Origin of the sequence: Microbacterium sp. Leaf288 (genome assembly GCF_001422925.1) — a bacterium.
Taxonomy (GTDB): domain Bacteria; phylum Actinomycetota; class Actinomycetes; order Actinomycetales; family Microbacteriaceae; genus Microbacterium.
Map to the genome: position 1 here is coordinate 114,122 of NZ_LMNI01000010.1, position 57,121 is coordinate 171,242.

The 57,121-nt window shown below is 69.9% G+C and carries 56 protein-coding genes (2 of these 56 cut by a window edge); 44 read left to right on the forward strand and 12 right to left on the reverse strand.

Translation table 11 applies throughout. The annotated features are described in order from the left end of the window. From ASF40_RS04675 to ASF40_RS04690, 4 genes are all read left to right on the forward strand, one after another. A protein-coding gene (locus ASF40_RS04675) for an ROK family glucokinase (RefSeq protein WP_056368197.1) crosses the window boundary here: on the forward strand, positions 1–868 show its 3' portion. Its footprint begins 68 nt before the window's first position; 868 of the gene's 936 nt are visible here — the last part of the coding sequence; its start codon lies beyond the left edge, outside the window; the stop codon is at positions 866–868. 4 nt (positions 869–872) lie between these two features. After that, entirely contained in the window at positions 873–1,562 is a 690-nt protein-coding gene (locus tag ASF40_RS04680) for a lysophospholipid acyltransferase family protein (protein ID WP_056367086.1), read from the forward strand. 62 nt (positions 1,563–1,624) lie between these two features. After that, positions 1,625–2,962 (forward strand): class II 3-deoxy-7-phosphoheptulonate synthase, encoded by a 1,338-nt coding sequence (locus tag ASF40_RS04685; protein WP_056367087.1) that lies wholly within the window; start codon positions 1,625–1,627, stop codon positions 2,960–2,962. Between the two features lie 497 nt (positions 2,963–3,459). Further along, complete coding sequence (locus ASF40_RS04690; protein ID WP_056367088.1) at positions 3,460–4,311, forward strand: hypothetical protein; 852 nt, start codon at positions 3,460–3,462, stop codon at positions 4,309–4,311. A gap of 522 nt (positions 4,312–4,833) precedes the next feature. Here the strand turns inward: ASF40_RS04690 and pknB are convergent. Together pknB and ASF40_RS04700 are read right to left on the reverse strand one after the other, a co-directional pair. Continuing rightward, entirely contained in the window at positions 4,834–6,789 is a 1,956-nt protein-coding gene (gene pknB / locus ASF40_RS04695) for a Stk1 family PASTA domain-containing Ser/Thr kinase (protein ID WP_056367089.1), read from the reverse strand. A gap of 80 nt (positions 6,790–6,869) precedes the next feature. After that, on the reverse strand, positions 6,870–8,015 hold the full coding sequence (locus tag ASF40_RS04700) for a muramidase family protein (protein WP_056368199.1): 1,146 nt from the start codon (positions 8,013–8,015) through the stop codon (positions 6,870–6,872). Positions 8,016–8,230: 215 nt separating this feature from the next. Here ASF40_RS04700 and ASF40_RS04705 point away from each other — a divergent pair, with 215 nt between their 5' ends. Beyond that, on the forward strand, positions 8,231–8,581 hold the full coding sequence (locus ASF40_RS04705; protein WP_056367090.1) for an Rv2175c family DNA-binding protein: 351 nt from the start codon (positions 8,231–8,233) through the stop codon (positions 8,579–8,581). Position 8,582: 1 nt separating this feature from the next. On the opposite strand, the gene ASF40_RS04710 is transcribed toward ASF40_RS04705, so the two are convergent. Continuing rightward, positions 8,583–9,629 carry a polyprenyl synthetase family protein gene (locus ASF40_RS04710; protein ID WP_056368200.1) on the reverse strand — a complete coding sequence of 349 codons (1,047 nt, stop codon included), beginning with the start codon at positions 9,627–9,629 and terminating at the stop codon, positions 8,583–8,585. Between the two features lie 111 nt (positions 9,630–9,740). Between ASF40_RS04710 and ASF40_RS04715 the strand changes: the two genes are divergently transcribed. The 11 genes from ASF40_RS04715 (at position 9,741) to ASF40_RS04765 (ending at position 21,295) form a co-directional block, all read left to right on the forward strand. After that, entirely contained in the window at positions 9,741–10,106 is a 366-nt protein-coding gene (locus ASF40_RS04715; protein WP_056367091.1) for a DUF3040 domain-containing protein, read from the forward strand. 197 nt (positions 10,107–10,303) lie between these two features. Beyond that, positions 10,304–10,735, forward strand: coding sequence for a division/cell wall cluster transcriptional repressor MraZ (mraZ, locus tag ASF40_RS04720; protein ID WP_056367092.1), 432 nt, complete (start codon positions 10,304–10,306; stop codon positions 10,733–10,735). A gap of 106 nt (positions 10,736–10,841) precedes the next feature. After that, entirely contained in the window at positions 10,842–11,810 is a 969-nt protein-coding gene (gene rsmH, locus ASF40_RS04725; RefSeq protein WP_056368202.1) for a 16S rRNA (cytosine(1402)-N(4))-methyltransferase RsmH, read from the forward strand. Further along, positions 11,807–12,409: a hypothetical protein gene (locus ASF40_RS04730; RefSeq protein ID WP_056367093.1), complete on the forward strand. Its 603-nt coding sequence runs from the start codon at positions 11,807–11,809 to the stop codon at positions 12,407–12,409. The genes rsmH and ASF40_RS04730 overlap by 4 nt, the downstream gene beginning before the upstream one ends. Before the next feature lie 82 nt (positions 12,410–12,491). Then, complete coding sequence (locus ASF40_RS04735; protein WP_056367094.1) at positions 12,492–14,276, forward strand: peptidoglycan D,D-transpeptidase FtsI family protein; 1,785 nt, start codon at positions 12,492–12,494, stop codon at positions 14,274–14,276. A gap of 26 nt (positions 14,277–14,302) precedes the next feature. After that, a complete protein-coding gene (locus ASF40_RS04740; protein WP_056367095.1) occupies positions 14,303–15,718 on the forward strand; it encodes a UDP-N-acetylmuramoyl-tripeptide--D-alanyl-D-alanine ligase in 1,416 nt (471 codons plus the stop codon). Beyond that, positions 15,715–16,827, forward strand: a complete 1,113-nt coding sequence (gene mraY / locus ASF40_RS04745) for a phospho-N-acetylmuramoyl-pentapeptide-transferase (RefSeq protein WP_056367096.1) — start codon at positions 15,715–15,717, stop codon at positions 16,825–16,827. The genes ASF40_RS04740 and mraY overlap by 4 nt, the downstream gene beginning before the upstream one ends. Beyond that, positions 16,824–18,398, forward strand: a complete 1,575-nt coding sequence (murD, locus tag ASF40_RS04750) for a UDP-N-acetylmuramoyl-L-alanine--D-glutamate ligase (RefSeq protein ID WP_056367097.1) — start codon at positions 16,824–16,826, stop codon at positions 18,396–18,398. Before mraY ends, murD begins: the two co-directional genes overlap by 4 nt. Next, positions 18,328–19,623 (forward strand): putative lipid II flippase FtsW, encoded by a 1,296-nt coding sequence (ftsW, locus tag ASF40_RS04755; RefSeq protein WP_056367098.1) that lies wholly within the window; start codon positions 18,328–18,330, stop codon positions 19,621–19,623. The genes murD and ftsW overlap by 71 nt, the downstream gene beginning before the upstream one ends. Positions 19,624–19,751: 128 nt before the next feature. Then, on the forward strand, positions 19,752–20,837 hold the full coding sequence (locus tag ASF40_RS04760) for a UDP-N-acetylglucosamine--N-acetylmuramyl-(pentapeptide) pyrophosphoryl-undecaprenol N-acetylglucosamine transferase (RefSeq protein WP_056367099.1): 1,086 nt from the start codon (positions 19,752–19,754) through the stop codon (positions 20,835–20,837). 38 nt (positions 20,838–20,875) lie between these two features. Continuing rightward, on the forward strand, positions 20,876–21,295 hold the full coding sequence (locus ASF40_RS04765; protein ID WP_056367100.1) for a hypothetical protein: 420 nt from the start codon (positions 20,876–20,878) through the stop codon (positions 21,293–21,295). 6 nt (positions 21,296–21,301) lie between these two features. On the opposite strand, the gene ASF40_RS04770 is transcribed toward ASF40_RS04765, so the two are convergent. Continuing rightward, positions 21,302–21,694, reverse strand: a complete 393-nt coding sequence (locus ASF40_RS04770; RefSeq protein ID WP_235560139.1) for a GntR family transcriptional regulator — start codon at positions 21,692–21,694, stop codon at positions 21,302–21,304. A gap of 117 nt (positions 21,695–21,811) precedes the next feature. On the opposite strand from ASF40_RS04770, the gene murC reads away from it, so the two are divergent. The 9 genes from murC to ASF40_RS04815 all read left to right on the forward strand — a co-directional run bounded on the left by murC (position 21,812) and on the right by ASF40_RS04815 (position 29,527). Then, positions 21,812–23,236, forward strand: a complete 1,425-nt coding sequence (gene murC / locus ASF40_RS04775; protein WP_056367101.1) for a UDP-N-acetylmuramate--L-alanine ligase — start codon at positions 21,812–21,814, stop codon at positions 23,234–23,236. 7 nt (positions 23,237–23,243) lie between these two features. Continuing rightward, positions 23,244–24,251 carry an FtsQ-type POTRA domain-containing protein gene (locus ASF40_RS04780; protein ID WP_056367102.1) on the forward strand — a complete coding sequence of 336 codons (1,008 nt, stop codon included), beginning with the start codon at positions 23,244–23,246 and terminating at the stop codon, positions 24,249–24,251. Between the two features lie 176 nt (positions 24,252–24,427). After that, a complete protein-coding gene (gene ftsZ / locus ASF40_RS04785) occupies positions 24,428–25,585 on the forward strand; it encodes a cell division protein FtsZ (protein ID WP_056367103.1) in 1,158 nt (385 codons plus the stop codon). Further along, positions 25,586–26,272, forward strand: a complete 687-nt coding sequence (locus tag ASF40_RS04790) for a YggS family pyridoxal phosphate-dependent enzyme (protein ID WP_056367104.1) — start codon at positions 25,586–25,588, stop codon at positions 26,270–26,272. It abuts the gene before it with no gap. 32 nt (positions 26,273–26,304) lie between these two features. Continuing rightward, positions 26,305–26,769, forward strand: a complete 465-nt coding sequence (locus tag ASF40_RS04795; RefSeq protein ID WP_045298951.1) for a cell division protein SepF — start codon at positions 26,305–26,307, stop codon at positions 26,767–26,769. Positions 26,770–26,778: 9 nt separating this feature from the next. Continuing rightward, a complete protein-coding gene (locus ASF40_RS04800; protein WP_056367105.1) occupies positions 26,779–27,078 on the forward strand; it encodes a YggT family protein in 300 nt (99 codons plus the stop codon). A gap of 135 nt (positions 27,079–27,213) precedes the next feature. Further along, entirely contained in the window at positions 27,214–27,792 is a 579-nt protein-coding gene (locus tag ASF40_RS04805; RefSeq protein WP_056367106.1) for a DivIVA domain-containing protein, read from the forward strand. A 3-nt stretch (positions 27,793–27,795) separates the two neighbouring features. Next, positions 27,796–28,605, forward strand: coding sequence for a signal peptidase II (gene lspA / locus ASF40_RS04810; protein ID WP_396823292.1), 810 nt, complete (start codon positions 27,796–27,798; stop codon positions 28,603–28,605). A gap of 1 nt (position 28,606) precedes the next feature. Next, the gene (locus tag ASF40_RS04815; protein ID WP_056367107.1) at positions 28,607–29,527 is read left to right on the forward strand and encodes an RluA family pseudouridine synthase; all 921 of its coding nucleotides are present in this window, start codon (positions 28,607–28,609) and stop codon (positions 29,525–29,527) included. Positions 29,528–29,539: 12 nt separating this feature from the next. Here ASF40_RS04815 and ASF40_RS04820 read toward each other — a convergent pair whose 3' ends face one another. Further along, positions 29,540–30,013, reverse strand: coding sequence for an NUDIX hydrolase (locus tag ASF40_RS04820; protein ID WP_056367108.1), 474 nt, complete (start codon positions 30,011–30,013; stop codon positions 29,540–29,542). Positions 30,014–30,143: 130 nt separating this feature from the next. Between ASF40_RS04820 and ASF40_RS04825 the strand changes: the two genes are divergently transcribed. The 7 genes from ASF40_RS04825 to ASF40_RS04855 all read left to right on the forward strand — a co-directional run bounded on the left by ASF40_RS04825 (position 30,144) and on the right by ASF40_RS04855 (position 38,880). Beyond that, entirely contained in the window at positions 30,144–30,713 is a 570-nt protein-coding gene (locus tag ASF40_RS04825) for a GNAT family N-acetyltransferase (RefSeq protein ID WP_056367109.1), read from the forward strand. A 9-nt stretch (positions 30,714–30,722) separates the two neighbouring features. After that, entirely contained in the window at positions 30,723–31,172 is a 450-nt protein-coding gene (locus ASF40_RS04830; RefSeq protein ID WP_056367110.1) for a DinB family protein, read from the forward strand. A gap of 158 nt (positions 31,173–31,330) precedes the next feature. Then, positions 31,331–34,801 carry a DNA polymerase III subunit alpha gene (gene dnaE, locus ASF40_RS04835; protein WP_056368205.1) on the forward strand — a complete coding sequence of 1,157 codons (3,471 nt, stop codon included), beginning with the start codon at positions 31,331–31,333 and terminating at the stop codon, positions 34,799–34,801. 118 nt (positions 34,802–34,919) lie between these two features. Continuing rightward, positions 34,920–35,963: a hypothetical protein gene (locus tag ASF40_RS04840; RefSeq protein ID WP_056367111.1), complete on the forward strand. Its 1,044-nt coding sequence runs from the start codon at positions 34,920–34,922 to the stop codon at positions 35,961–35,963. A gap of 30 nt (positions 35,964–35,993) precedes the next feature. Continuing rightward, positions 35,994–37,295 carry a histidinol dehydrogenase gene (gene hisD, locus ASF40_RS04845; RefSeq protein ID WP_056367112.1) on the forward strand — a complete coding sequence of 434 codons (1,302 nt, stop codon included), beginning with the start codon at positions 35,994–35,996 and terminating at the stop codon, positions 37,293–37,295. Positions 37,296–37,326: 31 nt separating this feature from the next. Further along, complete coding sequence (gene nrdR / locus ASF40_RS04850; RefSeq protein ID WP_056367113.1) at positions 37,327–37,818, forward strand: transcriptional regulator NrdR; 492 nt, start codon at positions 37,327–37,329, stop codon at positions 37,816–37,818. An 18-nt stretch (positions 37,819–37,836) separates the two neighbouring features. Further along, positions 37,837–38,880: a quinone-dependent dihydroorotate dehydrogenase gene (locus ASF40_RS04855; RefSeq protein WP_056367114.1), complete on the forward strand. Its 1,044-nt coding sequence runs from the start codon at positions 37,837–37,839 to the stop codon at positions 38,878–38,880. On the opposite strand, the gene ASF40_RS04860 is transcribed toward ASF40_RS04855, so the two are convergent. Further along, positions 38,855–39,448, reverse strand: coding sequence for a DUF3043 domain-containing protein (locus ASF40_RS04860; protein WP_045298935.1), 594 nt, complete (start codon positions 39,446–39,448; stop codon positions 38,855–38,857). The two genes, ASF40_RS04855 and ASF40_RS04860, sit on opposite strands and share 26 nt — an antisense overlap. A 47-nt stretch (positions 39,449–39,495) precedes the next feature. Between ASF40_RS04860 and ASF40_RS04865 the strand changes: the two genes are divergently transcribed. The 6 genes from ASF40_RS04865 to ASF40_RS04890 all read left to right on the forward strand — a co-directional run bounded on the left by ASF40_RS04865 (position 39,496) and on the right by ASF40_RS04890 (position 45,522). Then, positions 39,496–40,896, forward strand: coding sequence for a dipeptidase (locus ASF40_RS04865; RefSeq protein WP_056367115.1), 1,401 nt, complete (start codon positions 39,496–39,498; stop codon positions 40,894–40,896). Positions 40,897–41,025: 129 nt separating this feature from the next. After that, complete coding sequence (gene erpA, locus ASF40_RS04870) at positions 41,026–41,391, forward strand: iron-sulfur cluster insertion protein ErpA (protein ID WP_045298933.1); 366 nt, start codon at positions 41,026–41,028, stop codon at positions 41,389–41,391. A gap of 168 nt (positions 41,392–41,559) precedes the next feature. Beyond that, the gene (gene ctaC, locus ASF40_RS04875; protein ID WP_056367116.1) at positions 41,560–42,456 is read left to right on the forward strand and encodes an aa3-type cytochrome oxidase subunit II; all 897 of its coding nucleotides are present in this window, start codon (positions 41,560–41,562) and stop codon (positions 42,454–42,456) included. 2 nt (positions 42,457–42,458) lie between these two features. Further along, positions 42,459–44,222, forward strand: a complete 1,764-nt coding sequence (gene ctaD / locus ASF40_RS04880) for an aa3-type cytochrome oxidase subunit I (RefSeq protein ID WP_045298929.1) — start codon at positions 42,459–42,461, stop codon at positions 44,220–44,222. A 1-nt stretch (position 44,223) separates the two neighbouring features. Beyond that, positions 44,224–44,658 carry a cytochrome c oxidase subunit 4 gene (locus ASF40_RS04885; RefSeq protein ID WP_056367117.1) on the forward strand — a complete coding sequence of 145 codons (435 nt, stop codon included), beginning with the start codon at positions 44,224–44,226 and terminating at the stop codon, positions 44,656–44,658. A gap of 54 nt (positions 44,659–44,712) precedes the next feature. Further along, positions 44,713–45,522 carry a PP2C family protein-serine/threonine phosphatase gene (locus ASF40_RS04890; protein ID WP_200919433.1) on the forward strand — a complete coding sequence of 270 codons (810 nt, stop codon included), beginning with the start codon at positions 44,713–44,715 and terminating at the stop codon, positions 45,520–45,522. Between the two features lie 9 nt (positions 45,523–45,531). On the opposite strand, the gene ASF40_RS04895 is transcribed toward ASF40_RS04890, so the two are convergent. From ASF40_RS04895 to ctaE, 5 genes are all read right to left on the reverse strand, one after another. Continuing rightward, positions 45,532–45,951 carry a rhodanese-like domain-containing protein gene (locus ASF40_RS04895; RefSeq protein WP_056367118.1) on the reverse strand — a complete coding sequence of 140 codons (420 nt, stop codon included), beginning with the start codon at positions 45,949–45,951 and terminating at the stop codon, positions 45,532–45,534. A 171-nt stretch (positions 45,952–46,122) separates the two neighbouring features. Continuing rightward, a complete protein-coding gene (qcrB, locus tag ASF40_RS04900) occupies positions 46,123–47,934 on the reverse strand; it encodes a cytochrome bc1 complex cytochrome b subunit (protein ID WP_157549423.1) in 1,812 nt (603 codons plus the stop codon). A 35-nt stretch (positions 47,935–47,969) separates the two neighbouring features. Further along, positions 47,970–49,049, reverse strand: coding sequence for a cytochrome bc1 complex Rieske iron-sulfur subunit (gene qcrA, locus ASF40_RS04905; RefSeq protein WP_056367120.1), 1,080 nt, complete (start codon positions 49,047–49,049; stop codon positions 47,970–47,972). 38 nt (positions 49,050–49,087) lie between these two features. After that, complete coding sequence (qcrC, locus tag ASF40_RS04910; protein WP_056367121.1) at positions 49,088–49,891, reverse strand: cytochrome bc1 complex diheme cytochrome c subunit; 804 nt, start codon at positions 49,889–49,891, stop codon at positions 49,088–49,090. A gap of 20 nt (positions 49,892–49,911) precedes the next feature. After that, positions 49,912–50,553 (reverse strand): aa3-type cytochrome oxidase subunit III, encoded by a 642-nt coding sequence (gene ctaE / locus ASF40_RS04915; protein ID WP_056367122.1) that lies wholly within the window; start codon positions 50,551–50,553, stop codon positions 49,912–49,914. Positions 50,554–50,740: 187 nt separating this feature from the next. Between ctaE and trpD the strand changes: the two genes are divergently transcribed. The 3 genes from trpD (at position 50,741) to ASF40_RS04930 (ending at position 53,413) form a co-directional block, all read left to right on the forward strand. Further along, positions 50,741–51,802: an anthranilate phosphoribosyltransferase gene (trpD, locus tag ASF40_RS04920; RefSeq protein WP_056367123.1), complete on the forward strand. Its 1,062-nt coding sequence runs from the start codon at positions 50,741–50,743 to the stop codon at positions 51,800–51,802. 100 nt (positions 51,803–51,902) lie between these two features. After that, on the forward strand, positions 51,903–52,394 hold the full coding sequence (locus ASF40_RS04925) for a hypothetical protein (RefSeq protein ID WP_056367124.1): 492 nt from the start codon (positions 51,903–51,905) through the stop codon (positions 52,392–52,394). A gap of 17 nt (positions 52,395–52,411) precedes the next feature. Continuing rightward, positions 52,412–53,413 carry a PHP domain-containing protein gene (locus tag ASF40_RS04930; protein ID WP_056367125.1) on the forward strand — a complete coding sequence of 334 codons (1,002 nt, stop codon included), beginning with the start codon at positions 52,412–52,414 and terminating at the stop codon, positions 53,411–53,413. 147 nt (positions 53,414–53,560) lie between these two features. Here ASF40_RS04930 and ASF40_RS04935 read toward each other — a convergent pair whose 3' ends face one another. Beyond that, positions 53,561–54,484 (reverse strand): 5'-3' exonuclease, encoded by a 924-nt coding sequence (locus ASF40_RS04935; RefSeq protein ID WP_056367126.1) that lies wholly within the window; start codon positions 54,482–54,484, stop codon positions 53,561–53,563. A gap of 263 nt (positions 54,485–54,747) precedes the next feature. Between ASF40_RS04935 and ASF40_RS04940 the strand changes: the two genes are divergently transcribed. The 3 genes in view from ASF40_RS04940 to ASF40_RS04950 are tightly spaced (each overlapping or abutting the next) and all read left to right on the forward strand, a layout consistent with a single transcriptional unit that may run on beyond the window. After that, positions 54,748–55,659, forward strand: coding sequence for a hypothetical protein (locus ASF40_RS04940; protein WP_056367127.1), 912 nt, complete (start codon positions 54,748–54,750; stop codon positions 55,657–55,659). Then, positions 55,656–56,921, forward strand: coding sequence for an acylneuraminate cytidylyltransferase (locus tag ASF40_RS04945; protein WP_056367128.1), 1,266 nt, complete (start codon positions 55,656–55,658; stop codon positions 56,919–56,921). Before ASF40_RS04940 ends, ASF40_RS04945 begins: the two co-directional genes overlap by 4 nt. Next, positions 56,918–57,121, forward strand: the 5' end (the start) of a protein-coding gene (locus tag ASF40_RS04950; protein ID WP_056367129.1) for an N-acetylneuraminate synthase family protein. It continues 669 nt past the right edge of the window; the window shows 204 of its 873 coding nt (coding positions 1–204); the start codon lies at positions 56,918–56,920; the stop codon falls past the right edge of the window. Before ASF40_RS04945 ends, ASF40_RS04950 begins: the two co-directional genes overlap by 4 nt.

Below are 57,121 nucleotides of genomic sequence, written 5' to 3' on the forward strand. Positions count from 1 at the left end.
CATCGTCGAACAGCTCCGCGTCGACACCCCCACCGACACCGCCGCGCTCGCCCAGGCCGTGGTCGATATGGCCCGCTACTTCCGCGGCGCGCACGACGTCGCCGCCGTGGGTGTCGCGGCGGCCGGCTTCATCGATCGCGACCGGGCGACCGTCATCCACGCCCCCAACATCGCCTGGCACAACGAGCCGCTGAAGGCGACGCTCGAAGAGGGCATCGGCCTGCCGGTCACCATCGAGAACGACGCGAACGCCGCGGGGTGGGCCGAGTTCCGCTTCGGCGCCGGCCGCGGCGTCGGGCACATGGTGATGCTCACGATGGGCACCGGCGTCGGCGGCGCCATCGTGCTCGACGGCGAGCTCTTCCGCGGCGGTCACGGCGTCGCCGCGGAGCTCGGCCACATCCGCTTCATCCGCGACGGCATCCTGTGCGGCTGCGGTCAGCACGGATGCCTCGAGCAGTACGCGTCGGGCCGCGCACTGCAGCGCGAGGCCAACGACATCGCCGACGCCGGCGGAATCGGTGCCGCGCTGGCGGCCCACCGCGCCGAGAACGGCAAGATCAGCGGACCGGCGGTGTCGCGCCTCGTGCTCGCGGGCGACCCCGGGGCCGCCGAGGCGCTGCGGCGCGTGGCGACCGCGCTCGGCGAGGCGTGCGGCGGCTTCCAGGCGGTGCTCGACCCCCAGCTCTTCGTCATCGGCGGCGGGGTCGCCCAGCTCGGCGACGCCCTCCTCGAGCCGATGCGCGTCGCGTACGAGAAGTCGCTGCCGGGCTATGGCGAGCGGCCGATCGCGACCTTCAAGATCGCCAAGCTCGTCAACGACGCGGGCCTCATCGGAGCGGCAGATCTCGCGGGGACAGAGGCGTAGCGCGATGTTCTACTGGCTGATGAAATACGTGGTCATCGGACCGATCGTCAAGGCGATCTGGCGCCCGTGGATCGTCGGCCGTCGCAACGTCCCCGCCGAAGGCGCCGCGATCCTCGCGAGCAACCACCTCTCGTTCGTGGACTCGATCTTCCTGCCGCTCATGCTCGACCGGCCCGTCGCGTTCCTCGCCAAGAGCGACTACTTCACCGGCAAGGGCCTCAAGGGGTGGGCGACCCGCATGTTCTTCAAGGGCACGGGTCAGCTCCCCATCGACCGTTCGGGCGGCAAGGCGTCCGAGGCATCCCTCAACACGGGACTGCAGGTGCTGGGTCGGGGCGACCTCCTCGGCATCTACCCCGAGGGCACCCGCAGCCCCGACGGCAAGCTCTACCGCGGCCGCACCGGCATCGCGCGCATGGCGCTCGAAGCGCACGTCCCGGTGGTGCCCGTCGTCATGGTCGACACCGACACGATGATGCCGATCGGCACCACGGTCCCTCGGATCGTGAGGGTCGGCATCGTGGTGGGCGAGCCCCTCGACTTCTCGCGCTTCGAGGGCATGGAGGGCGACCGCTACATCCTGCGCTCGATCACCGACGAGATCATGGTCGCGCTGCAGCGGCTGGGGGAGCAGGAGTACGACGACGTGTACGCGTCGACCGTCAAGGACCGGCTCAAGCCGAAGACCCGCTGAACGCGGAGTGGCCGGTCGTCACGCGGCGCCGGTGGCCCGCGTCCCGCGGCTAGAATCGGGGGATGCTCCAGCACCTCGACGCACTCGACCATTGGCGGACCCTGCCCATCAAGCAGCAGCCGCAGTGGTATGACGCGGACGCGGTGGCGGAGGCATCCGCGGAACTTGCGACGCTGCCGCCGCTCGTCTTCGCCGGTGAGGTCGACAACCTCCGCGACCGCCTCGCGCGTGCCGCGTCGGGCAAGGCGTTCCTCCTGCAGGGCGGCGACTGCGCCGAGACCTTCGCCGGCGCGACCGCCGAGCAGATCCGCAACCGCATCAAGACGGTGCTGCAGATGGCCGTCGTGCTCACGTACGGCGCCTCGATGCCCGTCGTCAAGATGGGCCGCATGGCGGGCCAGTTCGCCAAGCCCCGTTCGAGCGACACCGAGACCCGCGGCGACGTCACGCTGCCGGCCTACCGCGGCGACATCGTCAACGGCTACGACTTCACCGAGGCGTCGCGCAAGGCCGACCCCAACCGGCTGCTCAAGGGCTACCACACGGCCGCGTCGACCATCAATCTCATCCGCGCGTTCACGCAGGGCGGCTTCGCCGACCTCCGTGAGGTGCACTCCTGGAATAAGGGCTTCGCGTCGAACCCCGCCAACCAGCAGTACGAGCGCCTCGCCACCGAGATCGACCGTGCCATCAAGTTCATGGAGGCGGCGGGCGCCGACTTCGACGAGCTGAAGCGGGTCGAGTTCTACACCGGCCACGAGGGCCTGCTCATGGACTACGAGCGGCCCATGACGCGCATCGACTCGCGCACGAACACGCCCTACAACACGTCGGCGCACTTCCTGTGGATCGGCGAGCGCACCCGCGAACTCGACGGTGCGCACGTCGATTACTTCTCGAAGATCCGCAACCCCATCGGCGTCAAGCTCGGCCCGACCACGTCGGCCGACACGGCGCTCGCGCTCATCGACAAGCTCGACCCGAACCGCGAGCCCGGCCGCCTCACGTTCATCACGCGCATGGGTGCCGGCAAGATCCGCGACGCGCTGCCGCCGCTGCTCGAGGCCGTGAAGGACTCGGGCGCGACCCCGCTGTGGGTCACCGACCCGATGCACGGCAACGGCATCACGACCCCGACCGGCTACAAGACGCGTCGCTTCGACGACGTCGTGGACGAGGTCCGCGGCTTCTTCGAGGCGCACCGCTCGGTCGGCACGTTCCCCGGTGGCATCCACGTCGAGCTCACCGGTGACGATGTCACCGAGTGCCTCGGCGGCTCCGAGCAGATCGACGAGGCTACCCTCGCCACGCGCTACGAGTCGCTGTGCGACCCGCGCCTGAACCACATGCAGTCGCTCGAGCTCGCCTTCCTCGTCGCCGAGGAGCTCGAGAAGCGCTGACCTCTCGCGCCTGACACGAAGAAGATCCCGGATGCCTCGCCTCGAGGCATCCGGGATCTCTCTGTTCCTCCCCTCCTGTGCCGGCTCTGTCCCCGTCGCGGTCGCCGTCGGCGACGAGACCGCGCGATAGCACCGCAGACCGAGGCTTGACGGTGCTGTTGCGAGGTCCCCTCGCGATTGCGTGCGGGACAACGGGATGCCTCGGCCCGCAGCATCCGGAATCCTCGCCGCTCAGCTGTTCTGTGCGACGCCGTCGCGGCCTCCGGCCCCCCGGGCGACGAGACCGCGCGATAGCACCGCCGACCTGGGGGCGACGGTGCTGTTGCGCGGTCTCGCGTCGGGGTTGTGGACAATCTCCGCCTCCGTCGACGCAGGCGCGGCAGGATCGACGGATGCCGCGCCGACAACTCCCTGATGAGCTCAAAGGGTTCGCGTTCACGACCGCAGAGGCACGTGATCGTGGCGTCGACCGGGGGAGGTTGCGGGGGAAGGATGTCGTGAATCCGCATCATGGCATCCACATCGCGGCGGAGTGCGCGGTCGACGACGACATCATGGCGCGCTGCGAACGACTCATCCCGGCATTGGGGCCGGGGCACTGGTTCAGCCATCGGACGGCGGCGCGCATCTGGGGGATGCCGCTCCAGCCGGCGTACTCGGCGACCGAAGGGCTGCACGTCCTGTCGGTGGGAACACGCGTGGCGCTGCGCCACGCCGGCGTGATCGGTTGGGTGACGTCTGCTGATCCGGTGCAGCGGGAGATGTTCGGCCTGCTCCCGGTGGTCTCGCCTGCCGACGTCTGGTGTCAGCTCGCCCAGCGTGGCGCGGTCGTCGGTGGCGCGCTGATCGCGCACGAGTGGCTCGTCGCGGCCGCGGACTACCTCCTGACCGGTAAGCGGCAACCCGACGGGACGCGTGGCACGCCGCCGTGCACCGTCGACGACCTGGAGGCCGCGATCTTCCGCCGTGGTCGTGGGCGAGGCACCGCGGCGCTCCGCCGGGCCCTCTCCGACGCCCGTTCTCCGGTGGACTCTCCCTACGAGACACGGACGCGGCTCGGCCTGGTCGCACACGGGCTGCCCGAACCGCAGGTGCAGGTGCCGGTCGAGACCACCGAAGGGCGGCGGCACGCGGACCTGGGGTATCCGAGCCGGAAGCTGCTCATCGAGTATCAGGGGGAGGAGCACCGCAGCTCGCGCAAGAGGTGGCTCAGCGATCTGACACGCGTGCAGCTGTTCCAGGACGCGGGGTACGAGGTCTTCCTGATCGGCGCCGACGATGTCGACCCGGACTGTTCCGCCCTCGCCGCGCGCGTGAGACGCGCCCTGAGCCGCGAGACCGCACGTTAGCACCGGGTCCGGGCGCCTTGTGGTGCTGTTGCGAGGTCTCGTCGCGATAGGCGGGAGATCAGCGGATGCTGCTGCCCGCGGCATCCCGCACCCAGACGCCTGTTGTGCCAGCGTGTGAGCCGCGAGACCGCACGTTAGCACCGGGTGCGGGCGCCTTGTGGTGCTGTTGTGAGGTCTCGTCGCGATGGGCGGGAGATCAGCGGATGCTGCTGCCCGCGGCATCCCGCACCGCGGGCGTCTGTTGCGCCAGCGTGTGAGCCGCGAGACCGCACGATAGCACCGGGTGCGGGCGCCTTGCGGTGCTGTTGCGAGGTCTCGTCGCGATGGGCGGGAGATCAGCGGATGCTGCTGCCCGCGGCATCCCGCACCGCGGGCGTCTGTTGCGCCAGTGTGTGAGCCGCGAGACCGCACGATAGCACCGGGTGCGGGCGCCTTGTGGTGCTGTTGCGAGGTCTCGTCGCGATGGGCGGGGAGGAGACCACCTCTGCGCCGACCGCGCTCCGAGGGGGCGCCGGGAATACGTCAGAGGGCGGCGGCGATGCGCAGCGAGATGACGGTGCCCTTGGGCTCCATGTCGCCGGCGTCCGGCTTCTGCGACTCGACCTGGGTGAACGGGTCGGGGAAGGCGTCCCAGCGGTCGTCGTAGTCGATCGTGAATCCGGCGTTCGAGGCGGCCTGGCGGGCCTCGGCCAGCGTCATGCCCTCGAAGTCGGGGACCTCGAACAGCGCGGGACCGGTCGACACGACGAGGGTCACGGTGTCGCCGGGGGCGAGCGGGCTGCCGTCCTCCTTGCCGAGGACTCGGATCACGCGCTCGGCCTTGACCGAATCGCTGGACTCGGTCTGGCTGGGGTCGGCGACGACGAGCCCGAGGCCCTCGAGCGTGCTGCGCGCCTTGCCCTCGCTCTCGCCCGCGACGTTCGGGAGCGGGCCGAGCGACACCTGAAGACGCGCGGTGTCGCCCTGGTGGACGGTGCAGCCGTCCATGCATGCGACGTCCTGCGATCCGTCCTCGGGCGCGCCCGCGGGGCGGATGGTCACGCCGATCACGACGTCGGGGGCGGCGTCGGTGAAGAACTTGGCGCTCTCATCGGGCACAGACACGGATTGGGCCTGGAGCGCTGCGCGCGCGTCGGCATCGGGCATTCCCGCGAACGACGGGAAAGTCGCCTCCTGCGGGCCGAGCGACACGTAGACGTCGACCTCGGCGCCCTTGTCGACGCGGGTGCCGCCGCCGGGGTCGCTGCGGATGACCTGGCCCGTCGCGACCTCGAGGCTGTACTCGCCCTGCTGCACGGCGACGAGGGAGTCCTCTTGAAGGCGTGCGGATGCCTCGTCGAAGCTCATGCCCGTGACATCGGCGACGGCGACCATCGACCCGGGTCCGGAACCGAACCACCACCCGAGCCCGCCCGCGAGCGCGGCGAGCACGAGCACGAGCGCGACGAGCCAGGCGCCCCGGGACCGGCGGCGCTGCGTGGCGCGGCGAAGCCGGCCGGCGTTGTCGACCTCCGCCATCGTCGCGACCGGGCCGGTGGCCGTGCTGGGCAGCACCGCGGTGAGCTCGCCGGTGGCGGCGACGTCGTCGCGGACGATGCCGATCGGGCCGGTGCGGGCGACGACGGGGGAGATGCCCAGCTCGCGCTCGATGTCGTGCAGACGCTGCAGCATCTCGCGCGCATCGATGGGCCGCTCGTCGGGCGACTTCTCGGTCGCCCACAGGACGAGCTCGTCGAGCGGCTCGGGAACGCCCGGATTCTTCACGCTCGGGCGCGGCACCGAGTCGGTGGCGTGCTGGAAGGCGATCTGCATGGGCTGCTCGCCCTTGTAGGGCTGCTCGCCGGTGAGCATCTCGTACAGCATGATGCCGATGGCGTAGATGTCGCTGCGGGCGTCGGCCGTGCCGCGCGTGACGAGCTCGGGGGCGAGGTACGCGATCGTGCCGAGCAGCTGGGCGCCCGACGCGGTGTTCGCGGTCGTGGCCCGGGCGAGGCCGAAGTCGCCGATCTTGATGCGGCCGTCCTCGGCGAGGAGCACGTTCTCGGGCTTGACGTCGCGGTGCACGATACCGGCCTTGTGCGCGGCGGCGAGGCCCGACAGCACGGCGTCGAGGATGGCGACCGCCTGCGGGATGGTCAGCCGGCGCTGCTCGCGCAGGAGCTCGCGCAGTGTGATGCCGGGCAGGTACTCCATGACGAGGTACGCCATGTCGCCGTCCTGGCCCTGATCGAACACGTTGACGACGTGCGGATCGGCGAGACGGGCGGCCGCGCGGGCCTCCTGGATGAACCGGCTCTGGAAGACCGTGTCATCGCTCAGATGCGAGTGCATGACCTTAAGCGCGACCCGCCGCTCGAGACGCAGATCGGTCGCCACGTACACCGTGGCCATGCCGCCGCGGGCGATGCGAGCACGCACCCGGTACCGGCCGTCGACGAGACGGCCGATCAGCGGGTCCGTCTGCTGACTCGTGCTCACCCTGAGAGTCTACGGATCCGTGCCTGCGAGCCGGGGGAGCGGCTCACCCGGCGAGACCGCATTGTGACGGATGCCTCGGCTCAGCCGAGCGCCGCGAGCCAGGAGTGGGCCGAAGCCTCCCACCTCGCATACGCGTCGGGGTACGCCGAGATCTGCACGGCCTGAGCGGCCTGCGCGAAGGTCAGGCTCTCCCAGCCGGGGATGTCGAGCAGTCCGCGCGTGCGGGATCCGTTGGGGTCGCCGGCTCCGCCGAAGAAGACGCGCGTCGCGCGCGCGGCATCCTGCACCTCCGCGGCGGTGCCCCAGCCGTAACTGGGACGCTGTTGGAACAGGCCGAGCGAGTCGCGGTCGCCGAACGTCACATTGCGCAGCGACGACTCCTGCATCGCGGTGCCGAGTGCGATGGCGATGCCGCGGTCCGAGACGCCGAGTTCACGGCCGATGCGGACGATCAGCTGCGCGTTGGCGACCTGCTCGGCCGTGAGCCCGGGCACCGACGGTGCCGAGCCCGGGATCTTGATGGTCTGCCCGGGGTAGATGATCGACGACCAGCCGAGCCCGTTGGCCGAGAGCACGGCGTTCGTCGTCACGCCGTACCGCTTCGCGATCGAGCTGATCGTCTCGCCGGCCGCGATGGTGTGCGAGCCGCCCGCCGACGTGTTCGGAGCGGGAGCGGGCGCAGGGGCAGGTGCCGGAGCGGGAACGGATGCCGCGGGCGCGGCCGCGCCGGGGATCCTGATGGTCTGCCCGGGGTAGATGATCGACGACCAGCCGAGCCCGTTGGCCGAGAGCACCGCGTTCGTCGTGATGCCGTGCCGCTTGGCGATCGCGCTGACCGTGTCGCCGCGCTGCACGGTGTACGTGCCTGTCGACGGGGTCGGTGCGGGAGCGGCCGGCGCCGGTGCGGCGGCCGCGCTGAGCTTGAGCACCTGGCCCGGGTAGATGGTCGACGACCACCCGAGCCCGTTGAGGGCGAGCACGTCGTTGGTGCGGAGCCCGAAGCGCGCCGCGATGCGGCCCACGGTGTCGCCGCGCTGCACGGTGTACGTCGCAGGTGCTGTCTCGGTGGTCACGCGGACGGCGGGCAGTGCGGCGACGCGGGGGACACTCGCGGCCGTCGCAGCGAACGTGCGCGGCACGCTCAGGGGCGCAGCATCCGTCGTCGCCGCATGAGCGGGCACCGCCGACAGTGTCAGTGCGATCGACCCGGCGACGGCCACCGGCACGCCGGTGAGGAGCGCGCGCGACGGGATGCCTGCCTGCTGGACACGATTCCTGGTACTGCGGACCTGTCGCACGAGTTTCCCCCCTCAGTCGACTCCGAGAACCGTGTCACGGATGTTTATTGGTGTCAACAGGTGTTATTAGGAGGGGTTTCTGTTACTGATGTGGCCAGAGTGTGGTGGACGAGTGCCCGATCCGATCTGAGATAGTTGCTTTCGTGACCTCTGACGCCGCTCCGCGCTTCGAGACCGATTGGCTCACCCTGCCCGACCTCGTGGAGGTGCTCGGCGAACCGCTCGGCCGCGTGCGCCGGCTGCTCGACGACTACTACCTGGTCGGGTCCAAGCGCGACGGCGTCTTCAAGGTGCCGTCCGTCTTCGTGGTCGACGGGCACCCCCTGTCGTCGCTGCGGGGCACCGTGTTCGTGCTGCACGACGCCGGCTTCTCGGACGACGAGGCGATCGACTGGCTGCTGTCTCCGGAGGAGTCCCTCGGCCATGCCCCGATCGAGTCGCTCCTGGCCGGGCGCAAGAGCGAGGTCCGCCGGATCGCCCGCACCCTCGCCTGATTCAGGTCGTGCGGACGGTCGCGGCGCGCGCGAGGTCGCGCAACTCCCCGACGGCCGCGTTGCCCAGCCGCGCCCCCGAGAGGGCGCGATCGGCCTCGCGGGCGTAATCGGCGATGAGCCGCTCGACGCGGTCGAGCGCGCCGGTGTCGACGATCGTCCGCTGAAGCGACGCCACTTGGTCGGCGTCGAGACCGGCGTCGCCGACGAGCTCGTCGACGATGCGGCGCGCGGTCGGCGCGAGCGCCTCCCGCGCGTAGGCGATGAGCACGGTGCGCTTGCCCTCGCGCAGGTCGTCGCCGGACGGCTTGCCGGTCGCGGCCTCGTCGCCGAACACGCCCAGCACGTCGTCGCGCAGCTGGAACGCCATGCCGAGCGGATGCCCGAACGCGGCCAGCGCGGCCGCTTGCGCAGCATCCGCCCCCGCGAGAGCCGCGCCGATCGCGAGCGGCTGCTGCACGCTGTAACGCGCGGATTTGAAGGATGCCACCCGCAGCGCCCGTTCGGCATGCCGGTCGTCGGGCTCGCTCGCGAACGCGGACTCCTCGGCGACGTCGAGAAACTGCCCGAGGGTGACCTCGCGGCGCATCAGCGCGTACTGGCTCCGCGCGGCGGCGGCCCGTTCGTCGGAGGTCTCGGCGAGCCCCTCCTCGAGGAGGTCGTCGCTCCAGGCGACGAGCAGATCGCCGAGCAGGATCGCGCCCGAGCGGCCGAAGGCGTCGGCGTCGCCGAGCCAGCCGGCGTCTCGGTGCCCGGCCTCGAGCGCGCGGTGCGCCGACGGGCGGCCGCGGCGCGTGTCGGAGTTGTCGATGAGGTCGTCGTGCACGAGGGCTGCCGCGTGGAACACCTCGAGGGCGGCGGCCGCGGCGATGACCGGGGCGGGCGGTGCGCCGGCGGGGCCTGTGGCTTCCTCCACTGCCCTCCACCCGGAGAGGCAGAAACGTCCGCGAAGGCGCTTTCCGCCGGTGACGGCAGCCGCCCCCGCGGCGACGAATCGCGCCGCTTCGGGGCCGGCATCGGCCACACCCCGGCGTTGAGCCGAGATGAACATGTCCACTCGCTGGGAAATGGCTTCGATCGGCTCAACAGGGGCGGACACGGGCCTAGCCTAGTGAGGAACGGCACGCGTACAATCGAGCCACCGAAGTACAGAGGGGGAAGCATGCCACTCTCCGAACAGGAGCAGCGCCTGCTGGACGAGATGGAACGCCATCTCATGCGCAACGACGCGGATGTCGTCAGCGCGCCCCGCGACGGACGCACTCTGAGCTATCGCAACATCGTCTACGGCACGATCCTCGTGCTGCTCGGACTCGGCGGTCTCATCGTCGGGGTGTCGCAGCAGTTGATCGTCGTCGGGGTCATCGGATTCGTCGTGATGCTGGGTGGGGTGCTCCTCGCCGTCACACCGGGCCGCGGTCCCGGCAAGATGCGCGTCGAGCCCGAGCGACCGGCCAAACCCCAGAACAACTCTTCGTTCATGGATCGCATGAACGACCGCTGGGACAAGCGGCAGGAGGAGCGCTGAGCGTCCCCGCCGCCTGAATCGGCACGAGAAGCACCGACCTTCGGGTCGGTGCTTTTTTGTTGCCCGCGCGCCGCCCGTAGATCCCGCCGCAAGGGGCGTGGGGGAGCGCCGGATCACAAATCGGTAGCGAAGTGGAGGAGAGTGGAGTAAAGTGGCGCACAACCCGGGGGGCCGGACGAAGGGGGTGTGATGTACCGATGCTTTTGGGCACGCACACACCCAAGCTCGATGACAAAGGGCGCGTCATCCTCCCGGCGAAGTTCCGCGACGACCTTGGTGGGGGTGTCGTCGTGACGCGCGGACAGGATCGCTGCCTGTACGTGTTCAGCGAGAAGGAGTTCGAACGGGTGCACGACCGCATCCGCGAGGCGCCTCTTGCGAACAAGCAGGCGCGCGACTTCCTGCGCATGTTCCTCTCCGGCGCGAGCGCCGAGAAGCCCGACAGCCAGAACCGCATCACCATCCCCCCTCCGCTGCGCGCATACGCCGGCCTGGAGCGCGACCTCGTCGTCACCGGCGTAGGCGCCCATGCCGAGATCTGGGACGCCACGGCGTGGAACACCTACGCCGAGGCCAACGAAGAGAGCTACGCCGAGCTGGAGCAGGAGGTGATTCCGGGCCTGTTCTGAGCCCTCGGCCGTGACTCCCAGCTGCTCGTGCCCTGTCGCCACTTCCCCGGTGCCAGGTCGGAGCGGGTGGGGATCAGGGCCTGGGGACCAGGACTGCCAGGTGATGATGAACCTGCGCGACATCCACACCCCGGTCATGCTGGAGCGCTGCATCGAGCTGCTGGCTCCCGCCCTCGAGCGCGACGGCGCCGTCTTCGTCGATGCCACGCTCGGCATGGGCGGGCACTCCGAGGCGTTCCTGCAGCGCTTCCCGAAGCTCCAGCTCGTCGGCCTCGACCGTGACACCGACGCGCTCCGCATCGCGGGGGAGCGCCTCGCGCCCTTCGGCGACCGCGTGCACCTCGTGCACACGGTCTACGACGGGATCGCAGATGCGGTGACAGCCAGCGGGTTCGCGGCGGCTGACGGCATCCTGTTCGATCTGGGCGTCTCGTCGCTGCAGCTCGACGTCGCCGACCGCGGGTTCGCCTACGCCCAGGATGCACCGCTCGACATGCGCATGGACCAGTCGGCCGGCACGACCGCGGCAGACATCCTCGCCACCTACGGCGAGGGCGATCTGCGGCGCATCTTCGAGCGCTACGGCGAGGAGAAGCTCGCGGGCCGCTACGCCCGCGCGATCATCGCCGCACGTGCCGAAGCGCCGATCGATCGGTCCGGCCGGCTGGTCGAGATCCTGCAGGCGGCGACTCCCGCCGCCGTGCAGCGCACGGGGCACCCTGCGAAGCGCGTGTTCCAGGCGCTGCGCATCGAGGTCAACCGCGAGCTGTCGGTGCTCGAGCGCGCGGTGCCGTCCGCCCTCGGCATCGTGCCGGTCGGCGGCCGCATCGTCGTGCTGTCGTACCAGTCCCTCGAGGATCGCCTCATCAAGCGTGCGTTCGCCGAGGCTTCGGCGTCGACCGCGCCCCAGGGCCTGCCGGTCGAGCTGCCCGAGCACGCGCCCAAGTTCCGACTGCTCGTCAAAGGTGCCGAGCTCGCCACCGACGAGGAGCGCGCGGTCAATCCGCGCGCGACGCCGGTGCGCCTCCGAGCCGCTGAGCGCGTGAGGCCCGAGCACGCGGAGGGTGCCTCATGAGCACGATCGCGAATGCCACGACCAGCGCCCGCCTCGGCCGGGCTGCCGCTCCGGAGAGGACGGATGACCCGCGCCGCCGTCTGCGGGTGCTCGACGCGCCGGCCCGCCGGCGTCGCCCGAAGCTCTTCTACGGCATCGTCGCGGTGCTGGGGGCGTTCCTCATCGGGGCCGCCCAGATGTCGCTGTCGATCATGACGACGCAGGGGACGTACGAGATCGCCGCCCTGACGAAGGAACAGCGCGACCTCACATACGAGAAGCAGATCCTCTATGACGACGTCGCGGGGCTCAGCTCGCCGCAGTACCTGGCGGCGAACGCGGCGGCCCTGGGCATGGTGATCAACGAGGCGCCGAGCTATCTGCGGCTGAGCGACGGAGCGATCCTCGGTCCGTCCGAGGTCGCGATGGGCACCTCGTCGGTCGACGCGATCGGCCGCGGATCCGTACCCAACGCGCTCATCACGAACACGCCCCTGGTGACCGTGCCCGACGCCACGATCGACGGGCTGCCGGTCGAGGTCGCCGAGACGCCCGACGGCGGAGTCGGCAACACTCCGCCCCCGCTCACGGACGGATTGCCCACCCCGAGCACACACTGAAGCGACGACGCCGAGCCGAGAACCGATCGAGACGCCCCGCTGCGCGGGGCGCAGAGCACGAGACGCAGAGCACGAGACGCAGATGACGACACGAAGCACGAGAAGCCCCCGCCGCCGCACCGTCGTGGCCCTCGCCGTCGTCCTGGCCGTGCTCGCCGGATTCATCGTCCGCCTCGTCGACATCCAGGTCGTGAACGCCGACGACCACATCAAGGACTCGCTCGACGTCGCGTTCGCGGGCCAGCAGACGCTCTACGGCACGCGCGGCTCGATCGTCGACACGAACGGGCAGACCCTGGCGGGCAGCATCCTCCGCTACGACTGCCAGCTCTCACCGCTGCTCATCACCCAGATCGACGAGCAGGTGCTCTCGGGCGACTCCGACGCCCGGCTGTGGGCGGACGTGTCGAACGACGTGGCCGAGATCACGGGCCAGACGCCCGAAGAGGTCCGTGCGATCGTCGGCACCGCTCTCGCGGAGGACCCGAACTCGCAGTACGCCGTGCTCAAGAAGGGCGTCTCGACCGAGCAGTTCCGCGCCCTGGCCGACCTCAAGACGCCCTACATCGCGTGCGTCTCGCACCCCGCGCGCACGTACCCCGACGGTGCAGTCGCCGGCAACCTGATCGGGTTCGTCGGCTCTGACGGGACGCCTCTCGAGAGCCTCGAGCGGTCGCAGAACGCCTGCCTCGCTGCGACCGACGGCACGCGCACGTACGAGAAGGGCAAGGACGGCGTCGTCATCCCGGGCACCGAGCAGGAGACGCCCGCGACGGACGGCGGCACGCTGCAGTTGACCATCGACCGCGATCTGCAGTGGTACATGCAGCAGCTGATCGCCGAGCAGACCCAGACGATGGCCGCGCAGCGCGGCGCGATCCTCGTCTACGAGGTGAAGACGGGCAAGGTCCGTGCGGCCGCCGAGTATCCCACCGTCGACCCCAACGACTTCGAAGCCGCAGAGGTGAAGGACCGCACGAGCAGCATCTTCCTCGGCACATTCGAGCCGGGGTCCACGTTCAAGGGCCTGACGGCGGCGACGGTCATCGACGCCGGGGGGCAGACCCCGAACTCCACCGTCGTGGCCTCGAGCCTCGAGAACTTCGACGGGGGCGCGCGCGTGCGCGACTCGTTCCAGCACCCGGCCAACACCTATACCCTCACCGGCGTGCTCATCGACTCGTCGAACGCGGGCATCTCGAAGTTCAGCCAGAAGGTCGACAAGCAGACGCGCTACGACTACTTCAAGCGGTTCGGCATCGGCGACAGCACGGCCTCCGGGTACCCCGGCGAGGGCCAGGGTCTCCTCTACCCCGCGGACCAGTGGGGCGCGCAGACCACTCTCAACACCTCGTTCGGCCAGGGCGTCACGACGACCATGCCCGAGCTCGCCCGGGCGTACGGCGCGATCGTGAACGGCGGCGTCAAGATGCCGCTGCAGATCATCGAGTCGTGCACGAAGGCCGACGGCACCGTCGTCGAGCCTGAGGTGGCGGAGCCGGAACGGGTCATCAGCGAGGGAACCTCCGCCGAGATGCGCGAGATGCTCGAGAACGTGTTCCTGCAGGCGCCCTACGCCAAGACGGTCGCGATCCCGGGCTACCGCCTCGGCGGCAAGACGGGCACCGGTGAGAAGAGCGACGGCCAGGGCAACTACAAGGCCGGCGTGTACTACACGACGATGGTCGGATTCGCCCCCGCCGACGACCCCGAGTACGTGGTCGTCGTCACCCTCGACGAGCCGACGAAGGTAACATCGTCTGCGGCCAACGCGACCGCGTTCCAGAAGGCCATGACCCAGGTTCTCAAGACCTACCGCGTCATGCCCTCGACGACGTCGCCGGAGCTGCTGCCCAAGTTCGGGTAGTGTCCCGAGCTTCCGGAGTTCCCCACATGATCGCGCTCAACATCGCCCAGATCGCCCACGCCGTTTCGGGCGAAGTGCACCTCGAGAACGGCGACACCCTCGACACCGTCGTGTCGGGGGCGGTCGACACCGATTCCCGCCTCATCGAGCCCGGCGGCGTCTTCGTCGCCAAGCCGGGCGAAGAGACCGACGGGCACCTGTTCGTCGACGCGGCCGTCGAGAAGGGCGCCGCCCTGGCCCTCGTCGAGCGGCGGGTCGAGGCATCCGTGTCCCAGATCGTCGTGGCCGATGTCGTCGCGGCGCTCGCCGCCCTGGCTCGCGAGGTCGTGAGGACGGTTCGGGATGCTGCCGACCTGCGCGTCGTCGGCATCACCGGGTCGAACGGCAAGACGACGACCAAGAACCTGCTCGCCCGCATCCTCGAGGGGGAGGGCGAGACCGTCTCTCCGAAGGCGTCGTTCAACAACGAGGTCGGCGCACCGCTCACGATGCTGCGCGTCACCGGCACCACGAAGTACCTCGTCAGCGAATTCGGCGCGAGCGCGCCGGGGGAGATCGCCCGCCTCGCCGGACTCGTCGACCCCGATGTCGGCGTCGTGCTGATGGTCGGCATGGCGCACGCCGGCGGCTTCGGCGGGATCGAGGCGACCTTCCACGCGAAGTCGGAGCTCGTGCGCGCGCTGAGCGCCGGGGGAGTGGCGGTGCTCAACGCCGACGACGCCCGCGTCGCCGCCATGGCGCCCATCGCCGCCGAGCAGGGCGCGAGCGTGCGCTGGTTCGGCCGGGGGCCCGCCGCCACCGATGTGCGCGCCGACGACGTCGTGGTCACGGCATCCGGAACCTCGTTCACGGTGACCGCCGACGGCGTCTCGCTGCCCCTGCGCCTGCGGGTGCTGGGCGAGCACCACGTCATGAACGCCCTGGCGGCGATCGCCGCCGCGACGACCTTCGGGGTCTCGCTCGCCGACGCCGTCGCGCGCCTGGAGACCGTCGAGATCGCCGAGCGGTGGCGCATGCAGCCCCTCGGGTCGGAGCGCGTGCGCATCATCAACGACGCCTACAACGCCAGCCCCGACTCGATGTCCGCGGCCCTGCGCACCCTCGCGCAGATCACCGGGCCCGGTGAGCGCACCGTCGCCGTGCTCGGCGCGATGAGCGAGCTCGGCGAGTACGCCGAGGAGGAGCACGACCGGGTCGGGCTGCTGGCCGTGAGGCTCGGCATCCAGCGCATCGTCGTCGTGGGCGACGCTGCGCGCCGCATGTACCTCGAGGCCGTGGCGCAGGGCTCGTGGGACAACGAGGCCGTCTTCTTCTCGACCGCCGACGAGGCGTTCGAGTACCTGCAGGGTGAGCTGCGCGACGGCGACCGTGTGCTGGTGAAGTCGTCGAACTCCGCCGGGCTCCGGTTCCTCGGCGATCGTCTGGGAGAATCGTTCTCGTGAGATCACTCCTAACTGCGGCGGCGATCTCGCTGGCATTCACGCTCTTCCTCACCCCCGTGTTCCTGCGGCTGTTCCGCAAATGGGGATGGGGCCAGGTGATCCGGACGCCGGAAGACATCCGCAACCCCAACCACCAGACCAAGCGCGGCACGCCCACCATGGGCGGCACGATCTTCATCGTCGGCACGATCGTCGGCTACCTGGTCGGGTGCTACGTCGGCAACAACCCGCCGACCGTCTCAGGCCTGCTCGTGATCTGGATGATGGTCGGTCTCGGCGCGGTCGGCTTCATCGACGACTACATGAAGGTGCGCCAGCAGAAGTTCATGGGCCTGAGCGGCTGGCGCAAGGTCGCCGGTCAGGTCGCCGTCACGGTGCCGTTCGGCATCGTCGCGCTGAACTTCCCCAACCAGTTCGACCAGACGCCGGCGTCGCCGTTCATCTCGGTGTTCCGAGACGTGCCGGCCCTGGGCTTCATGACCCTCGGGCTCATCGTCGGCTGGATCCTCTACCTCGCGTGGATCACGTTCATCGGCGTCGCCTTCTCCAACAGCACGAATGTGACCGACGGCCTCGACGGCATGGCCGCGGGCGCGGCGATCTTCGTCGTCGGCGCGTACAGCCTCATCGCGTTCTGGCAGTTCAACCAGGCGTGCTGGGGCGGCGACGCCCTCTCGGCCGCGGCGAAGGCCGCGTGCTACCCGACGCGCGATCCGTTCGACCTCGCGATCATCTCGGCGTCCTTCGTCGGCGCGCTCGTCGGGTTCCTCTGGTGGAACGCCCCCAAGGCCAAGGTCTTCATGGGCGACGTGGGATCGATGGCGATCGGCGGCGTCATCGCCGCGATGGCGATCCTCACCCGCACCGAGCTGCTCGCCGTGCTCGTCGCCGGCGTCTTCATCATCGGCCCGGGATCGGTGATCCTGCAGCGCCTCTACTTCAAGATCACGCGCGGCAAGCGCCTCTTCCTCATGAGCCCGTTCCACCACCACCTCGAGCTGCGGGGCTGGTCGGAGGTCACCATCGTCGTGCGCATGTGGATCATCGCCGGCCTCCTGGCGGTGTCGGGCGTCGGATTCTTCTACGTCGAATGGCTCTCTCGCACATGACCTCGGAACGCCTGCGCACCCTCACCAGCTGGAACGCCGACTGGAAGGGCCTGCGGGTCGCCGTGCTCGGCCTGTCGGTCACCGGCTTCTCCGTCGCCGACACCCTCGCCGAGCTCGGCGCGGACGTGCTCGTCGTCACCGAGAAGGCCGACGACGAGTACGCGCGCCTCCTGCCCGTCATCGGCGCGCGCCTCTGGACCGGCTCCCTGGAGTCGGTTCCCGCCGAGCTCGTCGAGTTCGCGCCCGAGGTCGTCGTGGCGTCGCCGGGGTTCGCGCCGAGGCATCCGCTCATCTCGTGGGCGCGGGAGAGCGACATCGCGCTGTGGGGCGACGTCGAGCTCGCGTGGCGCGTGCGCGACAAGGTGATCAGGGCCGACGGCACGCCCGCCGACTGGATCCTCATCACCGGCACCAACGGCAAGACCACGACCACGCGGCTCACGGCCACGATGCTCGTCGCCGGGGGCCTGCGCGCCGCGCCGGTCGGCAACATCGGCACGCCCGTGCTCGACGCGGTGCGCGACCCCGAAGGGTTCGACGCGCTCGTGGTCGAGCTGTCGAGCCATCAGCTCTGGTACCTCGCGCTGCAGGACTCGCCCGACCCGCTGTCACCGCACGCGGCCGTGTGCCTCAACCTCGCCGACGACCACCTCGAGTGGCACGGCTCGTTCGACGAGTATCGCGCCGCCAAGGCGCACGTGTACGACAACACCCGCGTCGCCTGCGTCTACAACAAGGCGGATGCCGCCACCCAGGCGATGGTCGAGGACGCCGAGGTCGTCGAGGGCGCCCGCGCCATCGGCTTCGACCTGGGTGTTCCGGGGCCAAGCGACCTCGGCGTCGTCGAGGGGATCGTCGTCGACCGCGCGTTCCTCGAAGACCGGCACAAGAGCGCCCTGGAGCTCACGACGGTCGAGGAGCTCGCCTCCCTCGGGCTCGCCGCGCCGCACATCGTCGCGAACCTCCTCGCCGCGGCAGCGCTCGCACGGTCGCTGGATGTCGCACCCACGGCGATCCGCGACGCGTTGCGGGGCTTCCGCCTGGACCCGCACCGCATCGAGGTCGTCGCACGCCACGCGGGCGTCACGTGGGTCGACGACTCGAAGGCCACCAACCCCCACGCCGCGGCGTCGTCGCTCGCGGCCTACCCCGGCGCCGTGTGGGTCGTCGGGGGACTGCTCAAGGGCGTCGACATCTCGGAGCTCGTCGCCGGACGCGGAGCGACCGCGAAGGCCGCGATCGTGATCGGCCTCGACCGCGCCGCCGTGGTCGCCGCGTTCGAGCGACACGCGCCGACGGTGCCCGTGTTCGAGGTGGACGCCGATGAGACTGAAGTTGTGATGGCGCAGGTCGTCGAACTGGCGGCAGGGGTGGCGCGTGACGGGGACGTCGTTCTTCTCGCTCCCGCTGCCGCATCCTTCGACCAGTTCGCGTCGTACGCGGACCGCGGCCGCAGATTCGCTGCGGCGGTGAGGGATCGGATCGGAACGGAGGACCCGGGTGACCACGACGCAGCCCCCGCGGCCCCGGACGACGCGCCCCGCTCCGCCGGCGACGAAGACCGAAGCTGACCCGCCCGCGCGACGCGGCCTCGCCGCTCGCGTGTCGCTCGGCCGGGTGTTCGCCCCGGTGCCGAGCGAGTTCCTGCTCATCGCCTCGACGACGCTGCTCCTGACGGTCTTCGGGCTCGTCATGGTGCTCTCGGCGACGTCCGCGACCGCGACGGCCGCCGGAGAGGCGCCGTGGGAGATGGTGCTCAAGCAGGTCGTGTTCGCCGTGATCGGCATCCCGTTGATGTTCATCGCGAGCCGCCTGCCGGTGACGTTCTGGAAGAAGATCGCGTGGCCTGCGCTGATCTTCGGCGTCGCCTTCCAGCTCCTGGTCTTCACGCCGCTCGGCCACGGCGCGGACGGCAACCGCAACTGGATCATCATCGGAGGCTTCCAGGCGCAGCCCTCGGAGTTCCTGAAGCTCGGCCTCGCGCTCTGGGTGGCCTTCGTGCTGTTCCGCAAGCGCACGCTGCTCACGAAGTGGCAGCACGTGTTCATCCCGCTCGTGCCTGTCGCCGGCCTCGCGATCGCGACCGTGCTCGCCGGCGACGACCTCGGCACGGCCATGATCCTCGTGCTCATCGTGCTGGGCGCGCTGTTCTTCTCGGGCGTGAAGCTCCGCATCTTCGTGCTGCCCGCGATCGCCGCAGCCGGCGCGGTGGCGTTCCTCGCCGTGACGAGTCCCGACCGCATGCGCCGGTTCATGAGCTTCCTGAATCCGAACTGCCTGGACGACTACTTCAACGACTGCTACCAGCCGCTGCACGGGATCTGGGGCCTCGCCAGCGGCGGCGTCTTCGGCCTGGGCCTCGGCAACTCCCGTGAGAAGTACGACTGGCTCCCCGCCGCCGCGAACGACTACATCTTCGCGATCGTCGGCGAGGAGCTCGGCCTCATCGGCTGCGCGGTCGTGCTGGCGCTCTTCGCCCTGTTCGCGGTGGGCGCCTTCCACGTCATCCGCAAGACCGACGACCCGTTCGTGCGCATCGCCGCCGGAGGCATCACCGTGTGGATCGTCGGGCAGGCCCTCATCAACATCGGCGTCGTGCTGCGCGTCTTCCCGGTGCTCGGCGTGCCGCTGCCGTTCATGTCACAGGGCGGCACCTCTCTGCTCTCGGTGCTGCTGGCCTGCGGCGTGCTGCTCGCGTTCGCGCGATCACTGCCGGCTTCCGTCGCGCGACGTGAGGCCGCCATCGCCTCGGCGCGCGCGGCGCGCGAGCGCGCGAAGCTCCACGCTGTCCGCTGACGTCGGGTCATCGCTTTCGGGTTCGGGGCCGTTCGGGGCGTGATCTCTCCGTCGGGGCGGAGGTTCTGCGCCCCAACGGAGCGAATGCGCCCCGAACCGGCAGGGACCGAGCCGGGTAGGCTCGGGGAGTGACGACGTACCTCCTTGCCGGCGGCGGCACCGCCGGACACGTCAACCCGCTCCTGGCTGTCGCCGACGCGCTGCGCGCCCGCGACCCCGAGGCCGAAGTGCTCGTGCTCGGCACCCGTGAGGGGCTCGAAGCGCGGCTCGTGCCCGACCGCGGCTACGAGCTGCTGTTCGTCGACAAGGTGCCGTTCCCGCGGCGCCCGAACAAGGCGGCCGCCGCGTTCCCTGCGCGCTTCCCCCGCGCGATCTCACAGGTGCGGGCTCACATCGCGCAGCGCGGCGTCGACGTCCTCGTCGGCTTCGGCGGCTATGCGTCGGCCCCGGCGTACGTCGCGGCGCGGCGCGAGAACGTGCCGTTCGTCGTGCACGAGGCCAACGCCCGCCCGGGACTCGCGAACGTGCTCGGCGCCCGCCGGGCGGCCGGCGTCGGCGTGGCGTTCGAGGGGACGCCGCTCAAGCGCTCGAAGGTCGTGGGAATGCCGCTGCGTCGCGAGATCGTGTCGCTGGATCGCGCCGCCCTCCGCGACGAGGCCGCCGCGTACTTCGGGCTCGATCCCGCGAAGCCCGTGCTCCTGGTCTTCGGCGGCTCGCTCGGCGCGCAGCGCCTGAACGCCGCCTTCGGTGAAGGCCACGACGAGGGCTGGCGCGCGGTCGTTGACGCCGGGTGGCAGCTGCTGCACGTCACCGGCGAGCGCTCCGAGCTCGTCGACCCCGGCGCGCCCGGGTACGTCGTCCGCCGCTACGTCGACCGCATGGACCTCGCCTTCGCCCTCGCCGACTTCATCGTGTCGCGCGCGGGCTCGGCAACGGTCAGCGAGATCAGCGCTCTGGGCATCCCGACCGCCTACGTGCCGTACGCCGTGGGCAACGGCGAGCAGGCGCTGAACGCCTCGTCGGCGGTGCGCGCCGGCGCGGCGATCCTGATTCCGGATGCCGAGTTCACCGGCGACCGCGTGCGGTCGGAGGTCGTGCCGCTCCTGACCGACGAGACCCGCCGCGCGGCGATGGCGGCGGCCGCGGCATCCGTCGGCACCCGCACCGGAACCGAGAACGTCGTCGCGATGATCGACGACGCGCTGCGCGCCTGAGACGATCTCACTCACGACCGCAGTGGACCGGGGGACCGATGGCGAGCGCGACGAAGTGGGCGACGGCGGTGCTGTTGGCGGGCGTCAGCGTGCTCGCGCTGAGCGGATGCGTGACCGGGCCGGGTGCGCCGAAAGGCGGCCCGACGCCGCAGGCCTTCCTCGATCGCGAGGAGCTGCCCTCGTGCGGCACCGTCGTGCTCGAACAGGGCGAAGAGGTTCCGACCGGCGACATCGCGTGCCTCGAGGAGGCGTCCGTCGCCGGCGCGGAGCTGGCCGTGACACGACCGAGCACCGAGGGCGACCCCATCACGCAGTACTACCGCGTGCCCCCCGGCGGTGGGTGGCAGATCTACACCGACATGACGAGGGATCGCTACGGCGAGGGCTGGTGGCTCGACGAATGCCCTGACGCGCTGTCGATGTCCCAGCTGGGGGAGTGTGCGAACACCCGGCTGTGATCGGGTTCAGGCCGTGGTGGCGCCCGGAGAGCGGAGCGCTGCGGTGACGACGGCGAGGGCCTCCTCGGCGTCGAGATGCAGGTCGCGCACCTGCGCGGCGAACGCCGCGGCGGCGCGCTGCAGCTGCTGACGGGCGGGGTCGGCGTCGAAGGCGACGAACGTGCCGTTGCGACCCCGCGTCTCGATGATTCCGGATGCCTCGAGCTCGCGGTACGCGCGGGCGACCGTGCCGGGCGCGACACCCAGGTCCTCGGCGAGGCGGCGCACCGTGGGCAGTCGCGCGCCCGCGGCGAGCTCGCCGGACGCGACCGCGTCGATGAGCCCCGTGCGCAGCTGCTCGAACGGCGGGACGGCGGAGGATGGGTCGATGACGAACGACATCTCGGACTGTTCGGGCATGATTCCGATTGTGTCGCGGTCTGTATCAATGTGTCAACACAAAGTCGACTCCGGCGCCGAGCCGCCCCAGCGCGCCGGGGCCGCGGCATCCGCCCGCCAACTTAGACTTGACCGGTCATGATCAGACCCGATCTCAGTCTTCCCATTCCCGACGACATCACCGCCGCCCACTTCATCGGAATCGGCGGATCCGGCATGTCGGGGCTCGCCCGCATGTATCTGGAGCGCGGGATCCGCGTCTCGGGATCCGACCGCGCCGACAGCAAGGCGCTGCGCGAGCTCGCCGAGCTCGGCGCGACCGTGTACGTCGGGCACGACGCGTCGAACCTCGCCGACGACGTCGACACCGTCGTGCACACCGGCGCGATCTGGCCCGAGAACCCCGAGTTCGTGCTCGCCAAAGAGCGCGGGCTCCACGTCATCCACCGGTCGCAGGCGCTGTACTGGCTGATCGGCGGCCGCCGGCTCGTCTCGGTCGCCGGCGCGCACGGCAAGACCACGTCGACCGGCATGATCGTCACCGCCCTCCGCGACCTGGGCGTTCAGCCGACCTTCGTGAACGGCGGCGTCATCGCGCAGCTCGGCGTCTCGAGCGGCAGCGGCTCGGACGACCTCTACGTCATCGAGGCGGACGAGTCGGACGGCACGTTCCTGCTGTACGACACGTCGATCGCGCTCATCACGAACGTCGACCCCGACCACCTCGATCACTGGGGGACGCGCGACGCGTTCTACGCCGCGTTCGCCCGGTTCGCGAACGAGGCGCGCGAGGCGGTCGTCATCTCGTCCGACGACGCGGGTGCGCAGCTCGTCGCCGCACAGCTCACCCACCCGCACGTCGTCACCTTCGGCGAGGCCGCAGACGCGACGGTGCGCGTGAGCGACATCGTCACCGACGGCCCCGTCTCGTTCCGCATCACGCACGACGGGGTCACCGTCGACGCGCAGCTGCCGGTTCCCGGCGCCCACAACGCGATCAACGCCGCCGGCGCCGTCGCCGTGCTCCTCACGCTCGGCCACGACCTCGAGCCCGCGGTCCGCGCGGTCGAGGGCTTCGCCGGCACCGTCCGTCGCTTCGAGCTGCACGGCGTCGAGCGCGGCGTCAGCGTCTTCGACGACTACGCGCACCACCCGACCGAGGTCGCCGCCGCCCTCGCCGCCGCGCGCTCGGTCGTCGGCGACGGACGCCTCATCGCGATCCAGCAGCCGCACACCTACTCGCGCACGCAGGAGATGTACCGCGAGTTCGCCGAGGTGCTGGAGACGTACGCCGACCACACCGTCATGCTCGACGTCTACGGCGCCCGGGAGGACCCGGTGCCCGGAGTCACCGGCGAGCTCGTGAGCGGCGCCTTCGCCGACCCGTCGCACGTGCATTACGTTCCCGACTGGCAGGAGGCCGCCGACTACACGGCCTCGGTCGCGCGCGACGGCGACTACGTCATCACGCTCGGCTGCGGCAACGTGTACCTCATCATCCCGCAGGTCCTCGAGGCCCTCGCCCACGAGGACCCCGCCCGTCAGACGGCCACGGCGGAGTAGCAGCCGCATGCGTCGCCCGTCGCCGTTGCCGCAGTCGCCGGTCGCCTCGCGCGGCACGGCGGAGAAGGCCGCGTCGGCGCGCACGCAGCGCCCCGCCCGCGACCAGGCGCCGGCGCCGGAGCGCGAGCCCGTCGAGCCGACCCTCGACGAGAACCGCACGGCTCCCGTCATCCCGCTGGCGTCGCCGTCGCCGCTGCCCGACGCGAACCCCGACCTCGACCCGACGACGGACGAGGGGTTGAATGCTGCGGAGGTGGGCTTCCGCGAGGTGTGGCGGGCCGCCCACGCCCGGCGCAAGGCGCTGCGCGCCGAGATCCGCCGCTTCACCGTGCGCCAGCGACGCCGGCGCGCGGTGTGGTTCGGTGCGGCAGCATCCGTCCTCCTCCTGGCCCTCGGCACGCTCGGCGCCGCGTACAGTCCTCTGTTCGGGGTGGAGAAGATCACCGTGGTCGGGGCGCAGCAGCTCGCCGCGGGCGATGTCGCCGCCGCCCTGTCGGGTCAGCTCGGCAAGCCGCTGCCACTGGTCGACGAGAGCGCCGTCAAGGCCGAGCTCGTCGCGTTCCCGCTCATCGAGACGTACGCCCTCGAGGCGCGCCCGCCGCACGAGCTCGTGGTGCGGATCGTCGAGCGCACGCCGATCGGCCTCATCGAGACGCGTGCTGGGTACACGCTCGTCGACGCGGCCGGCGTCGCGCTGTCGACGACCGCCACCCCGAGTGCCGGCACCCCCGTGCTCACGATCACGGGCGGTGTGGACTCCGACGCGTTCGCCGCGGCCGGTCAGGTGATGCGGTCGCTGCCGGACGAGATCCGCGCGCAGGTGACGGGGGTCGCGGCCTCCACCCCCGACGACGTGACGCTCGAACTCGGCGGCACCAACACGCAGGTCGTGTGGGGGAGCGCGGAGGATTCGGCGGAGAAGGCTCTCAACCTCGCCAAGACGATGGCCGCCCGGCCCCCGGCCGACGTGTACACGTACGACGTCTCCTCGCCTGACGTCGTCGTCGTCCGCTGACCCGAGACGCCCTCCGACGCGACTTCGAGTACCAGATGGCGCGACACGCCGACTCGGTCCGCGCACGCGCGCGGCATCGGCCTACTTTCGTGACAAAGGAATTGCATACCGGGCAATTCTTTATACCTCTACTAGAGGTTGAAGGTTTAGACAGGTCCAGGGCTACGGAGGCCGGCATGAGCCAGAACCAGAACTACCTCGCCGTCATCAAGGTGGTCGGCGTCGGCGGCGGCGGAGTGAACGCGGTCAACCGCATGATCGAGCTCGGCCTGCGGGGCGTCGAGTTCATCGCCATCAACACCGACGCCCAGGCGCTGCTCATGAGCGACGCCGACGTCAAGCTGGACGTCGGGCGCGAACTGACACGAGGACTCGGCGCAGGCGCCGACCCCGAGGTGGGGCGGCGCGCGGCCGAGGACCACGCGGAGGAGATCGAGGAGGCGCTGCGCGGCGCGGATATGGTCTTCGTCACCGCGGGCGAGGGCGGCGGCACCGGCACCGGCGGTGCCCCGGTGGTCGCGAAGATCGCGAAGTCGATAGGAGCACTCACGATCGGTGTCGTGACGAAGCCCTTCTCCTTCGAGGGTCGTCGCCGCCAGCAGCAGGCCGAGACGGGCGTCGCACGCCTCAAGGAAGAGGTCGACACCCTCATCGTGGTGCCGAACGACCGCCTGCTCGAGATCAGCGATCGCGGAATCTCGATGATCGAGGCGTTCGCCACCGCCGACCAGGTGCTCCTGGCCGGTGTGCAGGGCATCACCGACCTCATCACGACGCCCGGTCTCATCAACCTCGACTTCGCCGACGTCAAGTCGGTCATGCAGGGAGCGGGCTCGGCCCTCATGGGCATCGGCTCGGCGCGGGGGGCGGATCGCGCCATCAAGGCCGCCGAACTCGCCGTCGAATCGCCCCTGCTCGAGGCCTCGATCGAGGGCGCGCACGGTGTGCTGCTGTCGATCCAGGGTGGCTCGAACCTCGGCATCTTCGAGATCAACGACGCGGCGCAGCTGGTCAAGGAGGCCGCGCACCCCGAGGCGAACATCATCTTCGGAACGGTCATCGACGACACCCTCGGCGACGAGGTGCGCGTCACCGTCATCGCGGCGGGCTTCGACGGGGGCGAGCCGCAGGCCCGCATCGAGCCGATCACGGCCACGCGCGTCGTTTCGACCCCCGCGCTGCCCGTGACGTCCGCCGACGAGGCCGCGAAGGACCGCGACGTCGTCGAGACGCAGACGCCCCAGGTTCCCGTCGCAGTCGGCGCCGTCACGGAGTCGTCCTACGACACCGCTTTCGGCGACGACGACCTCGACATCCCCGACTTCCTCAAGTAAGTGGGCGACCTCGCCGATCGTCTCGCGGCGATCGATGAGCGGATCGCGGATGCTGCGCGCGCGGCGGGCCGTGATCCGTCCGAGCTCACTCGCGTCGTCGTGACGAAGTTCCACCCGGCGTCGCTCGTCGAGGAGCTGTACGGGCTCGGCGTGCGCGATGTGGGGGAGAACCGGCAGCAGGAGTTCAGCCGCAAGGCGGTCGAGGTCGGAGACCTCGACGGACTGCGCTGGCATTTCATCGGGCAGGCGCAGACCAACAAGGCGCGCGCCATCCGGGCTGCAGCATCCGTCGTCCATTCGCTGGACCGTGCCCGCCTGGCGGACGCGCTCGACGCCGTGGCCGAGCCGGGAGACGCGGTCCTTGACGTGCTGCTGCAGGTCAATCTCACCGACGACCCCGGCCGTGGCGGCGTCGCCCCTGACGACCTCGAGGCCCTCGCCGCTCACACCGCCGCGCTGCCCTCGCTGCGTGTGCGCGGGGTGATGGCGGTCGCGCCGCTGGACGAGCCGCCTGCGCCGGCGTTCGAGCGGCTGAACCGTCTCGCGGGCGTCGTGCGCGCGGTCGTCCCCGATGCGGAGTGGATCTCCGCCGGCATGACCGCGGACTTCGCCGAGGCCATCGCGGCCGGCGCGACACACCTACGCATCGGTTCGGCAATCACCGGACCCAGACCACAACGCGGTTAGCCTCGGAACAGATGAGCACTACGGAGGATCAGATGTCGAACCCGCTCAAGAAGACCATGGTGTACCTCGGACTCGCCGACGAGGAAGAGGTCTACGAAGAGCCGGCCCCTCAGCCGCGTGCTCGCAAGTCCGAGCAGGTCGTCGAGAAGCCGGCCGCTCCCGTGACGCCGATCCACCGCCCCGCGGTCGTCCGCCAGCCGGCGCCCGCGGCGATCAACGAGATCCTCACGGTGCACCCCAAGCAGTACCGCGATGCCCAGGTCATCGCCGAGAACTTCCGTGACGGCATCCCCGTCATCATCAACCTCTCGCAGATGAGCGACGCCGACGCGCGACGCCTCATCGACTTCGCGAGCGGCCTGTCGCTCGGTCTCTACGGACGCATCGAGCGGGTCACCAGCAAGGTGTTCCTGCTCTCGCCCGAGAACGTCGCCGTGTCGGGCGACGGAGCGGTCGCGCAGGCGGATCCGGAGTCGGTTCCGTTCGCGCAGCCGTAATCTGGCTACGTGGCAGTCGTCCAACTCATCGCAGCGATCCTCAACCTCGCGCTGCTGCTCTATGTCTTCGTGTTGCTCTCGCGGCTGGTCCTGGACTGGATCCCGTTCTTCAACCGGGAGTGGCGCCCGCGGGGCGCGGGTCTCGTCGCCGCGGAGATCATCTACACCGTCACCGACCCGCCGATCAGGCTGTTCCGCCGCTTCATCCCGCCGCTGCGCGTGGGGGCGATCGCGATCGACTTCGGGTTCGCGCTGACGATGCTGCTGTGCTTCATCCTGCTCAGCATCACTCGCACCATCGCGGGCTGAACCGACTCACTCCGACCCGGTCGCCGGCTTCGACACTCTCAGAACCGATGACTATGCTTTGCTGATACGAACGGCCGCCAGCCGGCGGCCGCCCCGACATCGGCCAGCGACCAGACGCTCGAAAGAGGAATCACCATGGCATTGTCCCCCGATGACGTCGTCACCAAGCAGTTCCAGCACGTCCGCTTCAAGGAGGGTTTCGACCCGGACGAGGTGGACGATTTCCTCGATGAGATCGTCGTGGAGTGGCGCAAGGCTCTCACCGAGAACGAAGAGCTGAAGGCCAAGCTGGCGGCGTACGAGTCGGGTGCTGCCGCGCCTGCCCCGGCTGCCGCCCCGGCGCCTGCCGCCGAGCCCGCCCCCACCCCCGCCGCGGGTGGCGCCGCTCCCGCCGCGAGCGCCGGCATCATCGAGCTGGCGCAGCGTCTGCACGACGAGCACGTCGCCGAGGGCATCGCCCAGCGCGACCAGCTCATCTCCGACGCCAAGTCGCAGGCCGCATCGATCGTGTCCGAGGCCGAGACGCGCGGTCGCGAGGAGCTTTCGAAGCTCGAGCGCGAGCGCACCACACTCGAGGGCCGCATCTCCGAGCTCCGCAACTTCGAGCGCGACTACCGCGCCCAGCTGCGCAGCTACATCGAGGGCAAGCTGCGCGACCTCGAGACCACGGCGACGGCGTCCGGCGCTCAGCCGGTCTCCGCGCTGGGCCTCTAGGCCTTGTCGAGCCGACCACCCCTTCGTCAGGCGGCGGCCGGCACCATCATCGCGGTTCTCGCGGTGCTGGTGCTGGCCGCCGACCAGTTGGCGAAGTATCTTGCGCTCGAGAACCTGCCGTACCAGGAGCCGGTCGAGGTCCTCGGCGACTTCCTGAGCTTCTACCTCACCCGCAACCCCGGCGCCGCCTTCTCGCTCGGTGAGGAGGTCACGTGGATCTTCACGATCGCGCTGGCCGTCGTCGCCGTCGTCATCGGGTGGCTCGCGGCGACGCGGGTGCGCTCGCGCCTGTGGGCGGTGGCCCTCGGACTCCTCCTCGGCGGCGTCCTGGGCAATCTCACCGACCGGCTCTTCCGCGACCCCGGCTTCGGCGTCGGGCACGTCGTGGACTTCATCAACACGCCGTGGATGTGGTTCTTCCCCGGCATGTCTCCGGCGATCTACAACGTCGCCGACATCTTCATCGTGTGCGACATGATCGCGATCGCACTCTTGGTACTCGTGGGGGTTCACATGGACGGTACGCGCGACCACGGCCGCAAGAATGAGGACGAGGCCGAGAACGACGAGACGCTCCTCGGCGCCGAGGGCGATCAGTTCGCCTCCGGCGGTACCGTGGAGGGCTTCGGCGACGAGTTCCCCGTCGCCGACCCCGACGCGGGCATCCCCGCCGCCGAGCGCGGGCTGCCCCCGCTGAGCGAGACCGAGCAGCACGAGGTCGAGGAAGAGGCCGAGCGCGAGGCGGAGCAGTACGAGGCCGAGCACGAGGCCGGCCACGACCCGAAGCGGCCCGAGTCCGGCGCCCAGCTCTGACGTGGACTCTCGCAGCCTGCCCGTTCCCGACGGCCTCGACGGCGCCCGTGTCGACGCGGCCCTCGCGAAGATGCTCGGCTTCTCGCGCACCTTCGCTGCGGAGGTCGCCGAAGCCGGCGGCGTGACGATGGACGGGCGCACGCTCGCGAAGTCCGACAAACTGCGCGGCGGCGCCTGGCTCGATGTGTCGTGGGCGCCGAAGGAGGAACCGCGGGTCGTGCCCGTGGAGGTGCCCGACCTCGGCATCGTGTACGACGACGACGACATCGTCGTGGTCGACAAGCCATCGGGTGTCGCGGCGCATCCCTCCCTCGGATGGGAAGGGCCGACGGTGCTCGGCGCCCTCGCCGCCGGCGGCTACCGCATCGCGACCACCGGCGCCGCCGAGCGCCAGGGCGTCGTGCACCGACTGGACGTCGGCACGAGCGGCCTCATGGTCGTCGCCAAGACCGAGCAGGCGTACGTCGCGCTCAAGCGCGCCTTCAAGGAGCGCGAGGTAGAGAAGATCTATCACGCCGTCGTGCAGGGGCATCCCGACCCGCTCGCCGGCACCATCGACGCGCCGATCGGGCGGCATCCGTCGCACTCGTGGAAGTTCGCGGTGACCCCCGAGGGCAAGGACTCCGTCACGCACTACGAGACCCTCGAGGCATTCCCGGGCGCTTCGCTGCTCGAGATCCACCTCGAGACGGGGCGCACCCACCAGATCCGCGTGCACATGGCCGCGCACCGGCACCCGTGCGTCGGCGATCCGCTCTACGGCGCCGACCCGACGATGTCGGCGCGGCTCGGCCTCACGCGCCAGTGGCTCCACGCCCACGAACTCTCGTTCGCGCATCCTGCGACCGGGGACTGGGTCACGTTCACGTCGGAGTATCCGGCCGACCTCGCGCACGCGCTCAGCGAGCTGCGCGGCGACTGAGCCCGCTCCCGCTCAGCGCCCGCCTTCGAAGCGGGCGGGCTCATCCTGCAGGGCGAACTCGATCCTGCGACGCATGTCGGAGAGTTCGAGCTCGGGCAGCGCCGTGAGGTCGTACCAGCCGACCTCGGTCATCTCGCCATCCACCGGGAACGGCTCGCCCGACACCCAGTCGCAGCGGAAGGTGATGTCGAGGTAGTCGCTCTGATCGCCGTTCTCGTACGTGACCCTCGGGATCTGGTGCACCCAGGCGAGCCGATCCACGCGGCAGACCACGCCGGCCTCCTCGAGGGTCTCGCGCACGGCGGCGTCGGCGGGCTCCTCGCCCGGATCGACGATCCCGGTGATCGGGGTGAGACGCCCGTTGTCGCTGCGACGGCCGAGCAGCACCTTCTCGCCGCGGACGACCACGGCGGTGACTCCGACGAGCGGGAGAGGGTCGGTGCCGATCTTGCGGCGCAGGTCGAGCACGAAGTCTGGCGTGGGCATGGTGACACCCTATGGGGCCGCATCGTGGCTCACCTGTCATGCACTGCCGCGCGAGGCATCGCATCGGCGCAGGCGAGCAGGTGGCCGGACGGCGCTGGACGATGTCGGATGCCTCGGGCAGAGTGTGGCCATGTCGATCGAGGTGAGGCCCGCGACGGTGTATGAAGACGTCGCGACCATGGTGGGTCCGAAGAATCCGGCGTCCAATGTGTGCTTCTGCCTGAGCTACCGCATCCCGTCGAAGGAGAACCTCGCGCTCAAGGGTCCGGAGCGCGGAGAGCGCGTGCGCCGGCTCATCGACGAGGAGGGTCCCATCGGCGTGCTCGCCTACGACGGCGACGACGTCGTCGGGTGGGCGGCGGTCGCGCCGCGCACGCGGACGCACTTCGCGACGTTCCGCAAGATCCCTCACATCGACGAGCAGGACGTGTGGTCGCTCTGGTGCTTCCGCGTGCGGCCGGGGCATCGCAAGAAGGGCGTCATGCACGCGCTCATCGACGGCGCCGTCGACTTCGCGCGGGATCAGGGCGCACCCGCCATCGAGGGCTACCCGGTCGACAACGGCCGCAACAGGGTCGACCTCACGATGGCGTACGTCGGCACGCGCCGGCTGTTCGAGTCGGCCGGGTTCGTGAAGGCGGCCGACACCGCGTCGGTGCTGTCGGGGTTTCCCCGCGTGCTCATGCGTCTCGACCTCTAGCGTGGACGCGTGAACGAACTCCTGCGCCGCCGCTTCTCCCGCGCGAACACCCTCTACCTCGACTTCGTCGACGCGGTCTCGGCGGAGCAGCTGGGCTCGCACCTCGCCGGCCTTCCCTCCGACACGGTCGGACACCAGCTGTGGTGCGTCCTCGGGGCGCGCGAGAGCTACCCGCGTGCCGCGAGGGCGGGGGAGTGGAAGGGCTTCACGAGCCCGGTCACGGCTGGCGAGACGACGGATGCCGCGGCCCTGCGCGCCGCACTGGTGCAGACCTCTGCGGATGTCGACGACTGGATCACGGGGCTCGACGCCGGGGACGAGGCATCCCTCACCTACGCGCTGGCGCTGCTCGAGCACGAGACGCAGCATCACGGCCAGCTCATCCGCTACCTGTACGGCCTCGGGATCGACCGCCCCGAGTCATGGCAGCGCCAGTACGCCCTCGACGAAGACTTCTGAGACCTCTGACCTTCACCCTCGAGTCGAGGGTGAAGGCACCTCGTGGCAGGAGTCCGCGACTCACGACGGATGCCGCAGCCGGTGTCGGCGGCCGAACCTAGACTCGTTGCGTGGCATCCGATTCCTTCGTCCATCTGCACGTGCACAGCGAGTACTCGATGCTCGACGGAGCGGCCAAGATCGGGGCGATGACGCAGGCGGCGGCCGAGTACGGCATGCCGGCGATCGCCGTCACCGACCACGGCAACACGTTCGCCGCCTTCGAGTTCTACCGCGCGGCCCAGGCCGCCGGCATCAACCCCATCATCGGACTCGAGGCGTATGTCACGCCCGGCACCCACCGCAGCGACAAGTCGCGCGTGGCGTGGGGCACGCCCGAGCAGAAGAGCGACGATGTCTCCGGCTCCGGTGCCTACACGCACACCACGCTGTGGAGCGAGACCACCGAGGGCATGCACAACCTGTTCCGGCTGAGCTCGCTGTCGAGCATGGAGGGTTACTACTTCAAGCCGCGCATGGACCGCGAGCTCCTCCAGACGTACGGCAAGGGGCTCATCGCGACGACCGGCTGCCCGTCGGGCGAGGTGCAGACGCGCCTGCGGCTCGGTCAGTACGACGCGGCCCGCGCAGCGGCCGCCGAATTCCAGGACATCTACGGCAAAGAGAACTACTTCGCCGAGATCATGGACCACGGCCTCTCGATCGAGCGTCGCATCATGACGGATCTCCTGCGGCTCGCGAAGGACCTCAGCATCCCGCTCGTGGCCACCAACGACTCCCACTACACGCACCAGCACGAGGCCGACGCGCACGCCGCCCTGCTCTGCGTCCAGTCCGGGTCGACGCTCGACGATCCGAACCGCTTCAAGTTCGACGGCGACGGCTACTACATCAAGACCGCACAGGAGATGCGGCAGCTGTTCCGCGACCACCCCGAGGCATGCGACAACACGCTGCTGATCGCCGAGCGCTGCAAGGTGGAGTTCAACACCGCGGCGAACTACATGCCCCGGTTCCCGGTGCCCGACGGCGAGACCGAAGACAGCTGGCTCATCAAGGAGGTCGAGCGCGGCCTCCACTACCGCTACCCGGGCGGCATCCCCGACAAGGTGCGCAAGCAGGCCGAGTACGAGACCGGCATCATCCTGCAGATGGGCTTCCCGGGGTATTTCCTCGTCGTCGCCGACTTCATCAACTGGGCGAAGGACAACGGGATCCGGGTGGGCCCCGGCCGCGGCTCGGGTGCCGGTTCGATGGTGGCCTACGCGATGAAGATCACCGACCTCGACCCGCTCGAGCACGGCCTCATCTTCGAGCGCTTCCTCAACCCGGACCGCGTCTCGATGCCCGACTTCGACGTCGACTTCGACGACCGTCGCCGCGGCGAGGTGATCGACTACGTCACCGAGAAGTACGGTTCCGAGCGCGTCGCGCAGATCGTCACGTACGGCACCATCAAGTCGAAGCAGGCCCTGAAGGATGCGGGCCGTGTGCTCGGGTTCCCGTTCAGCATGGGGGAGCGGCTCACCAAGGCGATGCCCCCGGCCGTGATGGGCAAGGACATGCCGCTGGACGGCATGTTCGACCCGCAGCATCCGCGTTACAAGGAAGCGGTCGAGTTCCGCACGCTGATCGAGACCGACCCCGAGGCGAAGACGGTGTTCGACCGCGCGCTCGGACTCGAGGGCCTCAAGCGGCAGTGGGGCGTGCACGCCGCCGGCGTGATCATGTCGTCCGAGCCGCTGCTCGACATCATCCCGATCATGAGACGCGAGCAGGACGGCCAGATCGTCACGCAGTTCGACTACCCGTCGTGCGAGACCCTCGGCCTCATCAAGATGGACTTCCTGGGGCTGCGCAACCTCACGATCATCTCGGACGCGCTCGACAACATCCGTCTGAACCGCGGCGAGGAGCTCGACCTCGAGCACCTCGCGCTCGACGACCGCCCCGCGTACGATCTGCTGACGCGCGGCGACACGCTCGGCGTGTTCCAGCTCGACGGCGGACCGATGCGATCGCTCCTGCGGCTCATGAAGCCCGACAACTTCGAAGACGTGTCGGCCGTCATCGCGCTGTATCGTCCCGGCCCCATGGGCGCGAACTCGCACACGAACTACGCGCTGCGCAAGAACGGCCTGCAGCCGGTGACGCCGATCCATCCGGAGCTCGAGGAGCCGCTGAAAGACATCCTCGACATCAGCTACGGCCTGATCATCTATCAAGAGCAGGTCATGGCGATCGCGCAGAAGGTCGCCGGCTTCTCGCTCGGCCAAGCAGACATCCTGCGCCGTGCGATGGGAAAGAAGAAGAAGTCCGAGCTCGACAAGCAGTACGAGGGCTTCTCGGGCGGCATGAAGGAGCGTGGCTTCGGCGACGCCGCGATCCAGGCGCTGTGGGACATCCTGCTGCCGTTCTCGGACTACGCCTTCAACAAGGCGCACTCCGCGGCGTACGGACTCGTCTCGTACTGGACGGCGTACCTCAAGGCGCACTATCCCGCCGAGTACATGGCCGCGCTCCTCACCAGCGTCGGCGACTCGAAGGACAAGATGGCGGTGTACCTCAACGAGTGCCGCCGCATGGGCATCAAGGTGCTGCCGCCCGACGTCGGACAATCGATCCGGTACTTCGCGGCCGTCGGCGAAGACATCAGATTCGGCCTCGGCGCGGTGCGCAACGTCGGCGCGAACGTCGTCGACGGCATCGTCGCCGCCCGCGCGGAGACGACCTATTCGAGCTTCCACGACTTCCTCTCCAAAGTGCCGGTGCACGTGGCGAACAAGCGGACGGTCGAGTCGCTCATCAAGGCCGGCGCGTTCGACACGATGGGCTCGACGCGGCGCGCGCTCATGGAGATCCATGAGGACGCGACCGAGGCGGCCGTGCTCGACAAGCGCCGCGAGGCCAACGGCGAGGTCGGCTTCGACTTCGACTCGCTGTGGGGGGACGACGAGCCCCAGCAGGCGGCCAAGGTGCCCGAGCGGCCGGAGTGGACCAAGAAGGACAAGCTCGCCTTCGAGCGCGAGATGCTCGGCCTCTACGTGTCGGACCACCCGCTGGCCGGCCTCGAGATCCCACTCGCGAAGCACGCCTCGACGAGCATCCACGACCTGCTGGCCTCGGAGGACGTGGGCGACGGCGATCAGGTGACGATCGCCGGTCTCGTCACGAGCGTCCAGCATCGCGTGGCCAAGCAGAGCGGCAATCCCTACGGCATGATCACCGTCGAGGACTTCGACGGCGAGATCACGGTCATGTTCATGGGCAAGACCTACACCGAGTTCCAGCACATGCTGCAGGCCGACTCGATCCTCGTGGTGCGCGGCCGCGTGTCGCGCCGCGACGACGGCATGAACCTCCACGCGCAGTCCGCGTTCTCGCCGGATCTCGGCAGCATGGACGAATCCAGCACCCTGGTGCTGATCGTGCCCGAGCGGCGCGCGAGCGAGGCGCTCGTCGGGGAGCTCCTGCAGACTCTGAACCGCCACGCGGGCGACACCGAGGTGTCACTCAAGCTCCACAGCGGCACGGTGGCGAAGGTGTTCGAGGTGCCGCACACCGTGCGGATCACCCCGGATCTGTACGGCGAGCTCAAGGGTCTTCTCGGGCCGCAGTGCCTGGGATGACAGCAGGGCGCGCGTGCGCCGGCGCAGGTCGCCGCGCGTCGCGCCGTCTCATCGGCGTCTCATGCGCCGTGGGTAATATCAGGTCGACGCGGGCCTCGGGAGCTCGCCGGAAGGAAACATCGTGACGGACGAGAAGCAGGACGCCAGCATCGACGAGGCGGTCGCGACCGAAGAGCCGCCGCAGTATGGTGTCGGGCCGTTCTCCATCCGCGAGGTCGCCCTCGCGGGCACCTGGATCGTCGCGTTCATCGTGTCGTTCTTCCCGATCTACGGTCCGTTCGAGTCGGCTCCGTCCGTCTGGACCAGCGGCATCGACTGGGTTCTCATGATCGGCGTGCCGACCATCGCGGTGTTCCTCGTCGTGCTGCGTCGTCTGTCTCCGCAGGGCATCCGCCGCGTCGGCTCCCTCGGCATCGACCAGTTCGCGTCCGTCGCCTTCTCGGTCGCCACCGTGCTCTGGCTGACCCTGCTGTGGAGCTCGTTCGTCCGGCTGTCGGTGGGGCAGGTCTTCCTCGCCTCCTGGGTCGTGTGGGTGGAGTTCTTCCTCATGCTCGCCGGCGTCGTGCTCACCGTGGCCGCGCCGTTCATCGGCCCGTTCGCGCAGGACTTCCGCGGGCGCCCGGAGGTTCCGGCGCACCGCAGCGCCCGTCCGGTGCGGCCCGTGTCGCCTCGACCGGCCCCCGTGCGCCCGGAGCCGGCCGCCGACGCCGAGCCCGACCCCGATTACACCCCGTACGCAGCCACCGGTGCCGCGGCGGCGCCCGAGGGCGAGACGCTCGAATCCGCTGCGCCCGAGGCCGCGGCGAACGACGACTTCGCCACGACCGTGATCCCGCTCGACGAGCAGGACGCCCCGACGGTCGAGGAGCCGGCACCGCTCGCCCCGAACGAGCCCGCTCAGGCGCGCGAGTCCTTCGAGCACGTCGAGAACCCGACGTCGACCGTGGAGCCCGCTGCGGCCACCGCGCCGCAGCACCAGGCCTTCTGGGCGCTCGTGCCCGAGGAGCGCGACATCGTCGACGAGATCGGCATCCCTGTGTTCCGCATCGGCCCGAGCGCATGGGCTCTCGTCATCGAGGACCGCGGCGAGGTGTTCGTGGTCCGTCACGAGGACGGGCGCATCGGCTACCTGCACGACGTCTCGGGCGTCACGCGCGGCTGACCGCGATCCGCCTCGCGATACCGTAGAAGGATGCTCCGGACGATCGACCTGCGCGGGCGTGCGCTCACTCCCGCGGAACTCCTCGCGACCGTTCCCCGTGCCGAGGCGGCGCGCTCAGAGGCGCTCGCGACGGCCGCGCACATCGTGGACGACGTGGCCGCGCGCGGCGAGATCGCCCTCCGCGAGCAGGCGTCGAACTTCGACGGGGTGGCCGAGCACGACATCCGCGTGCCCGCCGCCCACCTCGACGAGGCGCTCGAGACGCTCGACCCTGCTGTGCGCGCCGCGCTCGAGCAGGCGATCGAGCGCGTGCGCGAGGCATCCGCCGCCCAAGTCCCCGCGCCGACGGTGACCGAGCTCGGTCCCGGCGCCCGGGTGACGCAGCGGTGGCAGCCGGTGCGCCGCGTCGGCCTGTACGTCCCGGGCGGCAAGGCCGTCTACCCGTCGAGCGTCGTCATGAACGTCGTGCCGGCGCAGGTCGCGGGGGTGTCCGAGATCGCTCTGGCCTCTCCGCCGCAGCGCGCGTTCGGCGGCCGCGTGCACCCCGTGATCCTGGGCGCCGCGAAGCTCCTCGGCGTGACCGAGGTGTACGCGATGGGCGGCGCCGGCGCGATCGGTGCGCTCGCCCACGGTGTGGCGTCGCTCGGCCTCGAGCCGGTCGACGTGGTCACCGGCCCCGGCAACAACTTCGTCGCGGCCGCCAAACGCGCCGTGGCAGGTCTTGTCGGCACGGATGCCGAGGCCGGCGCGACCGAGATCCTGGTGGTCGCCGACGACAGCGCCGACGCGCGTCTGGTCGCCGTCGACCTCATCAGCCAGGCCGAGCACGACGAGCAGGCCTCCGCCGTCCTCGTCACCACGTCGGAGCAGCTCGCGGCCGACGTGGTCGAGGCGATCGCGCCCCGCGCCGCCGCGACGCGCCACGCCGAGCGCGTCGCCGCCGCCCTTGCGGGCCCGCAGTCGGCGATCGTGCTGGTCGACGACCTCTCCGCGGCGACGGCGTTCAGCAACGCCTACGCGCCGGAGCACCTCGAACTGCACCTGGCCGACCCGCACCCGGAAGAGTTCGTGCACGCGGGCGCCGTGTTCGTCGGCGCCGACTCGCCCGTGAGCCTCGGCGACTACCTCGCCGGCAGCAACCACGTCCTGCCCACCGGAGGACAGGCCCGCTACTCCGCGGGGCTCTCCGCCGCCACGTTCCTGCGCCCGCAGCAGGTCATCGAGTACGACCGCGACGCCCTCGCCGCCGTCCACGACGCGATCGTGACGCTGGCCGAGGCCGAGGCGCTCCCCGCCCACGGCGAGGCCATCACGGCCCGCTTCGAGGTCTGAGTCCGGATTCCCGGCGTAGGCTGTCTCTGCCATGCACTGCCCGTTCTGCCGCCACGCCGATTCGCGCGTCATCGACTCGCGCACGAGCGACGACGGCCTCAGCATCCGCCGTCGTCGTCAGTGCCCGCAGTGTGGAGGCCGTTTCACCACGATCGAGACCGCGAGCCTCAACGTCATCAAGCGCTCGGGCGTGATCGAGCCCTTCAGCCGCGAGAAGGTCATGTCGGGCGTGCGCAAGGCGTGCCAGGGGCGGCCCGTGACCGATGCCGACCTCGCGGTGCTCGCGCAGACCGTGGAGGAGAGCATCCGCCAGACGGGCGCCTCGCAGCTCGACGCGAACGAGATCGGTCTCGCGATCCTCGGCCCGTTGCGCGACCTCGACGAGGTCGCCTACCTCCGGTTCGCGAGCGTGTACCAGGCGTTCGACTCGCTCGAGGACTTCGAGGCGGCCATCGAACAGCTGCGGGTCGACCACGGCCGCGCCCGCGCACATGACGAGATCGCGCCGGCCGCCACGGAGTGACCGGATAGCCTAGGAGGGATGTATCCCCTCCTCTTCCGCACCGTCTTGTCGCGCATGGACCCCGAGTCCGCCCACCACTCGGCGATGGTCGTGATACGGATGCTGGGGGTCCCGCCGTTCTCGTGGGCCGCGCGTGCGATCACCCGGCCTGCGCCGGAGCTGCGGACCACCGCCCTCGGGCTCACCTTCGACTCGCCCTTCGGCGTCGCGGCCGGGTTCGACAAGGACGTGAAGGGGGCGTCGGGACTCCACGCCCTCGGCTTCGGTCACGTCGAGGTCGGCACCGTCACCGCGATCCCGCAGGACGGCAACCCGCGCCCGCGGCTGTTCCGGCTCATCCCGGACCGCGCCGTGGTGAACCGGATGGGATTCAACAACCACGGAGCCGAGGCCGCGGCCGCGCGCCTGCGCACGCTCCGCAAGCGCTCGCGTCGCACGGTGCTCGGCGTCAACATCGGCAAGAGCCGGGTCGTCGACGTCGCGGATGCGACCGCCGACTACGTCCGCAGCGCGACGCTGCTCGCGCCGCTCGCCGACTACCTCGTGGTGAACGTGTCGTCGCCGAACACGCCGGGACTGCGTGGCCTCCAGGCCGTCGAGACGCTGCGTCCGCTGCTGGACGCCGTGCGCGGCGCCGCGGGCACGACGCCGCTGCTGGTGAAGATCGCGCCCGACCTCCCCGACGACGAGATCGTCGCGATCGCGCAGCTCGCGGTCGACGCCGGGCTGTCCGGGATCATCGCGACCAACACCACTATCTCCCGCGACGGGCTCGTCACCGACCCCGCGACGGTGGCCGCGGCCGGCGACGGCGGGCTCTCCGGTGCGCCGCTGAAGGCGCGCGCGCTCGAGGTGCTGCGACTGCTGCGTCAGACGGTTCCCGCCGAGTTCGCGGTGATCTCGGTCGGCGGCGTCGAGACGGCAGCCGACGTGCAGGAGCGGTTGGATGCCGGAGCCACCCTGGTGCAGGGCTACACGGCCTTCCTCTACCGCGGCCCTCTGTGGGCGCGGCAGATCAACCGGGGGCTGGCGAGGCTCAGGCCGGCTTCTGGCCGCGCTTGACCTGCGGCTTCGGAAGGCGCAGGAAGCGCATCTGGACGGTGCGCATGGCGGCGTACCAGCCCAGGCCCTTCTCGACCTTGCCCTCGCCGAACTTCTTCCGGACGGCGCGCTTGACGGTGATCGACGTGATCACCATGTCGCCGATGACGAAGAAGATGAAGATCCAGAGGCCGACGAACGCGTAGTACTGCAGGGCCGCGATCGGCAGGAACGTCGCGAGGATGACGAGCACCATCGCGGGCATGACCGCCTCGCCCAGGTGCCAGCCGGCGTCGACCCAGTCGCGCACGAACTTGCGCTGCGCACCCTGGTCGCGGGCCGGGAGGTAGCGCTGGTCGCCGTTGGCCATGCCGATACGGGCCTTCTCGCGCTGCGCGGCGAGATCCGCCTTGGCGCGGGCCTTCGCCTCCTTGGTGTCGGGCACGAGGGGGCGCTTGCGGGCGGCCTCCTGCTCGGCGCGCGAGGGAGTGGGGCGGCCCTTGTTCGAGGGGCCGGTGGGGACGCCGTTGAGCACGGTGCCCTCCGACGGTGCGTCGTTGGACGAAGGAGCTGCAGGTGTCTTGGCCACGGGTGATCCTCGGAGTGCGGAGAAGGGGTGCACTTAAGATTACCCGCATGACCTCTGAGCTCTCCCGACAGGATGCTGTGCGCGAAGCCGCGGCTTCCGGCATCCCTTCCGCCCTCGCCGATCTCGGCGATCTCGTGCGCATCCCGTCCGTCGCGTTCCCCGGGTTCGACCCCGCTCAGGTGCAGCGCAGCGCGGAGGCGGTCGCCGAGCTCGTGCGGGAGACGGAGCTGTTCGAGACGGTGGAGATCCGCACCGCCGTGATCCCCGAGACGGGGGAGCGGGGCAACCCCGCCGTACTCGCGACGCGCGCCGCCCGCAACGGCGCCCCGACGATCCTGCTCTACGCGCACCACGACGTGCAGCCGGTCGGCGACGAGTCGCTCTGGGAGTCGTCGCCGTTCGAGCCCACCGTCCGCGGCGGCCGGCTCTACGGCCGGGGTGCCGCCGACGACAAGGCCGGCATCATGGCCCACCTGGCGGCGCTGCGCGCGCTCAAGGAGGGGATCGGCGACGACTTCGACCTCGGTGTCGCGCTGTTCTTCGAGGGGGAGGAGGAAGCGGGCTCGCGGTCGTTCGCGCAATTCCTCTCCGACAACGCCGACGCGCTGCGCGCCGACGTGATCGTCGTCGCCGACTCCGGCAACTGGGACGACAAGACCCCCGCGCTCACCGTGTCGCTGCGCGGCAACACGCGCTTCACCCTCCGCGTGCGCACCCTCGAGCACGCCTCGCACTCCGGCATGTTCGGCGGAGCGGTGCCCGACGCGATGATGGCGACCGTCACGCTGCTGGCGACGCTGTGGGACGAGGACGGCGCCGTGGCCGTGGCGGGACTCACGGAACGGGATGCCGAGACCCCTGAGTACACCGAGGAGACGCTGCGCGACGAGGCCGGGCTGCCTGCCGGCGTCTCGCCTGTCGGCCGCGGCACGATCCTCAGCCGCATCTGGAACAAGCCGTCGATCACGGTGACGGGCATCGACGCGCCGAGCGTCGTGAACGCCTCGAACACGCTGAGCCCTGAGATCTCCGTCGTCATCAGCGCCCGCATCGCGCCCGGTCAGCCGGCGCGCGAGGCCTACGCCGCCATCGAGGCGCACCTCCGCGAGCACGCGCCGTTCGGGGCGCAGCTGACATTCAGCGATCAGGACTACGGCGACGCCTTCCTCGTCGACACCTCGGGCTGGGCCGTGGAGGCTGCCCGAGAGGCGCTCCACGAGGGCTACGGCGTCGAGTCCGTCGACATCGGCGTGGGCGGGTCGATCCCGTTCATCGCCGACCTCGTGCGGGAGTTCCCGGGCGCCCAGATCCTCGTGACCGGCGTCGAGGACCCGCACGCCAAGGCCCACAGCCCCAACGAGTCGCTGCACCTCGAGACGTTCCGCAATGCGGTGCTCTCCGAGGCGCTCCTGCTCGAGAAGCTCGACGCGCGCGTGTCGCAGGCGTGACGCGACGGCTCCGGGATCGGCGCGAACACGCCGGTCCCGGAGCCTTCTGCCAGCGGGCACGCGTAGAATCGTCGCATCCCGCCGCCTGAGTGGATGATCGATCCGGGGCGGCCCTTCCGGAGGAGTGCCATGACCGACACCGCACTGACGACCGAGCAGACCGCCCGCGAACACGGTGTGCTGCTGACCGACGCCGCCGCCGGCAAGGTCAAGAACCTGCTGGAGCAGGAGGGACGCGACGACCTGCGTCTGCGCGTGGCCGTGCAGCCGGGCGGGTGCAGCGGCCTGATCTACCAGCTCTACTTCGACGAGCGCTACCTCGACGGCGACAAGACTGTCGACTTCGACGGCGTCGAGGTGATCGTCGACGACATGAGCGTTCCGTACCTCGACGGCGCCACGATCGACTTCAAGGACACCATCTCGGAGCAGGGCTTCACGATCGACAACCCCAACGCGGCCGGGTCGTGCGCGTGCGGCGACAGCTTCCACTGATCGCTAACGATCCGATACTTTTCCGGCGGGTCCGGTGCGCTCCGATTAGCGCCCGGGCCCGCCTTTTTCCGTCTCTGCGACACGATCAAACCTGAGCGGATGGCCTGAATCGCCTGGGCGGTTGCCCTAGACTGACGTGAGTCCTGTTCGTGATCGGAAAGGTGCACCGTGCCTTCGAAACGCCGTATCCGCTGGGCCGTTCTCCCACTCGGGATCGCAGCGGCTGCAGTCCTCGCCGGATGCACCCCGACCGAGCTGCACGGCTTCCTCCCCGGGTTCACCGAAGACGGCCAGCCGGCCACCAACCACGTCGACATGGTCGCGGGTCTCTGGGTGAACTCGTGGATCGTTCTGCTCGTCGTCGGCGTGATCACGTGGGGCCTGATGGGGTGGGCGGCGATCGCCTACCGGCGTCGCAAGGGCCAGATGGGTCTTCCCGTCCAGCTGCGCTACAACATGCCGATCGAGATCTTCTACACGATCGTCCCCCTCATCCTCGTGGTCGGCTTCTTCGCCTTCACCGCGCGCGACCAGGCGATCCTCGAGACGCAGTACGACGAGCCCGACGTGGCGATCACCGCGATCGGCAAGCAGTGGTCGTGGGACTTCCAGTACGACGGCGCCAGCGATGACGAGACCGTCTGGACCATGGGCGTCCAGGCGCAGACCGATGAGCGCGGCGACGTCATCAGCGAGCTGCCGACCCTCGTCCTCCCGGTCAACGAGTCGGTCAAGATCAAGCTGCAGTCGCGCGACGTCATCCACTCGTTCTGGATCATCGACTTCCTTTACAAGAAGGACATGTACATCGGCAAGGACAACTACTGGTCCTTCACCCCGACCCGCGAGGGCGAGTACGCCGGCAAGTGCGCCGAACTCTGCGGCGAGTACCACTCGATGATGCTGTTCAACGTCAAGGTCGTCAGCGCAGCCGAGTACGAGGACTACCTCGCCACGCTGCGCGAGGCGGGACAGACCGGCGACATCAACGACGCCTACGACCGTCTGCAGAACGCGCCCGGGACGGGCGCTCAGGGCGAGGGATCCGAAGAGGGAGACAACTGATCATGGCGACGACGCTTCCGCTCCAGGAGACGACGCAGGGTCGCCCCACCACCCTGCCGCCGCGTCAGGCCGCACTGCTCAGCGCATCGCGCGTCGAGCAGAAGGGCAACATCATCGTCAAGTGGATCACCTCCACCGACCACAAGACGATCGGGTACCTGTACCTCATCTCCTCCGTCATCTTCTTCCTCCTGGGTGGAGTGATGGCGCTGATCATCCGTGCCGAGCTCTTCGAGCCCGGGATGCAGATCATCCCGACCAAGGAGCAGTACAACCAGCTCTTCACGATGCACGGCACGATCATGCTGCTGATGTTCGCGACGCCGCTGTTCGCGGGCTTCGCGAACGCGATCCTGCCGCTGCAGATCGGTGCCCCTGACGTCGCCTTCCCGCGTCTGAACGCCTTCGCCTTCTGGCTGTTCCTCTTCGGCTCGACCATCGCCGTCTCCGGCTTCCTCACCCCGCAGGGTGCCGCCGCGTTCGGCTGGTTCGCGTATCAGCCGCTCGCGAACGCGTCGTTCTCCCCTGGGGTGGGCGGCAACCTCTGGATGCTCGGGCTCGGCATGAGCGGTTTCGGCACCATCCTCGGTGCCGTGAACTTCATCACGACCATCATCACGATGCGCGCGCCCGGCATGACCATGTGGCGCATGCCGATCTTCTCGTGGAACACGCTGATCACCAGCATCCTCGTGCTGATGGCGTTCCCCGTGCTCGCCGCCGCCATCCTCGCCGCCGCCGCCGACCGCGTGCTCGGCGCCCACATCTACGACCCGGCCAACGGCGGTGTGCTCCTCTGGCAGCACCTGTTCTGGTTCTTCGGTCACCCCGAGGTGTACATCATCGCGCTGCCGTTCTTCGGCATCGTGTCGGAGATCTTCCCGGTCTTCAGCCGCAAGCCGATCTTCGGCTACAAGACGCTCGTCTACGCGACGATCGCGATCGCCGCCCTGTCGGTCGCGGTGTGGGCCCACCACATGTACGTCACCGGCGCTGTGCTGCTGCCGTTCTTCGCCCTGATGACGATGCTGATCGCGGTGCCGACGGGTGTGAAGATCTTCAACTGGATCGGCACGCTCTGGCGAGGCTCGGTGACCTTCGAGACCCCGATGGTCTTCGCCCTCGGCTTCCTGGTGTCGTTCGTGTTCGGTGGTCTCACCGGCGTGATCCTGGCATCGCCGCCGCTCGACTTCGCCCTGTCCGACTCGTACTTCGTCGTGGCGCACTTCCACTACGTCGTGTTCGGCACGGTCGTGTTCGCGATGTTCGCCGGCTTCTACTTCTGGTGGCCGAAATGGACCGGGCGCATGCTCAACGAGCGCCTCGGCTACGTCCACTTCTGGATGCTGTTCATCGGCTTCCACATGACCTTCCTCATCCAGCACTGGCTGGGCGTCGACGGCATGGTCCGTCGCTACGCGGACTACTCCGAGGCGGACGGCTGGACCTGGCAGAACCAGGTGTCGACGATCGGCGCCATCATCCTCGGCGCCTCGATGATCCCGTTCCTGTTCAACGTCTGGATCACGTCGCGCAAGGCGCCGAAGGTCACCGTCAACGACCCGTGGGGCTACGGTGCCTCGCTCGAGTGGGCGACCTCGTGCCCGCCCCCGCGTCACAACTTCACGTCGATCCCGCGCATCCGCAGCGAGCGGCCCGCGTTCGACCTGAACCACCCCGAGGCGGGTATCCCGGTCGGCGTCGGTCCCGCGAAGGACGCCCCCGAAGCCCCGGTCTCCGACCTTGCCGATGGAGAGGTGAAGTAAGGTGCGCACGAACACCGGACTCTGGTGGCTGCTGACCATCTTCTTCCTGGTGGTGGCGGTCGTCTACACCGCGTGGAACATCATCGCCCACCCGGACGTGCCGTGGTACAACGGCATCGAGTGGGTCGGCAGCGTGGCGCTGCTGTTCACCGCACTGATGGGCGCGCTGATCGCGTTCTACATCGGCAAGGTGCACAAGGCGCAGGGTGGCGAGCTGCCCGAGGACGTCCTCACGTCCGACATCGACGACGGTGACCCTGAGCTGGGCGAGTTCAGCCCGTGGTCGTGGTGGCCCATCGTCCTCGCGTTCTCGGCGGCGCTCGGCATGATCGGCCTTGCGGTCGGCGCGTGGATGATGCCCATCGGCATCGCCGTCTTCGTCGTCGCGATCGTCGGCTGGGTCTACGAGTACTACCGCGGCTACTTCGCCCGCTGATCCGGCGCTGCCGGTCCGCATGGCATATCGCGTGATGCGCACGGGGACCCGTCTGTGACGGGGCCCCGTGCGTTTCTGCGTGCGGCGGCCTGCTCCGACATCGGCCCGCACCGCAAGACCAATCAGGACGCCGCATTCACGGCCTCCTGGGGCGCAGCGGTGGCGGACGGCGTCGGGGGAGGACCCGCGGGCGACCTCGCCTCGGCGGCGTTCATCCACCGGCTGGCCGCGGGCCGTCTGGACGGCCTCGAGCCCGTGCAGCTCGCCGACGCCGTCCGGTCGGCCAACTGGGACCTCCGCGCCCATGTCGAGCGCGATCCGTCTCTGAGCGGCATGGCGACGACGTTCACCGGACTCTTCGCGGCCCGCGACGGCGGGCTTCTGCTGGCCCACACGGGAGACTCGCGGGCGTATCGCCTGCGAGGCGGCGAGCTCGCACAGGCGAGCAGGGACGATTCGCTCGTGCAGGCACTGGTCGACCGCGGGATCGTATCGATAACGGATGCTGCGTCCCACCCTCGTCGCAACATCATCACCGCCTCGCTGAGCGGCGCCGAACGCGATGCCGCGACGGTGACCGCGCACGATGCGCAGACCGGTGACAGGTGGCTGCTGTGCAGCGACGGCCTCACCGACTACGTGCCCGACGAAGAGATCCGCGATCTTCTTCTGGAGTTCCCGCACGCGGGAACGGCGGTCGAGGCGTGTGTGGCGGTGGCTCTGGAAGCCGGTTCCTCTGACAACGTCACCGTGGTGGTGTGCGACGTCGTCCTTGACGCCGGCGAGAACGGCGTCACGCCCGCGCAGACGGCGTTCTACGGTGCGGCCGCCGAACGGTTCATGGAGGGGCTGGAGTCGGCCTGAGGCGGGCGCTCAGCCCACGACGGGCGCGCGCACGACCATCACCTGCGCGTCGAACACGCGGGGGAGTGCTCCCTCGTCGTTCTCGGTCGGCTGTCCTTCGCGCACCCAGTACTCGTAGCCGCCGATCATCTCTTTGACGGGATAGCCGAGCTTGGCGAACTCGATGGCACCCTTCGCGCCCGCGTTGCAGCCGGGACTCCAGCAGTAGACGACGACGGGGGTCGAGCTGTCGATCTCGCGCGGTGCGCGATCGGCGATCTCGCGGTACGGCATGTGGACCGCACCACGGATGCGTCCCTGTGCCCACGCCTCATCGCCGCGGACGTCGACGAGGACGAACTGCTCGCCGGCCTTCTGTGCGGCGTACACGTCGGAGGAGTCGGTCTCGAGGGCGAGTTTGGCGGAGAAGTACGAAAGGGCGTCGATCATGCATCCACGCTAGGTCAGCATCCGTGGCGGGACCTTCGAAAGCGCGGTCAGACGTCGTCTGATTCCTGCCGATCCGTGACGGGCGGACACGTATCGCTGCACAGAACGACGGATGCCCCGGCACGATCGTGGAGATCGTGCCGGGGCATCCGTCTGCGAAGTGCGGCGACCCTACTGGTCGGACTCCTTCTCGCGGTTGCGCGGAGGCTTCCTCCCGGGCTCGGGCTCAGGAACGATGACGTTCGAGGGGCGCACGGGCACCTCGCCGTGCTTGCCGTCGTCGAGCGGCTTGTGCGGAGCGTCCGGAACGCCGGCGCGCTCGTGAGCCGCCTGGATCTCGAGGTCTTCCTCGGCCGCGATGTGGTCGAGGTCGTGGTGCTGGTGAGCCAGCGCCGCGTCGAGCTCGGCCTGCGTGACGGGGGTGAGGCGGTCCTCGAAGAACCAGCGCGAGATGGAGGCGCGGAGGTTCTCGTGCCACGGGATCTGACCCTTGGCGTTCGGACGTACCACCAGCGGCTCGTACGTGTCGAAGTCGGCCAGCTTGAAGCGCTCGTAGTCGTCGACGGGCTGGTGCACCTCGATGTACTCACCGCCGGGGAGGCGGACGATGCGACCAGACTCGTAGCCGTGCAGCGCGATCTCGCGGTCCTTCTTCTGCAGCGCGATGCAGATGCGCTTGGTGACGAAGTACGCGATCACCGGGCCCAGGATCAGCAGCGCCTGCAGCGTGTGGATCACGCCCTCCATCGTCAGCCAGAAGTGCGTGGCGATGATGTCGGAGGCTGCCGCGGCCCACAGCACCGCGTAGAACGTGACGCCTGCCGCGCCGATCGCGGTGCGGGTCGCCGAGTTGCGCGGACGCTGGGCGATGTGGTGCTCGCGCTTGTCGCCGGTGACCCACGCCTCGATGAAGGGGTAGATCAGGACGAGCACGATGAACAGGCCGAGCACGACGAGCGGCACGATGATGTTGAACGACCACGTGCGGTCGAGGAACACGATCTCCCAGCCCGGCGGAACCAGGCGCAGGGCGCCGTCCGCGAAGCCGATGTACCAGTCGGGCTGGGTGCCGGCGGAGACGGGGGACGGGTCGTAGGGGCCGTAGTTCCAGATCGGGTTGATCGTGAACAGCGAGGCGATGAGCACGATCACGCCGAACGTGATGAACAGGAAGCCGCCCATCTTCGACATGTAGACCGGCATCATCGGGTAGCCGACCACGACGCTGTTCGTGCGGCCGGCGCCGGCGAACTGCGTGTGCTTGTTGATCACCATGAGCATCAGGTGGAGCACCAGCAGGCCGACGAGGATCGCGGGCAGCAGCAGGATGTGCAGCGTGTAGAGGCGGCCGACGATCGCGTCGCCCGGGAACTGTCCGCCGAACAGCAGGAACGAGGTCCACGTTCCGATGATCGGGATGCCCTTGACCATGCCGTCGATGATGCGCAGGCCGTTGCCCGACAGCACGTCGTCGGGGAGCGAGTAGCCGGTGAAGCCCTCGCCCATCGCGAGGATGAACAGGATGAAGCCGATCACCCAGTTGAGCTCGCGCGGCTTGCGGAACGCGCCCGTGAAGAACACGCGCAGCATGTGCACGCCGATACCGGCGACGAACACCAGGGCGGCCCAGTGGTGCATCTGCCGGACGAGCAGACCGCCGCGCAGATCGAACGAGATCTCGAGCGTCGACGCCATGGCGGCCGACATCTCGATGCCGCGCATCGGCAGGTAGGCGCCGTTGTAGTGCGTCTCGACCATCGACGCCTGGAAGAAGAACGTCAGGAACGTGCCCGAGAGGAGCACGACGACGAACGCCCACAGGGCGATCTCGCCCAGCATGAACGACCAGTGGTCGGGGAAGATCTTGCGGCCGAGCTCCTTGACGAAGCCGGAGAGGCTCGTGCGCTCGTCGATGTAGTTCGCGGTGGCGCCGATGAAGCGGCCGCCCAGCGGACGGTCGCCGTTGCGTGAGACGGGAGCCACAGGAGCCGCAGGCTGCTCAGTGACGGTTGAGGTGCTCAATGACGCTCCCAGAAGCTCGGGCCGACGGGTTCGAGGAAGTCGCTGCGGGCTACGAGGTAGCCCTCGTCGTCGACGGTGATGGGCAGCTGCGGCAGCGGACGCGCCGCCGGGCCGAAGATGACCTTCGCGTGGTCGGTCACATCGAACTGCGACTGGTGGCACGGGCACAGCAGGTGGTGTGTCTGCTGCTCGTAGAGCGCGACCGGGCAGCCGACGTGGGTGCACACCTTCGAGTACGCGACGATGCCGTTGTACGACCACTCCTTGCGGTCCTCGGACTCGGTGAGCTGCTCGGGGAGCAGACGCACAAGGAGCACGAGTGCCTTGGCCTTCTCATCGAGGTAGCCCTCGCTGTGCGAGACCTCGGCGAGGGCCTCGGGGATGACGTGCACCGCGGAGCCGAGGGTGAGGTCGGCCGCCTTGATGGGCTCGCCCGAGGGGTCGTGCGCCAGGCGCATGCCCTCCTTCCACATGGTGTGCTCGAGGAGGTACACGGGGTCGCCGGCATGCGGCTTCTCCGGCGAGTTGAACGGCGCGAGGCCGCGGAACAGCACGACGCCGGGCACGACCGATGCCACGAGTGCGGCGATCAGCGAGTTGCGCACCATCGCACGACGGCCGAAGCCGGACTCGGCGTCCGCGTCGGCGAAGGCCTTGATGGCGGCCTCACGCGTCGTGTCGCGGCCGCGCGTCGCGTGACGGGGCTCCACGAACTCCCTGTCGGACATGACGGCCTTCGACCAGTGGATCGCGCCCACGCCGATGGCCAGCAGCGCGAAGGCGATGCCGAGTCCGATGAAGAGGTTGTTGTTGCGGATGTCGACGATCCGCCCGCTCTCGATCGGGAAGAGCATGTAGGCGGCGATCGCCCAGATGCTGCCGGCGATCGACAGGTAGAAGAGCGTGTAGATGGCACGGACCGCGCGCTTCATCGAAGCGGGGTCCTTGTCGGTCATCCGCTCGCGGTGCGGGGGGAGGCCAGGGTTGTGCACCGGGTCGGTGACCGCCACAGCGAGCCCGGGGGAGGGCTTCCAGGAAGCCCTCTCGTGCTCTAGCGGGTCGTCCTCGTGGGCCATGCTGCTCCTCGTCAAGTCTTACGTGTGTCGTTCGTCGATCAGTTGGACTTCGCCGTGATCCACACGGTGATGGCGATCAGCGAGCCGATGCCGAAGATCCAGATGAAGAGGCCCTCCGAGACGGGGCCGAGCGAGCCGAGCGAGAATCCGCCCGCAGACTCGTTGTCCTGCAGGTACAGCAGGTAGGTGATGATGTCGCGCTTCTCTTCGGTGGTCAGCGTCATGTCGTTGAACACCGGCATGTTCTGCGGACCCGTGACCATCGCCGCGTACATGTTCAGCGGCGTGGTGGTGTGCAGGTTGGGGGCGTACTTGCCCTCGGTGAGCGCACCGCCGGCGCCGGCGACGTTGTGGCACATGGCGCAGTTGATGCGGAAGAGCTCGCCACCCTCGGATGCGCTGCCGCCGCCGTCGAGGACCTCGTCCTCGGGGTAGGTCGGACCGGGCGCGATCGACTGGATGTAGGCGCCGATCGCGGTGATCTGCTCCTCGGTGAACTGCGCCGGCTTCTGCGGAGCCTGCGGGCCCTGCATCTGCAGCGGCATGCGGCCGGTGCTCATCTGGAAGTGCACGGCGAGCTCGCCGACGCCGTAGAGCGACGGGCCGTCCTCGGTGCCCTGCACGTCCAGGCCGTGGCACGTGGCGCAGTTGGCCTGGAACAGCTTCTTGCCGTCTTCGACGGTGAGCGCGGAGTTCGTGACGGTCTCGGGCGTCGTGGCCGCCATCGCGGCGGATGCCCCGGCGTAGACGCCGCCCGTGATGAGCAGGCCGATGCCGATCAGTGCGGCTGCGGCCCAGGGGCTGCGGCGGCCTTTCGAGCGGCGCGTGGTCTGTCGTGCCATGTCGGGTTTCAGCTCCGCTCTCACTTGAGGAAGTAGATGACGAGGAAGAGGGCGATCCAGACGACGTCGACGAAGTGCCAGTAGTAGGACACGACGATCGAGGACGTCATCTCTTTGCGCCCGAAGTTCTTGACGGCGTACGCGCGCCCGATGACGAGGAGGAAGGCGATGAGGCCGCCCGTCACGTGCAGGGCGTGGAAGCCGGTGGTGAGGTAGAAGGCCGACGCGTAGGAGTTCGCGCTGATCGGCATGCCCTCGGCGACGAGCTGGGCGTACTCCCACACCTGGCCCGAGACGAAGATCGCGCCGAGCGCGAAGGTCAGCCAGAACCACTCGACCATGCCCCAGCCGAGCCAGCCGCGCTTCTTCGTCGAGTAGGGCTGGAAGCGCTCTGCGGCGAACACGCCCATCTGGCACGTGACCGAGGACAGCACGAGGATGATCGTGTTGACGGTCGCGTACGGGATGTTCAGCAGCTGCGTCTCCTGCGCCCACAGTTCGGGCGAGGTGTTGCGCAGGGTGAAGTAGATCGCGAAGAGGCCCGCGAAGAACATCACCTCGCTGCCGAGCCACACGATGGTTCCGACAGCGACCGGATCCGGCCGCTTGACGGACCGCATGGCCTGGGAGTAGGTCGCTGTGGAGGTCGTCACGCTCCCCATTATGGCCGATTCGAGGCGTCGATTTTCGCATCGGAGGGCATGTCTTCACCTCCTCCGGAACTTAGGGGAGCCTAAAAGGACCCTGCGACTTCGCCGTGAACCCGTGGTGAAGACGCAGAATCGCCGCGCCCGGGACGCCGTGTCACGAAACGGTTCCGATTCCCGAGCCCGGCTAGGCTTCTCGGTTATGGCGGAGCTGTACACCTGGCCGGGAATCCTCACCACGCTGCTCGAGCGGCGCGACCTCACCGTCTCGGAGTCGACGTGGGCGATGCGGCAGATCATGTCGGGCACCGCCACCCCCTCTCAGCTGGCGGGTTTCCTCGTCGCGCTGCGCGCCAAGGGCGAGACGGTGGACGAGATCGTCGGCTTCCGCGACGCGATCCTCGAGGCCGCGCTCCCGCTGCCGGTCGACGCCGCCGTCCTCGACATCGTGGGCACCGGCGGCGACCGCTTCGGCACCGTCAACGTGTCGACGATGTCGGCGCTCGTGGCCGCAGCATCCGGGATCCCCGTCGTCAAGCACGGCAACAAGGCGGCCAGCTCCTCGTCGGGATCCTCCGACGTGCTGGGCGCGCTCGGCGTCGACCTCGCGCTGTCGCCGGCCGCCGTGGCCGAGACGCTCTCCCGCACCGGCATCACGTTCGCGTTCGCGGGCGCCTTCCACCCCGGGTTCAAGAACGCGGCGGCGACGCGCAGCGAGCTCGGCGTCCCCACGGTCTTCAACTTCCTCGGGCCGCTGTGCAACCCGGCGCGCGCCGAGGCGAACGCGGTCGGCGTGGCCCACCTCGACCGGGTGCCGCTCATCACGGGCGTGTTCCGGACGCGAGGCGCGACGGCGCTGGTGTTCCGCGGCGACGACGGCCTGGACGAGCTCACGACGACCGGTCACAGCCGGCTGTGGGAGGTCAGTCGCGGCGACATCCACGAGCACGACCTGGACCCGCGCGACCTCGGCATCCCGCTCGCCGACATCGACGACCTGCTGGGCGGCGACCCGGCTCACAACGCCGGCGTGGTGCGGCGGGTGCTCGGCGGCGAGGAGGGCGCGGTGCGCGACATCGTGCTGCTGAACGCGGCCGCGGGCATGGTCGCCTACCGCCTGTTCCGCGACGCGGCACAGGTGCAGCGGCCGATCCTCGAGCGCCTCGCCGAGGCCCGTGACGACGCCGCCGCCGCGATCGACAGCGGCGCGGCGACGGCCACGTTGGACCGCTGGGTCGAGGCGACGCGCGCACTCGCCTCCTAGGCCTGGCTCCGCGTCGGGGTTTTCCCCGGCGCGCGCTCTTCCGTCCCGATGCGCGGCGCCGCTAGCGTGTGGCTCAACGACCCGCATCCGAGGAGGACGCATGAGCGAGGAAGAACCCCGCAGCACCACCGACGTGATCGAGCCCCCCGAGAAGAAGGTCGGCCTCGTGAAGGCCGTCGGCATCCTCGGGATCATCGGCGGTGTGCTGCTGATCCTGGTCGGCATCATCGCGTGGATCGGCGTGACGAATCAGCTCACGGCGGAGAACATCACCATCCCCGACGACGCGGCAGCCTTCCAGGGCCAGCAGGTCACCGGCCCCTTCACGGCCTACGTGCAGGCCGACATCATCAACACCCACGCCCTCGAGGCGTCCGGTGGCAAGACGTATGCGGAGCTCGACCAGGACGACCCGGTGCGGGCCACCGTGATGCAGGCGTCGTTCCTGCGCGCCTCGCTGTTCACCTCGGTCGTCGCCTACGGCGTCGCGCTGTTCGCCGCAGGCATGGGCGTGCTCGCGATCCTCTTCGGCTGGGCCATCCACCGGCTGGCGAGCGTGCCGGTGGTGATCCGGCGCTCCAACGTCGCCTGATCCGTCGCCCGTCGCACGTGAACCCCCACGACGCGCTCACCGAGATCGCCACGCTCCTCGAGCGTGAGCGCTCGTCCCGGTACAAGTCGAAGGCGTTCCGTGCGGCGGCCGACGCGATCGAGGGCCTGAGCGACGCGGAACTGCGGGACCCCGCCGCCCTGCGCCGCCGCAAGGGGATCGGCGACTCCACGTTCGCCGTGATCCAGCAGGCGCTGGCGGACGACGTGCCGGGATACCTCGTGGACCTGCGCGAACGCGCCGGGGTGCAGCGCACGTCCTCCCTGCGGCCGCTGCTGCGGGGCGACCTGCACTCGCACAGCGACTGGTCCGACGGCCTCACCTCCATCGACCTCATGGTCGACGCGGCGAGAGCACTCGGCCACGAGTACCTCGCCCTCACGGATCATTCGCCGCGGCTGCGCGTCGCGAACGGGCTGTCGCCCGAGCGCCTGCGCTCCCAGCTCGAGGTCGTCGCGGGCATGAGCGGAGACGGGTTCGCCCTGCTGTCGGGCATCGAGGTCGACATCCTCGAGGACGGCGCCCTCGATCAGGAACCCGACCTCCTCGCCGAGCTCGACGTCGTGGTCGCGTCCGCCCACTCCAAGCTCCGCATGGAGCGCGGTCCGATGACACGGCGTCTGGTCGCGGCGGCGTCGAGTCCACACATCGACGTCCTCGGGCACGTCACCGGCCGCCTCGTCGAAGGATCCCGCGGAACGCGGCCACCCTCGACCTTCGACGCGCGGGCCGTGTTCGAGGCCTGCGAGGCCCACGGCGTCGCGGTCGAGATCAACTCCCGTCCGGAGCGTCGGGACCCTCCCGACGACCTCATGGCGCTGGCGCTGGAGATCGGATGCCTCTTCTCGATCGATTCGGACGCCCATGCGCCCGGCCAGCTCTCGCTGCTGGACTACGGCGCCGAGCGTGCCGAGCGCATCGGCGTTCCGCCCGAGCGCATCGTCACGACATGGTCGCTGGACAAGCTGCGCGAGTGGACCGGACGCGACCGCGGCGCCTGACCCCGCCGTGGCGGGCCGGCGCCGCAGCAGGGGATCACAGGGCTGCGTTGGCCCGAAGCACCTCGAGGCGCGCGCGGTACTCGGTCTCGTCGATGTCGCCCTTCGAGAAGCGCTCCGCGAGCGTGGCCTCGCCCTGGCGGAACCGGATCAGACGGTGTCGAGGGCGTCGACGATGCGGTTCATCGACGCGCCCAGCGCCCACTGCTCGGCGAGGGACGCCGCAACTGTCTTCCCCTGCTCGGTGAGCGGTCGCAGGCGCGGGTCGGGCACGTCCAGCGGGAGGTCGCGCACGACGGCCACGACCTGCGGCGCGACGGCGAGATAGGGGAGGCCTGCGAGCACCTTGGAGCGCACGCCCGCGGACATGCCCTCACCGAGCTCGGCCGCGGCGACGATTCCGGCGAGATCGCCGTGGGTCGCGAGAAGGCCGGCCGCGGTCTTCTCGCCGATGCCGGCGACGCCGGGGAGACCGTCGGACGAGTCGCCGCGGAGCGTGGCGAAGTCGGCGTACTGCGAAGGGAGGACGCCGTACTTGGCGACCACGGACGCATCGGTGAGCACCTCGAGGTTGCTCATGCCCCGCGCGGTGTAGACGACGCGGACATCGCGCTCGTCGTCGACGAGCTGGAAGAGGTCGCGGTCGCCGGTGACGATGTCGACCGGCATGGTCGCGGTGGAGGCGAGGGTGCCGATGACGTCGTCGGCTTCGTGGGCGGTGGCGCCGACGATGCGGATCCCGAGGGTGTCGAGCGCCTCGCGGATGACGGGAACCTGCACCTCGAGGGGATCGGGCACCTCCTCGAGGTCGGGTCCGCCCGCGACGACCTCGGCGACGCGATGCGTCTTGTAGGTCGGGATGAGGTCGACGCGCCACTGCGGTCGCCAGTCGTCGTCCCAGCACGCGACGAGGTGAGTGGGGCGGTACGTCGTGACGAGCCGCGTGATGATGTCGAGGAACCCTCGGACGGCGTTGACGGGGGTGCCGTCCGGAGCGCGCACGGTGTCGGGCACCCCGTAGAACGCGCGGAAGTACAGGGACGCGGAGTCGAGCAGCATGAGACGGTCGGTCACGCGTTCATCCTGGCATGCACCGCCGACGCCCGTGGGTGCACGGAATCGGACCGAACGGGCGACACGCCGCGTGCTCGGTCCGGCAGACGGCGTGTCGCGAACGATCTCCGATTCTGTGCCGCGCGCCGCCCCCGGCCACCCTCCGTTCACCTGCCGGACCGGTCGCCGTCGCACGGCAGGACCCATCGCGTTCACATCCGGCGCCCACCGTGGGGAGACAGCGCTGAGCCCGATCGTGAGGGCCGGCCGGGAGGAGGCGCCGCATGGGTCGCGAGGAAGTGCTGGCGTGGGTCGAATCGCCGCTGCAGCTCGTCGGCGCCGCGGAGTGGGCGGCTGCCCACCGCACGACGGTTCCCGTCGCCGGACGCCTGACGCCGCAGATCTCGGCCACCGCCGACGAGCTGCTCTCGCGCGGCGCGCGCTTCGGCGAGCTCGAGCCCTACCTCGGCATCCCGTGGAGCCTGCTCGCCCGCCATGACCACTGGCTCGTCGGCGACGGCTTCTCGGGCCAGTTCCGGCTCGCCGCCTCCGTACTGCGCCCGCACCGCATCACCTTCCTCGATGACGGCGCCCACGCGATCGCCTACGCCGACACGCTGCTCGGTCGCCGTCCGTACGCCCGCCCGAACATCGCGGAGCGCGGACTCACCACGGTCGCCGCCCCGTTCGCGGCCGAGCTCGTCCACCGCCGCGCCGGCGCGCGCCGCGCGGGGATGTTCACCGCGTTCGACCTCGGCGCAGAGCGCGTCGACGCACTCGCGGACCACGGGTTCGGCATCCGCCGCCACGACTTCTCGTGGACGCGCCGGAGCGCGCCGGCGGCGCCCGAACTCGGCCGTCGGGTCGTGCTCGGAAGCGCGCTGCCGGTGGACGGACGGATGCTGCTGCTCGACTATGTGCGGTGGGTGCGGGATGCCGCGGCCGGAGGCGCGGTGTACCTCCCTCACCGTCGCGAGACGCCCGAGCAGCTGGACGCCGTCTCGACCGTGACGGGGCTGCGGGTCCACCAGAGCGGACTGCCCGTCGAGCTCGTGCTCGCCGGCGCCCGTGGCGCGCTCGACGTGCACACGCTGCCATCGAGCACCACGACGACGCTCCCGCTGGTTCTCGCGGGCACAGGAGCGACGGTGCATACCGGACGCGCCCGGCGCTCGGCCCGGACGGCGGCGGCATGAGCGAGGCCGTCGCCATCATCCCCGCGCGCGGGGGCTCGAAGGGCGTCCCCCGCAAGAACCTGCAGCGTGTGGGCGGCGTGCCGCTGGTCGCACGCGCGGTCGACGCGGCCCGGCGCTGCCCGGCGATCGACCGGGTCGTCGTGACGACCGACGACGCCGACATCGCGGCCGTCGCGGCCGAGTGGGGTGCGGAGGTCGTCGAGCGGCCGGCCGACCTGTCCGGCGACCTCGCGAGCAGCGAGAGCGCGCTCGTCCATGCTCTCGAGACCCTGGAGGCCCGCAAGGTCGACGTCGGAGTCCTCGCGTTCCTGCAGGCGACCTCGCCGTTCATCGACGTCGACGCTCTCACCTCGGCCGTGCAGCTCGTGCGCTCGCGCCGCCGCGACAGCGTCTTCTCGGCCGTCGAGACGTACGGCTTCCTCTGGGAGAAGGGCGTCGGCAGCGCGGCCGAGCCGATAGGCCACGAGATCGACGTGCGCCCGCGTCGCCAGGACCGCGAACCGCACTACCTCGAGACCGGCGGCTTCTACGTCATGCGGGCAGCGGGCTTCCGCGCGGCGAACCACCGCTTCTTCGGCAGCGTCGGCATCGCCGAGGTCGCGCCGCGGACCGCCATCGAGATCGACACCCTCGACGAGCTGGAACTCGCCCGCACGCTCGCGCCTCTGGTCGACCGCGACGCGTTCGGCGCCCGCGCGGGTGCGATCCCCGTCGACGCCGTCGTGACCGACTTCGACGGCGTGCACACCGACGACACCGTGCACGTCGACCAGAACGGCGTCGAATCCGTCACCGTGAGCCGGTCCGACGGCATGGGGGTCGGGATGCTGCGAGCCGCCGGCATCCCGTTCCTCATCCTCTCGACCGAATCGAACCCGGTCGTGACCGCACGCGCCCGCAAGCTCGGTGTGGATGTGCGACAGGCCGCGGCCGACAAGGCGGCGGTCTTGCGCGAGTGGGCCGACCAGCAGGGCATCCCGCTGTCGCGGATCGCCTACCTCGGGAACGACATCAACGATCTGCGGTGTCTCGAACTCGTCGGCTGGCCCATCGCGGTCCCCGACGCACACCCCCTCGTCCTCTCCACCGCGCGCGTCGTGCTCGACCGCCCCGGCGGCACCGGCGCCGTGCGCGACCTCGCCGAGCGCGTGCTCACCGGCAGGTCGGCGACGGCCGTCGCCGATGCGCTCCGGCCGGCCGTCGCCTCGGCGCGAGCCTCAGCATCCGATCACCCCACAGCACCACAGGAGGCCTCCTCATGACCGTCACCATCGGATCCCGCGTCGTCGGGGGCGGACGCCCCGCGTACGTCATCGCCGAGATCGGACTGAACCACAACGGCGACGTCGACCTCGCGAAGCGTCTCATCGACGTGGCGGCGGACGCCGGCGCGGACGCGGTCAAGTTCCAGAAGCGCACGCCCGAGATCGCCACGCCCGAGCACATGCGCGACATGCCGCGC

Bases quoted from the DNA above. Each gene is read 5' to 3' on its own strand.
- qcrC (WP_056367121.1), bottom strand. From the start codon at position 49,891: ATGGCACGACAGACCACGCGCCGCTCGAAAGGCCGCCGCAGCCCCTGG.
- erpA (WP_045298933.1), top strand. From the start codon at position 41,026: ATGACCGACACCGCACTGACGACCGAGCAGACCGCCCGCGAACACGGT.
- hisD (WP_056367112.1), top strand. From the start codon at position 35,994: ATGCTCCGGACGATCGACCTGCGCGGGCGTGCGCTCACTCCCGCGGAA.
- ASF40_RS04865 (WP_056367115.1), top strand. From the start codon at position 39,496: ATGACCTCTGAGCTCTCCCGACAGGATGCTGTGCGCGAAGCCGCGGCT.
- ASF40_RS04780 (WP_056367102.1), top strand. From the start codon at position 23,244: ATGCGTCGCCCGTCGCCGTTGCCGCAGTCGCCGGTCGCCTCGCGCGGC.
- ASF40_RS04825 (WP_056367109.1), top strand. From the start codon at position 30,144: ATGTCGATCGAGGTGAGGCCCGCGACGGTGTATGAAGACGTCGCGACC.
- ASF40_RS04855 (WP_056367114.1), top strand. From the start codon at position 37,837: ATGTATCCCCTCCTCTTCCGCACCGTCTTGTCGCGCATGGACCCCGAG.
- ASF40_RS04925 (WP_056367124.1), top strand. From the start codon at position 51,903: ATGAGCGAGGAAGAACCCCGCAGCACCACCGACGTGATCGAGCCCCCC.
- ASF40_RS04765 (WP_056367100.1), top strand. From the start codon at position 20,876: ATGGCGAGCGCGACGAAGTGGGCGACGGCGGTGCTGTTGGCGGGCGTC.
- ASF40_RS04795 (WP_045298951.1), top strand. From the start codon at position 26,305: ATGTCGAACCCGCTCAAGAAGACCATGGTGTACCTCGGACTCGCCGAC.
- ftsZ (WP_056367103.1), top strand. From the start codon at position 24,428: ATGAGCCAGAACCAGAACTACCTCGCCGTCATCAAGGTGGTCGGCGTC.
- murD (WP_056367097.1), top strand. From the start codon at position 16,824: ATGACCTCGGAACGCCTGCGCACCCTCACCAGCTGGAACGCCGACTGG.
- ctaE (WP_056367122.1), bottom strand. From the start codon at position 50,553: ATGGGGAGCGTGACGACCTCCACAGCGACCTACTCCCAGGCCATGCGG.
- trpD (WP_056367123.1), top strand. From the start codon at position 50,741: ATGGCGGAGCTGTACACCTGGCCGGGAATCCTCACCACGCTGCTCGAG.
- nrdR (WP_056367113.1), top strand. From the start codon at position 37,327: ATGCACTGCCCGTTCTGCCGCCACGCCGATTCGCGCGTCATCGACTCG.
- ASF40_RS04685 (WP_056367087.1), top strand. From the start codon at position 1,625: ATGCTCCAGCACCTCGACGCACTCGACCATTGGCGGACCCTGCCCATC.
- ASF40_RS04710 (WP_056368200.1), bottom strand. From the start codon at position 9,629: ATGTTCATCTCGGCTCAACGCCGGGGTGTGGCCGATGCCGGCCCCGAA.
- ctaD (WP_045298929.1), top strand. From the start codon at position 42,459: ATGGCGACGACGCTTCCGCTCCAGGAGACGACGCAGGGTCGCCCCACC.
- mraZ (WP_056367092.1), top strand. From the start codon at position 10,304: ATGCTTTTGGGCACGCACACACCCAAGCTCGATGACAAAGGGCGCGTC.
- ASF40_RS04740 (WP_056367095.1), top strand. From the start codon at position 14,303: ATGATCGCGCTCAACATCGCCCAGATCGCCCACGCCGTTTCGGGCGAA.
- ASF40_RS04735 (WP_056367094.1), top strand. From the start codon at position 12,492: ATGACGACACGAAGCACGAGAAGCCCCCGCCGCCGCACCGTCGTGGCC.
- ASF40_RS04805 (WP_056367106.1), top strand. From the start codon at position 27,214: ATGGCATTGTCCCCCGATGACGTCGTCACCAAGCAGTTCCAGCACGTC.
- ASF40_RS04770 (WP_235560139.1), bottom strand. From the start codon at position 21,694: ATGCCCGAACAGTCCGAGATGTCGTTCGTCATCGACCCATCCTCCGCC.
- ASF40_RS04820 (WP_056367108.1), bottom strand. From the start codon at position 30,013: ATGCCCACGCCAGACTTCGTGCTCGACCTGCGCCGCAAGATCGGCACC.
- murC (WP_056367101.1), top strand. From the start codon at position 21,812: ATGATCAGACCCGATCTCAGTCTTCCCATTCCCGACGACATCACCGCC.
- ASF40_RS04730 (WP_056367093.1), top strand. From the start codon at position 11,807: ATGAGCACGATCGCGAATGCCACGACCAGCGCCCGCCTCGGCCGGGCT.
- dnaE (WP_056368205.1), top strand. From the start codon at position 31,331: ATGCTCGACGGAGCGGCCAAGATCGGGGCGATGACGCAGGCGGCGGCC.
- ASF40_RS04715 (WP_056367091.1), top strand. From the start codon at position 9,741: ATGCCACTCTCCGAACAGGAGCAGCGCCTGCTGGACGAGATGGAACGC.
- ASF40_RS04940 (WP_056367127.1), top strand. From the start codon at position 54,748: ATGGGTCGCGAGGAAGTGCTGGCGTGGGTCGAATCGCCGCTGCAGCTC.
- ASF40_RS04680 (WP_056367086.1), top strand. From the start codon at position 873: ATGTTCTACTGGCTGATGAAATACGTGGTCATCGGACCGATCGTCAAG.
- ASF40_RS04945 (WP_056367128.1), top strand. From the start codon at position 55,656: ATGAGCGAGGCCGTCGCCATCATCCCCGCGCGCGGGGGCTCGAAGGGC.
- qcrA (WP_056367120.1), bottom strand. From the start codon at position 49,049: ATGGCCCACGAGGACGACCCGCTAGAGCACGAGAGGGCTTCCTGGAAG.
- rsmH (WP_056368202.1), top strand. From the start codon at position 10,842: ATGAACCTGCGCGACATCCACACCCCGGTCATGCTGGAGCGCTGCATC.
- ASF40_RS04895 (WP_056367118.1), bottom strand. From the start codon at position 45,951: ATGATCGACGCCCTTTCGTACTTCTCCGCCAAACTCGCCCTCGAGACC.